Origin of the sequence: Hyphobacterium vulgare, from assembly GCF_042643335.1 — a bacterium.
Classification (GTDB): Bacteria; Pseudomonadota; Alphaproteobacteria; order Caulobacterales; family Maricaulaceae; genus Hyphobacterium; species Hyphobacterium vulgare.
Window position 1 is genome coordinate 1 of the sequence record NZ_JBHRSV010000004.1, and the last position, 56,697, is coordinate 56,697.

Consider the following 56,697-nt stretch of genomic DNA (forward strand, 5'->3'; position numbering starts at 1 on the left):
CGGTGCTGTCAGACAAAAGCGAACCGGTCTCTGTTAGAGGTAGAGCGGCCCTGATCAGGCGGCGAGCTGCCGCCACTCGGCCAAGGCGGCCTGCCGGTTTTCCTTGAACCGGTCGCGGGAGTTGAGGTGGCGGTCGAGATTGAAGTGATTGTGGACGGAAGAGTGGACGGCGGCGAACTTCTGAAGACTTCGCATCTGCCGGAAGCGGAGCATCGCCCGCTCTCGCCTTCGAAGTGGTAGATGGCTGTTCTCGACCCTGTTGTTGAGCCAGCGGCCGACCTCCTGATCGACTTCAATCCCCAACTGTTTGAACGCCGCCCGGTAGGACCGAAGCCTGTCCGTCACGAAGGCCTTCGGCTGGCCATACCGCTTCATCGCCTTGCGTAGAAACTTCAATGCAGCCTGGCGATCCCGGCGATTGGTGACGTAGGCCTCGAGGACTTCACCTTCGTGATCGACGGCGCGCCAGAGGTAGTGGGTCACGCCGTTGATCTTCACGAACATCTCGTCGAGGTGCCATTGCCATTGAGGCCAGGCCCGAAGCCGGCTCGCGCGTTTGCGCCTAATCTCGGCCGCGAACATCGGTCCGAATCGGTTCCACCAATACCGGACCGTTTCGTGGCTCAACTCGATCCCGCGCTCGTGGAGCAGATCCTCCACGTTCCGCAGGGACAGAGGGAACCGGACATACATCATCACCGCAAGCCGAATGACCTCAGGCGACGTCTTGAAATACCGAAACGGGTTCGTGCTCATCCGCTCACGATGACGGCCATCCGGCTAACGCCGGGTTTCCTCTGACAGTGTCGACCGCCTTATTCCCACTCAGCCCGGTGGAGATCTTCGACCGAATTGATGTTGAGGAAGAGGCTCCGTTCGGCATCTGGCCATGTCACTTCGACTGCGCCGCAGAAGGCAAGCGCATCGCGAAGGCTTGCCCGACCTCCAGTCGCGAATGCCGTGACCCGGTCAATCGCCGTGGTCGGCCAGAACGCGCAAACCGGGTGGAGTTGACCGCCACAGACAGCAAAGGCCGGACGCGATCGTCCTGCGGAGCCGTTCACGAGACGATTTGGCAGATCGACCGGGAGATAGGGCATGTCGCACGGCACTGTGACGATGCCGGACAGAAGTTCCCGGTTCGCCCAAGCGAGGGCCGGGATGACTGCGGCCAATGGTCCAGGAATGTCGGCTTGATCCAGAATTTCCGGAACGTTCGGATTGGCAACCTGTCCTGTTTCCCGGACGCATATCACGCAGCGGCGCGACGTGGCATCGATCCTGTCGAGCACATGTTCGATCAGACGTTTGCCTTTGAGCAGTCTTTCAGGCTTGTGCCCGCCGATGCGTTGTCCCTCTCCGCCTGCGAGAATGGCGATTCCGCAATCAGTCATCCGGAAACCAGGGTCGCTTGCTGAGCGCGTCAACGGCCTTCGGGCGATCGACCGAAATTTCGAGATTGCGCAGGAGTCCATCCCGTATCGAGTAGATCCATCCGTGGATGGAAAGCTTCTGACCGCGGCGCCATGCATCCTTGACGAACGGATTCTTGCCCAGAGATTCGACCTGAGTTCGTACATTGTGTTCGCAGGCGACATTGACCCGCGTATCGAAGTCCGAAATCGCCTGCAAATGCGATTCGTGTTCGTGGGCGAGGTCGGCGACCGGCTGGAGCCAGTGATCGATCAATCCGTATCGCTGTTCCGTCAACGCGGCGCGAACACCTCCGCACCCATAATGCCCGCACACAATGATGTGCCGAACCTTCAGGATGTCGATCGAGTACTGCAAGACGGAAAGGAAGTTGATGTCGCGCGGCGGCGCGAGATTGGCAATATTCCTGTGAACGAATAGTTCCCCCGGATCCAGCCCAACGATTTCGTTCGCAGGTACCCGGCTGTCGCTGCATCCGATCCAAAGATATTCGGGGGATTGCTGAAGCGAAAGTCTCTGAAAATAGCCCGGATCGATCCGGACACGCGTGGCCGCCCAGGAGAGATTGTTGTCGAGCAGGCGATCGATCATTCTTCGGACCCGGTCGTGACGAACCGCCCCCTGCGGGCCGACAGCCGTTTCGATAGCGCACCCAGGTCAGTATCCGACAGCCGCAATCTCGCGATCGGCAGAACGACGGCGTTTTCCAGTGCGATATGATTCTTCTGAAGCGCACAGAAGTTGGCGATAATCGTACCCGCATCAGCCAGACACGCGAGTCCGGTCTGCTTTTCGAGCGCCCGCTCCATCAAGTCCTTGACCTTCGCAGCCGCCGTCTGGTCGCGCGAATGATCCAGCGAAAGCATACCCAAGACCCGCTCGATCTGGTCCTCCGGCTCGCATCGTCGCCGCAGAAGCGGAAAGAGATCGTCTTCCTCATCGATGATGTGAAGCGGGAGGTCGATCTCGAAGAAGTCGATCACTTCCCTGAGGGCCGGTTCGTCGCAGACGACTTCTGTCGAAAGACGCGTCAGACGCGCACAGATGTCCCTGTGTCGATAGTGTTCGGCGAATAACCAGACCAGCGGCTCGTTCAGCAGATCGAGCGGCATCGGTTCAAGTCCTGCGCGTTTCGCTTTTTCTGCCATTGGAGCCGTCCTTCTGCTTCGGTCTAGGCGTTCATGCGATCTCGCAACGAGATAAGAGTGTGGCTCGTCCTGACCGGCGGCAATTGCTGGTTGACGATGATCGTCAGGAGCGCAGCAAGCGGCTCCTCCCCGTCGCGGAATTTCGAGAGTACGCGGGTCCACAATTCATCGTCCGCCTGGGCAAGAAAGCGATTGATCGCCGTGCGCAACACTTCCTCCGGTGCTGCCGACTCTCTTTCGGCGGCGGCGTGGACGATCGCGCGGGTTGCCTCGTCAAGCGAGGCATATGCCGCACTTGCGTTCGATATGACGCTGCCGAGCATGGCGCCGGCCCGGGCTACCGTTCCCCCGTTCAAATCAAGCTTCCCGTCACTATCCAGTTTCAGCTTCAATGACTCGGCCGACTGTGCGAGGAGTTGATCGATCAGTTCCAATGCGGCGATCGACCAGGCCTTGGAATCGAGCCGCATGGCGATGTGCGACTTCACGTATTCGAAAGGCAGGCGTTGTCCGGACTCGCGCTGATCGAGGCGCAGAATGTGCCAGCCGTACCGGCTTCGAACGGGCTGCGCCGTGACCCCTCCCACATCCAGGGACATGAGCGCGTCCCACACGGGCGCGACGACATCACCGGGCCCAAGTTGACCGAGCGCGCCGCCCTCGCTCGCCGATGCGCACGCGGAGTGTGCGGCAGCCAGCCGCGCGAATGCGCCGGGATCACCGGCAAGCTGCGTCACGAGCCCTGCAGCCAGTCCGAGCGCGTCGTCCCAGTCGCCGGGAGCGTCCCCCGATGGAGACAGCAAGATGTGCGAAGCCTCGACCAGATCGGGCGAATGGAAACCCTCGGGATGCGCATCGTAAACCGCCCGGATTTCATCGGCCGTTGCCGGTTCCGGATCAAGAGCGCTTGAGAGCGCCTCCCGGATCAGGGCCTCTTCCTGCGTTTCCTCCTGACCATCTGCATTTTTCTGGGGAACAGCTTTCACTCCGTTCCGCCGCGCAAGGTCCAGCAGGACGGCTCGAACGGCCAGCGCACGGCCGGCCTGCTTTCGGGACTCGGCGAACGACCCAGCCTGATGGTGTTGCATCTCGGCCGCGAGAAGCGATTCCGGAACTTCAACGCCATGAAAGACGGAGGCGGGGGCAGTCATCGAACGGTCTCCTGTTTCGTACCGTGGTGAGGCTTGCCTGAGCCTGGCAGACCGCGGCGCGTTCGGACGATCTGCCATCCACGACGGCCGAGAAACCAGACCGGGGCCGAGAGCATGTGCACAAGCCGGGTGAAGGGGAAGATCAGGAAGATGGTCAGGCCAAGGATCAGGTGCGCCTTGAAGATCCAGTGCACTCCGGCGACATGATCAGCGGCACCCGGCTGGAAGGTGAAGATGCCTTGTGCCCACGTCATGAATTTCACCATCTCCGAACCGTCGAGATGTTGAGACGACAGGGGAATGGTCGAAAGTCCGAGAACAAGCTGGGTCGTCAGGATGGCCAGGATCGCCGTATCCCCAAAGCTGGATGTCGCGCGGATACGGGGGTCAAAAAGCCTGCGATGAAGGAGGATCAGCGCTCCAGAGATCGCCATCAGGCCTGCGATCCCGCCGGCGACGATTGCGAGCATCTGTTTGGCGCCGTGACTGATGCCGAGCGCGTCAAAGATCTGGATTGGCGTCAGAAGCCCGACAAAATGACCCGCGAAAATCGCCAGTACACCGACGTGGAAAAGAACAGAGCCGATCATCAACTGCTGACGGCGCAGAAGCTGAGATGATCCCGAGCGCCACGTATAGGGTTCGCGGTCAAATCTCAGAACCGACCCGATCACCAGTACGGCCAAAGCGATGTAGGGGTAGTACCCGAACATGGCCTGGTCGAACCAGCCGGCACTCGCGATTGTTGTTACATGTTCCTGGGCCATAAGTGGTCTCCATGAATGAACTGGCTAGAAATTCGCTTCGATCGACAGCCAGATTTTTGTCCTGTCGGGAAAGGCAGGCTGTTCTCCTTCAAACCGCGCTCCCTTGAGCTCGACCGCCAGCCAGTCATTGACCGGAACACGGAAGACGGCGTCGAATTCCCGTCCGAACGACACTGACCCGTTGTCCGATTCAAAGTCATGGTAAACGACCGCCCAGTTTGCGGCTGGCGCTCCGGACACGATATTCACTCCCCGGCCGCGCATCCCGAAACTCAAGTCGCGTAGACCCTGGCCGGGTGTTGTCAGGAACACGTCTGCCCAACCCTGGAACGCATGCAGAGTCGCCAACGGCGTCGAAAAGGCTTGTCCGCCAGAGCCTTCGAGAACGTCGGCGCCCGCAAAAGCCGTGATGTCACCGCGCGTAAAAGTTGCTCCAACCGACTGGAAGCCGAGTTCCGAAGCCGGGCCACCGCCTCGATAAGCGTCTTGCAAGGCGAGTTGCGCGGTTGCACCCAATGTGCCGGCTTCAAATGTCCAGCTCTCTGACCATCGCAACGAATAGGTCTGCGATGACGCAGCCGGTGCGTTTTCAAAATCAAGCAGCAGGATCGATGCGCTTATTTCACCCGCCGGGGTTTCGGCGCCAATCCGGAATATGTGGGAGTCGCTTTCGAATTCACCCATGGGCGAGTCGTCACCAAATATCCGGTGAACCCGTCCGACATAGACATAATCCATCGCGATATCGGCCATGCCCGTGTATCCGACACGCACCGCATCGAACGTCTGCTCGTTCTGGCGAAAGCCCACATTCCCAACCAGGCGCGCGTCATCGAACACGATGCGTTGACGGCCGAGCGTCAGGTTGGCGGTCTCTCCTGCCCAAGAGACCTGGAACCGGTTGAGCTCGAATGCTTCGGGATCGGCTACGACCGCCCGTCCGCCAATGGTGTTGACCGTGTCAGAGAAGTCACCGCCAAGGTGTTCAACCGCCTCAGCTTCCGCAAGGAAGCTCCACCCGCTCAAGAATTGAAGCTGGAAGCCAAAACGGCCACGGAGCGTTACCGCTGTCGTGTTCTCCAGCCCCGCCTGGTCGACCTGCTCTGCCCGCAGACGCAGGTCGAGAATGGGCTCCATGCGGGTGTCGTCGCCGTACGCCGTGGCGGAACAGGCCAGCGCGAGACATGCCGCGCCAGACCAACAGGACACCAGGTTGCTGGTCATTGCCGTGTCCCCTGCATCGTGTTCAGCATGGATTGTGCCTTTGGGCAGCCGTCACTGGCCGTTCCGGGACCGAAGGTTACCGCCTCCTCTTCCCAGGCCGCGTCGAGGGCGGCGAGATCGTTGGGGTCATCGTCGTTAATGGCGAGGAGATCGGCGACGGCCGCACGATCAGCCGGCCGGTCGGATATCGCCAGCAAGGCACCGAAGATTGCCCGATACGGGCTTTGCCTTTTCTTCAGACGCTCGGCGATCGCTTCAAGGACATGAGCCGCCTCTCCGATCAGCCCGGCTGCTTCAGCGTCCGGAATGATCGAAAGGAATTCGAGAAATACGGGAAGGTAATCTGGCAGGTCGCTGACATCGAGCTCAAGTCCGCGCGACCGGTAGAGCTCGACGAGACCAACCAGAGCCGGTCCTCTTTCCCGGCTTTCGCCATGCACGTGCTCATACAGATGCAGGGAGACACTTCGCGTGCGGTCGAACAGATCGACGTATGCGGCCTGCGCCGAATAGAGATCACTGCCCGCGATATGTACCGCGAGCTTCCGGAGCGAAGTAACGATCCGTTCCGGCACCAACCCCTCGTCCCGGATCACGTCGACACAAAGACCTGCTTCGGACTGAAGCGGGGCTTCGGGATATGACAGGAGGCGCGAGAGCGCTCGATAGGTCATGGCCATCGGTCACATCTCCATCGGCGTCTTTGTTTTGGCCCGCGGGCGCTTGTCCTTGCCAAAGAGGCCAAGCTCGGTACGGCCGCCGGAGCAGTCGTTGCCAAAGGTGAAGCCGCAATCGCCACGAAGATCGTAGGCGTCCTCGCTCGTCTCGCGGTGGGTCGTGGGAATGACGAAACGGTCCTCGTAATTGGCGATCGCCATGTAGCGATACATTTCGTCGATCTGCTGTGCGGTCATTCCAACGCGCGCTGCGGTGGGATGATCGATTACCCCCTCAACGCTTTTCGCGCGCATGTATTTGCGCATCGCCATCATGCGTTCCAGTGCGGCTACAACAGGCTCTTCCTTTCCAGCAGTCAGGAGATTGGCGAGGTACCGAACCGGAATCCGCATCGATGCCACATCAGGCATGTCCCCATCGGATTCCAGTGCGCCGGCGGCTGCGGCCGACTGAATGGGGGAGAGCGGCGGGACGTACCAAACCATCGGAAGGGTTCGGTATTCCGGGTGAAGCGGAAAGGCGACTTTCCACTCCATAGCCATCTTGTAGACCGGGCTTTGCTGCGCAGCCGTAATCCAGGCCTCCGGCACTCCGTCGGCGCGCGCCTGGGCGATAACTTCCGGGTCGTTGGGATCAAGAAAGACGTCGAGTTGCGCCTGGTAGAGATCCTGCTCGTCGGGGGTCGAAGCAGCAGCTTCGATCCGGTCGGCATCATAGAGCAGCACGCCGAGATACCGGATCCGTCCGACACAGGTTTCAGAACAGACTGTCGGCTGACCGACTTCCATTCGGGGATAGCAGAACGTGCACTTCTCGGACTTTCCGCTCTCCCAATTGTAATAGACCTTCTTGTAGGGGCAGGCCGACACGCACATCCGCCAGCCGCGGCACTTGTCCTGGTCAATCAGGACGATGCCATCCTCTTCGCGCTTGTAGATCGCGCCAGACGGGCAGGCAGCCACGCAGGTCGGGTTGAGGCAGTGCTCGCACAGGCGCGGCAGATACATCATGAAGGTCTGTTCGAATGCGCCATAGATCGCCTTTTCGACACCTTCGAAATTGTAGTCAGCGCTGCGCTTTTCGAATTCTCCGCCGAGGATTTCCTCCCAGTTGGGACCCCATTCGATCTTTTCCATGCGTTCGCCGGTGATCTTCGAACGGGGCCGCGCCGTCGGGAAAGCCGTCATCTCGGGGGCGGTCTGAAGATGCGCGTAGTCGAAGTCGAACGGCTCATAATAGTCGTCTATTTCAGGCAGATCCGGGTTCGCGAAAATCTTCGAAAGAATGCGCCATTTGGCGCCCATCCTGGGTTCGATTCTTCCATTCTTTTTACGACGCCAACCGCCATTCCAGCGCTTCTGATTTTCCCAGTCCTTGGGGAATCCGACACCAGGCTTGGTTTCAACATTGTTGAACCAAGCGTATTCAACGCCCTCGCGGCTAGTCCAGACGTTCTTGCAAGTGACCGAGCAAGTGTGACAGCCGATACACTTGTCGAGATTTAGAACCATTCCGATTTGTGCACGGATTTTCATTTTGCGCCCTCCAGTTGAGCGGCGGGAGTGTCAAGCCAGTCGACCTTGTTCATCTTGCGGAGAACAATGAATTCGTCCCGGTTCGAACCGACCGTGCCGTAATAGTTGAAGCCGTAGGCGAGCTGTGCATATCCGCCGATCATGTGCGTCGGCTTGAGGATTGCGCGGGTCACCGAGTTATGGATGCCGCCGCGCTTGCCGGTAATCTCGGAGCCAGGCGTGTTCACGATCTTCTCCTGCGCGTGGTACATGAACATCGTGCCCTCGCGGATTCGCTGAGAGACGACCGCCCGGGCGGTGAGTGCGCCGTTGGCGTTGAAGACCTCAACCCAGTCATTGTCGACGATGCCCGCGCGACGGGCGTCGGTTTCCGAAACCCAGACCACGGGCCCGCCCCGGTTCAAGGTGAGCATCAGCAGGTTGTCAGTGTAGGTAGAATGGATACCCCACTTCTGGTGAGGAGTGATGAAATTGAGGGTGATCTCTGTATTTCCGTTCGGCTTCGCGCCCTTGACGTGTAGGGTCTTGAGATCGATCGGCGGCTTGTAGACGACCAACGTCTCGCCGAAAGCCCGCATCCAGTCGTGATCCTGATAGAGCTGCTGGCGGCCGGTCAGCGTTCGCCACGGGATGAGTTCGTGAACGTTGGTGTAACCGGCATTGTAGCTTACGTGCTCGCTCTCGATCCCGGACCAGGTCGGAGAAGTGATGATCTTGCGCGGTTGGGCCACGATGTCGCGGAAGCGGATTTTCTCGTCTTCCTTGGGCCGGGCGAGGTGAGTGTGCTCGCGCCCGGTCTGCTTTTCCAGCGCTTCCCAGGACTTGATGGCCACTTCGCCATTGGTCTCTGGGGCGAGCATCAGGATCGTCTCGCAGGCATCGATATCGGACACGATCCTGGGGCGACCCTTCGCTACTGTTTCGTCAAGGACCGTGCCATTGAGCGAGGCAAGCTTCTCGACTTCATGCCCGGTGTTCCAGCCGATACCTTTGCCGCCATTCCCCAACCGGTCCATGAGCGGACCTAGAGACGTGAACTTCGCATAGATCTGGCTGTAATCCCGCTCGACCGCCGTGATCGCCGGCATCGTCTTGCCCGGTATCGGGTCGATTTCGCCCTTGAACCAGTCCTTCACGCCATGGGTTTGGGCGAGTTCACCGGGGCTGTCGTGCTGGATCGGAGTGAGGACCACATCCGTTTCGATACCGAGCACCTCCGGCGCGACATCCGAGAATGTCCGGGCGAGGCCCTTGAAGATGTCCCAGTCGGTCCGGCTTTCCCAGGCCGGGTCCACGGCCGCCCCCAGCGGATGAATGAAGGGGTGCATGTCGGACGTGTTGAGATCGTTCTTCTCGTACCAGGTCGCTGTCGGCAGTACGATGTCGGAATAGACAGCCGTGGTCGACATCCGGAAATCGATGCACACGAGGAGGTCTAGTTTTCCGCGAGGTGCCTCGGCATGCCACGCCACATCGCGCGGCTTTTCATGCCCCATCTCGCCCAGGTCCTTGCCCTGGACGCCGTGATCGGTGCCAAGCAGATGCTTTAGAAAGTACTCGTGCCCCTTGCCTGAAGAGCCAAGCAGGTTGGACCGCCAGACAAACATGTTGCGCGGCCAGTTGTGCGGATCATCCGGGTCCATGCACGACATTTCCAGATCGCCGGATTTCAGCGCCTGGGCGACATAATCCCGGGGTTCCTGACCCGCCGCGTGTGCGCGGGCGGCCACGTCGAGCGGATTGGACTTGAGAGCCGGAGCGGACGGCAGCCACCCCATGCGTTCGGCCTTGGCATTGTAGTCGATGAAGCTGCCCTGCCAGTCGCCCGTCTCGGCAGTAGGCGAAAGAATCTCGCCCACCGGGACCGTCTCATACCGCCACTGGTCCGAATGTGCGTAGAAGAACGAGGTCGAGTTCTGTTGACGTGGCGGACGAACCCAGTCGGTGGCGAAGGCAAGCGGTGCCCAGCCCGTCTGCGGACGAAGCTTTTCCTGTCCGACGTAGTGCGACCAACCGCCACCCGACTGACCTACGCAACCGCACAGGATGAGCATATTCATCACTGCGCGATAGTTCATGTCCATGTGGTACCAGTGGTTCATCCCGGCACCGATGATCACCATGGACTTGCCGTTGGTCTTCTCCGCGTTCGTGGCGAAACCACGGGCGGTCGCGATGATATTGGCCCGGGCGACGGACGTGATGGCTTCAGCCCAGGCGGGCGTGTAGGGCTCCATGTCATCGTAGGAGCTCGCCAGGTGCTCGCCGCCATAACCCTGATCGACCCCGTAATTGGCCATCAGCAAGTCATAGACACAGGCAACAAGCGTCTCCGAGCCGTCGGCCAGTTTCAGTTTCCTGACGGGAATGTTCCGCGTAAGGACGCTCGGGTGATCGGTCGATGCAAAGCCGTTCGAGGCGGTATTGGCAAAATAGGGGAAACGTACCTTCGCGATCTCGTCCTCTGCGCCCTTCAGGCCAAGGCGCAACTCGGTTTCGGCGCCGCCTGCTTCACGCTCCTCGAGATTCCACTTGCCGTCCTCGCCCCATCGGAAGCCGATCGAGCCATTGGGGACCACAATCTGTCCAGACCTTTCATCCAGTGCGACGGTCTTCCAGTCGGGATTGTTGCTTTCGCCGAGCGCGCCATCGAAGTCGGAAGCGCGTAGCAGGCGCTCTGGCACGTAGCCGTCCTCCTGAGGGACAAGTCGTACGAGAAGCGGCAGATCGGTGTACTGGCGCACATAATCCCGGAAATACGGCACCTGCCGGTCGCGATGATACTCCGTCAGGATCACGTGCCCGAAGGCCATGCCGAGTGCGGCATCCGTGCCTTGCTTCGCGGCGAGCCAGAGGTCGGAGAATTTCGAGGCCTCCGAATAGTCCGGGCAGATCACGACGGACTTGACGCCCTTGTAGCGCGCCTCGGTGTAGAAGTGAGCGTCCGGCGTCCGGGTCTGAGGAACGTTCGAACCCCAGAGGATCAGGAAGTTCGAGTTGTACCAGTCGGCGCTCTCGGCAACGTCGGTCTGTTCGCCCCAGGTTTGCGGACTCGCGGGGGGCAGGTCGCAATACCAGTCGTAGAAGGAACCGGTGACCCCACCAATGAGCTGGAGGTAGCGAGCACCGGCTGCATAGGAGACCATCGACATGGCCGGAATTGGCGAAAATCCGAAGACCCGGTCAGGTCCCCATTGCCGGATCGTGTGGGCGTTCGCCGCCGCGATGATCTCGTTGACTTCGTCCCACTTGGCCCGGACGAAACCGCCCATGCCTCTGCGGGTCACATAGTCATTGCGCTTCGCAGGGTCGTCCTGGATAGACTTCCATGCTGCAACAGGCAGCATGGACTTTCGTGCCTCGCGCCACGCCCTTAGCAGGCGCGCGCGGATCAGCGGGTATTTGACGCGATTGGCCGAGTACAGATACCAGCTGTAGCTGGCACCCCGGGAACATCCGCGCGGCTCATGGTTGGGCAGGTCATCCCGGGTCCGCGGATAGTCGGTCTGCTGGGTTTCCCAGGTAACGATGCCGCCTTTGACGTAGATCTTCCAGGAGCAGGATCCGGTGCAATTCACACCATGTGTCGACCGGACGATCTTGTCGTGACGCCAACGGTTCCGATAGGCCTCCTCCCACGTACGGTCCTCGTCATTGAGAACGCCGTGGCCATCCGAGAACAGCTCAGTCTTTCTTTTGAAGAACGTCAGTCGATCAAGTGTATGGCTCATTGGGATAGACCTTTACCTAGCCTTTGACGGCTTCGATTCGGGAACGCTTCCGGGACTCCACATCGAAAAGCAGGCCGCCGGGCCGCGCATAGACGAACCAGGTGATCAGCAGACAGGAGACGTAGAAAGCGAGGAAGCCGTAGAGGGCGGGGGCAGCGCTTCCGGATGCCGATAGCGACATGCCGAAGCTCTTCGGGATGAAAAAGGCACCATAGGCAGCGATGGCGCTGGTGAAGCCGGTTATCGCCGCACTTTCCTTTTCGGATTGGCGCAGGCGCTCGGGGGCACTCATGCCGGGTTCCAGCCGGTCGATCTCTTTTCGCATGATGGCCGGGATCATCTGGAAGGTGGACGCATTGCCCACACCCGTGGCGAAGAAGAGCAAAATGAAGGACGCGAAGAAGCCGACGAAGGCGCCGGACGTGTCCCTGATCGACAGGAAGTAGAGAACGCCTGCCGTCCCGACCATCATCAGTACGAAGACGACCAGTGTTACGCGCGCGCCGCCAAAGCGGTCTGATATCCAGCCGGTAAACGATCGAGACAGCGCGCCCACCAGTGGCCCGAGAAAGGCCACTTGCAGGACGTTGATCTCCGGAAACTGGGTTCTGGTCAGAAGCGGAAACGCGGCAGAAAAGCCTATGAAGGAACCGAATGTGCCAGTGTAGAGCCAGCACATGATCCAGTTGTGTGTGCGCTTGAAAATGACTGCCTGATCAGCGAACGACGCCTTGGCTGTCGTCAGGTCGTTCATGCCAAACCACGCGGCAAATGCACTGACGATGATGAATGGGACCCAGATGAAGCCGGCATTCTGAAGGAACAAGGAACCGCCATCGCCGGTTGTCTGCGGCTCGCCTCCGAGAAAGCCGAAGACGCCAACGGTGATGACGAGCGGCACGACAAACTGCATGGCGCTGACGCCGAGATTTCCGAGACCGGCATTCATGGCAAGCGCATTGCCCTTCTCGCGCTTCGGGTAGAAGAAGCCGATATTCGACATCGAGGATGCGAAGTTGCCGCCTCCCAACCCGCAGAGCAGAGCGAGCGCAAGCATGATCCAGTAGGGCGTCTCGGGACTCTGAACAGCAAAACCAATTCCGATCGCGGGCAGCAACAGCGACCAGGTGGTGAGCGTCGTCCAGAGTCGGCCGCCGAAAATGGGCACCATGAAGCTGTAGAAGATGCGGAGAGTGGCGCCCGACAGGCCCGGCAAGGCCGCAAGCCAGAACAGCTGATCGGTCGAGTAGGCAAAACCGATCTGCGGCAGTTTGGCGACCACGACCGACCAAACCATCCAGACCGCAAATGACAGGAATAGCGCCGGGATCGAAATCCACAGGTTACGGCCGGCAATCTTCTTCCCGGTCGTTTCCCAGAACCCCTGATCCTCAGGCCGCCAGTCCTCAATCAGTTTCGGTGCGAGCGCGCGGGCTTCGCGCTCGCCATGGATCGGCTTCATTTCAGGAAGCTGAGGCAGCGCGTCGAGCGTGTCGCCGACCGCTTCGCGTTCCATGTGCCGGATGGCGAGATGCATCCAGATCAGCGACGCGGCCACGATCACGAACAGAAGCATGAAACAGCTGGTCCAGATGCCGGTCAGGTCGTTCAGCAGTCCGAACAGGATCGGCAGAAAGAAGCCGCCGAGTCCGCCCATCAGGCCGACCAGACCACCGACCGCGCCGACGTCCTTGGGGTAGTAGACGGGAATGTGCTTGTAGACGGCCGCCTTCCCGAGGCTCATGAAAAAGCCCAGCACGAAGATTGCGATCACGAATGTGATCGGCCCCGTGGCGAGCCGGAAACTGATCGGGCCGTCTACGCCATCAACCACGTATGACGTGGGCGGGTAGGACAGGAAGAAGGTCACGGCAACCGACACGAGGAAGGTCCAGTACATGACCGTGCGTGCGCCGACGCGATCCGACAGATGACCGCCATAAATTCGGAAGATCGAGGCAGGAACCGAGTACGCAGCGGCCAGCATGCCCGCCGTCTTCACATCAAAACCGTAGACTCCGATCAGGTAGCGCGGCAGCCACAAGGCCAACGCAACGAAGGCTCCGAAGACGAAGAAATAATAGAGTGAGAACCGCCAGACCTGGATATTGCGAAGTGGTTCGAATTGCGACGCGAAGCTGCGAGGCTTGACACCCGTCCTGCGTCGCTCGGCGAGCTCGGGATCGTCCGAAGTGAAGACAAAGAATATGATTGCGACGATGACCAGTCCGATCGCCCAGACATTTGCGACCCCAGCCCAACCCAGTGATGCCATGACGATCGGAGCGGCAAACTTGGTAACAGCGGCGCCAACATTGCCTGCCCCGACAATGCCGAGAGCAGCGCCCTGCTTCTCTGGTGGAAAGAACTTCGAGACATACGTGATCGAAACGGAGAAAGATCCGCCAGCCAGGCCGATTCCGAGCGCGGCAAGCAGAAATTCTGGATAGGTCGTCGCGAAAGTCAGCAGCCAGGTGGCAAGTGCCGAAAGCAGCATGACGGCGAGATTGACGATGCGGCCACCATATTGGTCGGCCCAGATCCCGAGAACGAGTCGGGAAAGCGATCCGGTCAGGATCGGCGTGCCGACGAGCAGTCCGAATTCGGTCTCTGATAGCCCGAGCTCGGCCTGGATCTGCAACCCGAGAATTGCGAAAATCGTCCAGACTGCAAAACAGGCCGTAAATGCAAAAGTGGTCAGCCCCAAGGCGCGACCGGATCCTGGAATATTCGCGGTGGTAGCAATCGCCATGTGACCCCCCGATCTGCGCGGAAACGCGAGAAGTGGGAAAACGATTGCCATTCAGGCCACGACGAAGCCTTGACTTTTTTTGCTCGGACCCTTGCTCAAATGCGGTTCTGGGAGCCGAGTTGAGATCGATCGTCGAACAGGTGATTGTGCGCCGTCTTCGCGTTGACCGAGACGGCCCTGCGCCTTGAACTGCGGCAATCCGACACTTGACTTTGATCAAGCTACCGGCGGAGAACGGTGTCCCATAGCAAAACTCAGATAGCGAAAGGAATGATTGTCCATGCCGATCCGAGCGAGCGACGCAGAACGGATTGACAACATCTCGTTCTTTTCAAACGCGGCTGCACCAACCCGAGAAAGAGTGCTTTCCGGCGCGTTCCTTCAACGGTTTCCCGCGAACACGACGCTCCTCCTCGAGGGCGATCCGGTCGATTTTCTCTACGTGCTTCTTGAAGGATCGGTCGAACTCGGTGCCGGATGGAAGTCGCGCGATACGACACTCGCGGTTCTTCGCCCCGTTTCCACATTCATCCTTGCCGCCGTCGTACTCGACGCTGACGCACTGATGAGCGCTGTCACGCTTGAAAAATCGGAAATCCTGATGATTCCCGGCGAATCCTTGCGCAGCGCGATGAAACAAGATTCAGCGTTTGGCTTCGCGATTTCCGAAGAGCTATCTGGCTGCTACCGGGGACTGGTGCGTGCGATCAAGAACCAGAAGCTCCGGGATTCAACCGAACGCCTGGCCAATTATCTGCTCACCCAAAGGGTCAGACAGGGCGAGACGGACACGATCGTCCTGCCGCACGAAAAGCGGATACTGGCTTCGCTTCTCGGAATGACGCCGGAGAATCTCTCGCGCGCGTTCGCCAAGCTCCACGCACAGGGCGTTTCTGTCGAAGGGGCCCGTGTGCACATTGAAAAGCCGGCCGCCCTCGAGCGTCTCGCCCGTCCGAGCCCCCTGATCGACAATCACTATGCTCAGAGCAGGAACGAGTTTGGCAAGGCGTTTACCGAAAGACAGCGCGGCACGCTTGACCGAAGTTAGTGCTTAGCCGCCTGCCTGTGCGAGATTCATCATGTCGCCCGGATCGCCGGCATGAAGGGTGTGCCCGGCGGGTTTGATTACGAGTGCCTCGAGGACACGCGCCTTCAGGGTTTCGGCATCCGCGTCGTGCTCAAGCAGGTCTCGCAGATTCCGCTCTCCCTGTCCGAACAGGCACAGTCTCAGCCGCCCTCGTGCGGTCACCCGCAACCGATTGCATCCGTCGCAGAAACCGGACTCATACGGGGCTATCAGGCCAATGCGGCCTGCGTGATCTGGGTGCTCGAATTCGGTCGCCGGACCGTCATCGACGCCGCGCACTGTCGCGGTCCAGCCACGGCTTTCCAGCCAGTGGCGCAACTCCTTGCCGCTGACATGCTGGTTCTCGAAGAACGTTTTGTTGTCGCCTGTGCGCATAAGTTCAATGAACCGCACCGAGACGGGGCGTTCGCGCACGAACTCCGTCCAGGCCGAGAAGCCGTCTTCAAGGCTGTCACGCAGCAGAACGGCGTTCACCTTGACGGACCGCAACGACAGTGTCTGCGCGCGCTCTAGTCCCGCGAGCACGTCACCGAGTCTGTCGTGTCCCGTGATGCGCTGGAAGGTGTCCCGATCCAGTGCATCGATGCTGACGTTCAAATGGGTCAGCCCGGCTTCCACCCAATCCTCGACATGGCGGAACAGATTCCATCCATTCGTCGTCAGCGCGACCTTCTCGATCCCGGGCTGAGCCGCGACAACGGCAATCAGATCGGTCATGTCCTTGCGGACGGTCGGCTCGCCTCCCGTCAGCCTGATCTTGCTGATGCCCAGATCTGCGAACGCTCTCGCCAGCCGCCCCACTTCATCCACCGTCAGAAAATCCATGTCCGCGGATTTGCGAAAGCCGTTGGGCAAGCAATACGTGCAACGGAAATTGCAGACTTCGGTGACAGAGAGCCGCAGGTAGCGGAACCTGCGCCCGAAAGTGTCCGCCGCCACAGCGCCGGGATACGTCATCGCGTGGCTCCTTTCCAAGCACGGGAGGCGACAGGGTTTCCCGCTGTCACCCACGGCCAAAAAACCATGGCGCGAAGTCAGACCGCGCGCTTTAGATCCGTTGGCTCGGAGCGAATTGAATTCACGGTAGGGAACGCGGTCCCTTATGTCTTTGACGCGCGCTCCACTCGGGATTGATGGTGGTCAAGCTAAATCCAGGGAAGAGTCAAAGGGACCGGCTGGAGCGCGGCAAAATCAGCCTTGGGCCATAGACCACTGCAAACGTTACAAAGGCAGCCGACCAGGCCGCGCCCGCAACGATGTTGGTTTGCGTCTGGATCGCCGCCTCCTGGAACGCTGCCGCCACACGCATCAATGCGCCCAGATTTACGAGCACATAGATGAGGACGGTCGCCCAACCGGCGTGCAGTCCCAGACCGGTGTGTCCCAAAGTCGCCCGCGTCATGACAGCCAGAGTCATCACCCCGATCGCGCCTGCGCCGACCGCGTGAACTCCTGCAACGCGCGGGATGACTTCAGGAAACAGCCCGCTGAAACCCAGTAGCAGGAGCGCCACCGCCGCCCATGCGTATCCTGCATGCAGGATGGTTACAAGCGGTTCGGCAAGTGTGCGCTGTACCTGCCACCGCGCCAGACGCGCCAGATTCAAAAGTCCCGCTGCGACGAGCAGCACAGAGGCGACAGGCGTTCCGTCGGTCACTGCCCAACCCGCCAGTGCGGCCAGTGAAACAATCAACACCGCGCTGTCATAGCGTCCTGCGGGCGCGGGCATCGCTCCGCCTCGCTTGCCGAGCCAGTTGCGGGTGAAGCTTGGCGTGATGCGCCCGCCGATCAGCAGGATCAGGAACAGAAGCGCCGCAAGCCCAGTCCGGATCGCAATTTGCGGCATTCCGCCCGACATGACGCTCGTCCAGTGAAAGGCCATGTTGGCGATCGCGAGCGCGCTGACTGCGGCCGCGACTTTCACGTTGCGGGTGTTCTTTCCGGCGATGACTTCGCGCCAGATCAGACCCGCAAAAGAAACGAGGAATGCGCTCTCGATCGCGCCCGGCAGCCACACTGGTCCTGGCTGGAACAGCATGACCGCGCGGCCCGCGATCCAAAGCGCGACCAGCGCAACGAGCGGTCCGCCGCAGACCGGAAGCCGCCCGGTCCAGTTTGGCACAGCGGTCAGCAGAAAGCCTGCGACAATTGCCCCGCCATATCCGAACGTCATCTCATGCACATGGAAGTCGAGCCCCGCCTCCACCGGCAGAGCGTCCGGCCCTAGCGCATAAGTGACGATCCAGAGCGGCACGGCGATCGCCGACCAGATCGCCCCCAAGAGGAAGAAGGGCCGCAGGCCCAGGCTGAACAGGGCCGGTCCCTTATAGGCGCGTATCCGTTCAGCGCTGGTCGCCATTCTTTTTTCCTTTCACGGTCTCAGCCGCACTTCGAGTGACCACAGTCGAGGCAGGTGTCACAGCCTTCCTTGCGGATCAGCGATTTCTGACCGCACTTCGGGCAGCAGGACGCATCGGACGCGCTCGCATTTGCCGGTTCGATACCGCCCGCTTCGTCAAGGTGCTCAGCCACAATCCGGCCAATCGCCGCCGGAAGAGACGGGACATACCGTCCATCCATAAACGCCCCGCCCTGGGGGTCGAACACTGCTTGCAGTTCCTCGGCAACAAAGCGCACATCGCCGCCGCGCCGGAACACGGCCGAAACCATACGTGTCAACGCAAGGGTCCAAGGATAGTGATCCATGTTCTTGGAATTGACGAACATTTCGAAAGGTCGAGGCCCCTGTCCGTCATCTGCATCGTTGATGGTCACGTAGACGGCATGGGCGCTGGGAGGCCATTTCAGCTTGTAGGTCACCCCTTCGAGCCGGCGCGCGCGCGGTGTCAGAGGCGCGTGCTGTGCGTCCGACGTCACAGGCGCGTCTTTAACCGAAAGCACCGATCCCGTGATCGCATTCGGTCGATAAGTCGTCAGCCCCTTGCAGCCGAGCAGGTAGCCTTGGAGGTAGACATCCTTGAATGTTTCGAAATTGATATCGGCCGGACAATTCACCGTCTTCGAGATGGAGCTGTCGATAAATCTCTGGGCGCACGCTTGCATCCGCAGATGATCCTCCGGCGCCAGGGTTTGCGCGCTGACAAACACGTGGTCGGGCGGAGGCGTTTCGCCGTAGAGATTGTGCCAGACCCGGAGCGCGTAGTCGGTAACGGGTTCCTCGACGCTTGAGCCATCGGCCTGGCGCACCTTCCGGGCGTATGAGAAGGCAAAAACGGGTTCGACTCCGGAGGACACGTTGTCGGCAAGGAGCGACGTCGTTCCGGTCGGCGCGATCGATGTCAGGCACCCATTGCGCAAGCCATGTTCCGCAATCAGCGCCCGGGTCTCATCATCGAGGGTCACAAGATTCGGCCGATCCAGAACGGCCTGATCGTAGAGCGGATACGTTCCCTTTTCCGCAGCAAGTCTTGCCGATGTGCGATAGGCCGCTCGCTTGATCGAGCCCATCCACCGCTCGGTCAGTGCAACCGCCTCGTCCGAGCCATAGGCGGCGCCGCAAAAGATCAACGCGTCGGCAAGCCCCGTGATTCCAAGACCGATCCGGCGTTTGGAACGGGCCTCCTTCTCCTGAGCGTTGAGCGGAAATCGGGAAATGTCGATCACATTGTCGAGGAACCGAATGGCGGTTTCCGTCAGTGCTTCGAGTTCTCCCTCGTCTATGCTGGCACCCGGTTCGAAGGGCGAGCCGACAAGCCGCGCGAGATTGACCGAGCCCAAAAGGCAAGCACCGTAAGGTGGAAGCATCTGCTCGCCGCAGGGATTCGACGCAGAGATCCTCTCGATATCGGCCAGATTGTTGAGCGCGTTCACCCGGTCGACGAAGATTACGCCCGGCTCGGCCGCGTCATAGGTCGCCTGCATGAGGCGGTTCCACAGGTCCGAGGCAGGTAGCGTGCGATAGGTCTGGCCATTGAAAGAGAGCGCCCAATCGTCATTGCGTTCCAGCGCCGCCATGAACGCGTCGGTGACCAGCACCGAAAGATTGAAGTTCCTGAACCGTTGCCCATCGCGCTTGGCGTCAATGAAGGCCTCGATATCAGGATGATCGATACGCAAGCACCCCATCATGGCTCCCCGCCGCTGACCGGCGGACATGATGGTCCTGCACATGGCATCCCATGTATCCATGAATGACAACGGTCCTGACGCCTGCGCGCCCACGCCCTTCACTGGCGCACCCGAAGGCCGGATCGTCGAAAAATCCATTCCGACCCCGCCTCCCTGCTGCATCGTTATGGCGGCTTCGCGCAAATGCTCGAAGATTTCGGGAAGGCTGTCGGGTATGGCACCCATGACAAAGCAGTTGAACAAGGTCACATTCCGCTGCGTCCCGGCACCGGCGAGAATCCGACCCGCAGGAATGAAGCGGAAATCCGTCAGCGCCTCGCGGAACCGAGCCCGCCAAAACTTGCGGTTCGCGGGCTTTTCAGCCTTGGCAACCGCGTCCGCAACGCGGTCGAGCGTGGCCGCAAGGTCGGCATCCTCGCCCGTGTCGGATCGGAAGCGGTATTTCTTGTCCCAGATTTCTTCCGCGAGTGTCGTATCGAGGGGCATCGGTTTCGTTCCTGTTTCTCAATGCAAAGGAACGGTCAGGATTTGTGATTCGGTGCGGCGTCTTGAAGGATGCGCGCCGACTGCGACTGCGCTGAATCCTGCGGTCTCCGCGTTTGACTGAGATCAATCGACCAGGGTCAGAATGGCAGGAATGACACCGCTGTTCCCGCTGGCAATGCGGGAGTTCCGGGCAAGAGGCGGATCAGCGCGTCACACGTCGCAAGTTCCAACTGTCCACTGGAATCCTGTGAGACCGCCAAACGGAGACTGCCGTCAATCCTGCGCGCACGCAGGAATGTTTCCCGGTCACCGCAGTCCGGTAGAGGGTCGCTGCAGATCATCGTCTCGAAGACGACCGCTTCCCCCGGATCTCGCCCACTCAATCCCTGCAGCAAAGGAACAAGGAAAAGTCGCGCCGTCACCAGTGCGGACGTCGGATTTCCGGGCAGACCAAGAACAAGTCGCCGACCGACGCGGGCGAGCCAGACCGGCTTGCCGGGCTTTATCGCAACCTTGGGAAAGACATAGTCCAGGTCTTGCTCGAAGACCGAGCGCGAATGGTCGCGGTCTCCCACCGACGCTCCGCCGATCATGATCAGAAGGTCCGCATCTGCAAGCGCTTGGGCCGCAGCGATCCGGAGCCGGGCCGGCTGATCGGGCAAACGCTCGCAGCGGACCACGATCCCACCCTGCTGCGTAGTCAGCGCGGCAATTCCATAGGAAACACTCTCCGGGATCGCGCCCGGACGCGTTCCGGCCACTCCCGGGTCGGCGAGTTCGTCGCCCGTGGCGATGATCGCGACCCGTGGCCGGAGAAACACACTGACCTCCCCGCGATCGCCTGCCGCTGCCGTTGTCAGCGATTTCCAGTCCAGCAACCGGCCAGCCGGCATCAGAAGTTCACCGGCGCGAAAATCGGAACCCGCCTTGCGAATATGGCGGCCCGGACCATACGAACGATGGAAGGTGACCACATTGCCGTCACGCTGGGCGCTCTCCTGGACGATGACCCGGTCCGCTCCCTCCGGCAAAGGGGCGCCCGTGAAAATTCTCATGGCAGCCCTGGCAGGCAGAACCTGTCCGGGAGGAGAACCCGCAACCGACTCGCCTGCAATTGGCAGGCTGAACGGCAGGGCGCAGAGATCAGCATCGCGGACGGCATAACCATCCATGGCCGATACGTCGGTTCGCGGCATGGCAAACCGCGCCGACACGGCTTTGGCAAGCACCCGGCCCGATGCCTCGGGGAAAGGGATGGTTTCAACACCCAGCGGCTGGCCAATTGCGACGACGCTGGCGAGCGCCTCGTCGAAAGAGATCATGACGCCGTCGTCCCTGCCGCCCAGTCACCCGATTTTCCGCCATTCTTTTTCTCGAGCCGAATGGCTTCGACCACCATTTCCCTGTCGACGGCTTTCAGCATGTCATAGAGCGTTAGCGCCGCGACGCTCACCGCCGTCAGCGCTTCCATCTCGACGCCCGTCTGGCCCGTCACCCGAACATCGGCTTCGATCCGGAACCCCGGCAGGGCGTCATCGATTTCCACGGTAACCGCCACCTTGCTCAGGGCAAGCGGATGACAAAGCGGGACAAGTTCATGCGTGCGCTTGGCCGCCATGATACCAGCGATTTCGGCCACTGTGACGACAGCGCCCTTGGGGGCCCGCCCATCTCGGACCATCGCGAGGGTCGACGGCTTGCAACGTACGTGTCCGCTCGCGACAGCACGGCGGCTGCTTGCGGGCTTTTCAGTCACGTCCACCATATGGGCACGACCCTGACCATCAAGATGGGTCAGTCGAGTCATGGGCACAGACCTCGATAGCGCTCGATCTGACCCACCAGCGAACAGGGCCGGAACCGGCTGTCGAGCTCGAATGCGAACACGTGTTCCCAGGCATCCCGGCAGGCGCCGGTCGATCCTGGGACACAAAATACGAAGGTTTCTCCTGCTTGTCCGGCAAAGGCGCGGGATTGCAAGGTAGAAACGCCCACAGTGCCGAGACTCACCTGGTGGAAGACGATCGAGAAGCCGTCCATCTCGCGTGCAAATAGCGGCTTGATCGCTTCCGGAGTTACATCCCGCGGAGAAAACCCCGTTCCGCCCGTCGTCAGCACGACATCAATTCCGGGGTCGGCTATCCAGCGCGAAACGGTTTCGCGGATGGCGGCGACCTCGTCCTTGACGATGGCGCGTTCGACAAGTTCATGCCCCGCCGTCGCCGCGCGCTCCGCAAGCAGTGCGCCGGAAGTGTCCGTCTCCACGGTGCGGGTGTCGGAAACGGTAAGGACTGCGATGTTCAGCGGATAGAACCGCAAAGCCTCGTCAATGCCCGGCGGTTTCTTCATACCAGCGCTCCCGATCTTTTTTGTCTGCAGAAGTGGGCTCGATCCAGCGCTCGCCGAATCCTCCCTGTTCGCGTTTCCAGAACACGGCATCGGTCTTGAGCCGGTCCATGAGATAGTCCGCGCATTCGAAGGCCGCTCTGCGGTGGGCGCTGGCAACCGCAACGAACACGATCATGTCGCCTGGCAGAAGTCGTCCGGAGCGATGCGCGACCGAGATGCCCTGCACGTCGAACCGTGCGGCACCGTCATGGGCGATACGCTCGATGGACGGCGCCGTCATCTCCGGATGATGGTCGAGAATCAGAGCCTCGATACTCTCGCCTTCCTTGCTGGACGGCCGGACCATCCCGTCGAAAGTTACCATGGCACCGCAATCCGGAACGGCGTGCCGCAACGCATTGACCCGCCTGACCCTATCGATGAGTCCCAGGGAAAGTTCTGCATCAATCCAGACTGTCGTGTTCGGCTTCATCAACGTCACCCGCCGGAGAGCGGGCTGAGGAAGTCAACTCTATCGCCTTCGCGGACGTGATGGTCTTCAGTCACAATCACGTTGTTCACAGCGGCGCGGTAAATGGGATCGAGTATGTCCTCGTATCCGGATCTCCTCGCCAATTCGCGACGCAATTCGGCAATGGAGAGCCCGGCGCTGACCGCAGGCACGTCGATGTCGTTCCCGTAGGTCGTGGATATCCGCCCGTAGAAGCCCAACCTCATCGAAAACTCCCATGCCTTCGCCCGCCCGAATGTTCCGATCTGGGTAGCCCAAGAGCACGGAACACGGCATGACATTCGTCATCTAAAGTCCAAGTGTTTTTGGCGAGCGTGCCAGACGAAAGTCTTAGGCGACCGGTCGTTGTTTCCCTATCACGAACGAAAATCCCTACTCCCGGCACGGGAACTGAAGCGTGACGCTCTTACTGGTCGCCGCATTTTTCGCCACAGCCCTGTTGTACGCCAGCGTCGGTTTTGGTGGCGGATCAACATATAGCGCCCTGCTGATCATCAGCGGGGTCGATTACCGCATTCTGCCGGCCATTGCTCTTGTATGTAATGTCATCGTCGTAACCGGAGGCGTTGTTCGGTTCCGGGCTGCCGGTGAATTGCCGATCCGTCAGCTTCTTCCGTATCTCGTGACTTCGGTCCCGGCCGCCTGGATCGGCGGAAGACTGCCCATCAGCGAAACGCTGTTCGTCGGATTGCTTGGCGGAGCTCTGTTGGTCAGCGGTATCCATCTTGCTCTCCAGAAAGAGCAATCCAGGTCGCGGTCAATGTCACGCATCGCGATTCCCGCTCCGGTGGGTATGGCCATTGGCGGTGCGATCGGCTTGCTGTCGGGACTTGTCGGAATTGGAGGCGGCATCTTTCTGGCCCCGATCCTCTATGCCCTAGGTTGGGGCACTCCGCGCCAGATCGCCGGGGCGAGCAGTCTCTTCATTCTGGCAAATTCGATTGCTGGGCTCGCAGGTCAGATTTCCAAGCTGCAGGATCTGGAGATCCTTGCGATGGCAGTTCCCTACTGGCCCCTACCCCTTGCCGTGCTGTTTGGCGGTCAGATCGGTTCATGGTTTGCCAGCCGCCGCCTCAGTCCGTCCATCATTCGTCGTCTGACGGCTGCGTTAATCCTGTACGTCGCCATTCGCCTTCTTCTGCGATGGCTCGAAAGCTTCTGAATCGCCCACTGTCGACCAAAAAAGGAAAGAGCGAAATGCCGCGCAAGGAAGACACCGGACCCAAGGCCTATTTCCCGGGCCCGCGATCCGAGAACGAGTCCTGGGTACGCTCCGAGTTCCAGGCGATCGTGGACGACTGGTTCGACTGGCGGCGCGGCACCCGTCCTGGCGACCCCGCCGCGATCGGCGCGGAGGAGCGGCTGACCCCGGGTTTTCTGGTCGAGCGCGAACGGACCGCACAGGCCCTGGCCGAACTGATGGCTCTGTTGCGCCGGGAAACCCCGACCTATTCGCCGCGCTATGCCGGCCACATGGTGTCCGAACTGTCGCTGCCGGCGCTGTTCGGGCATTTCACCGCGCTGCTGCACAATCCGAACAACACGTCCCGGGAAGTCTCGAAGGTCGGCACGGTGATCGAGGCCGAGGCGATCGCGATGCTGGCGGAGATGATCGGCTTCGATCCGGCCGCCGCGCGCGGGCATTTCACATCCGGCGGGACGATCGCCAATTTCGAGGGGGTCTGGCGCGCCCGCTACCGGCTCGATCACTGGCTGGCACTGGCGTTGTGGATCGCCGAGAAGACCGGCGAAACGCTCGATCTGTTCGCGGCGGCGCACATGGGCTGGGCGCGCTTTTCGGAGTTGGTCTCCACTCACAATCCTCCGGCTGCCGAACTGCGCCGCGCCAGCGCGGTGGCGGGCAATCCCGCCGACATCTTTCGCCGCATCGGCGCCGCCAGCGGCCAGGAGTATTCCGGCCCGGTCGTGCTGGTGCCGGGCAACAAGCATTTCTCCTGGCAGAAGGCGGCCAATGTCTTCGGACTCGGCGAGGAAGCCTTCTGGAGTGTCGGCCTCGATGCGGAGGGCCGCCTCGATGTCCCGGACCTGGAGCGCCGGCTGGTCGAGGCCGCGGCGGCGGGCCGTCCGGTCCTTGCCGTCGTCTCGGTGGCCGGTACGACGGAGACCGGGGAAGTCGATCCCGTGGACACGGTCTGCGATCTCCTCGAACGCCTGCAGGCCGAACGCGGCTGGCGCATCTGGCACCATGTCGATGCCGCCTATGGCGGCTTTCTCTGCACCATCCCCGGCGGCCCGTACGAATCCGTTCTATCGACCCGGGTCCGCGAGGCATTGAGGGCGGTCGGCCGGGCGGATTCGGTGACGATCGATCCGCACAAGCTGGGCTACACGCCCTATGCCTGCGGTGCCTTTCTCGCGCGCGATGCAGACCGCTATGCCGTCTCCGTATTCGATGCGCCCTATCTCGAACGCCCGCATCTGGCCCGGGACCTCTGGTCAGCGACGCTGGAGGGCTCGCGCCCGGCCTCGGGCGCAGCGGCGATGTGGCTGACCGGGCGCACGATCGGTTTTCGCCCCGATCGCTTTGGCGCGATCCTCGCCGGCACGGTGCGGGCGCGGCAGACTTTCCAGGAGGCGGTGCGCACCGCCCTCCCCGAAATTCGCTTCCTCGAGCCCGCCGACAGCAATATCGCCTGCTTCTCGCTCGCCGCTGACGGGGAAGCCCTGTCCTCGGCCAACCGGCATACCGCGTCGCTGTATGACGCGGTGCGTGAAGCCGGGGAGTTCGAGCTGTCGATGACGACGCTGCGCCGCCCGGGCCAGTCGGCCCAGATCGCGGCGCATGCAGCCCGCCACGGCCTTGAAGACGACGACGACCGGCTGGTGCTGATGCGCGGCGTCTTCATGAACCCCTACTGGTCGAGCGCTTCGGTGAGCGAGCGCCTCGTCCCGGAATTCGTGAACGCCCTGCGGCGGGGCATCGAAGCCGTCGGGACCTGATTCGGAAGAATAAGAACCGCGGTTCGCACGACGAAGCCGTGCCTGGCGAATCCGTTCGCTTCAAAATTGCGTTCAATTGCGCTGGAACAAATGAGGGCTGAAAGATTCTGCCAGACTTGACGCGGGAACAATATCGAACAACGAGGCGGAGAATGCTTCAAACCCCGCACCAGTCTCTGGCAAGACTGACAGAGTTCATTGAAACGCGCTTCCACATTCGGCACCGCGAACAATTACCCGGCATTATCGAGCTTTGCCGCAAGGTAGAACAGGTTCACGCCGGTCACCCGGACATGCCTGTCGATCTGGCGGATGTGCTGCAGCGCATGCGAGGCGAGCTCGAGATGCACATGAAGAAGGAAGAGCTGATGCTCTTTCCGATGATAAGATTCGGAAATGGCGGCGACTTCGGTCACCCCATCGCGGTGATGCGTTCAGATCATGACGACCATTCAGGTGATATTTCAATAATAGAGTCAAAGACGTGCGGCTTCCAGCCCCCGATTGACGCGTGTCGGACATGGCGCACCCTGTACCGGGAGCTAAATACCTTCGTCGACGACCTCAAGACGCATATCTGGTTGGAGAACGATGTTCTCTTCCCCGCATTTCAGTCGGCATGAGGCCAGTGTTGCCACTATTCCCCGACGCTTTGGTCAGACCCGCCTTGCTCGCGCCTGCCAGTTTCGCTCTAACCCGGAGCCTGCGCCGAGTGATGCGCAGCAATCCCGATCTGGTTGAGCGTTTGAAAGATTTTGAAGGCGCTCGGATCATGATCGCCCCAAGGTCGTGGCCGTTGGTCTTTCTGATCACCCTCCGCATCAGATGCGGAAGCATAGAAGTGCTTTCCGCTGAAACTGCGGCTTCGGCAGACGTGCGGGTTGAGGCTCCGATTTCGGTTCTCTGGACAATCTTCGAAGGACTCGAAGACGGCGACACGGCGTTTTTTTCGTCCGACCTGACGATTGAGGGGGAGGTCGCGTCGTTGCTAGCGCTGCGAAATGCGATCGACGCCGCCGGTCTGAACTGGACAGCCCTGGTCCCCGTACCGGTGCCGCGGACGTTCGCAAGGCTCATCGACCGACTTCGAGCCGAACCACGGCAAGCGCGCCATGCTTGAACTGGTCAGTCCGGCTGGTACGCCAGCCAGTCTCAAGGCAGCTGTCCAGGCAGGTGCAGACACCGTCTATTGCGGCCTTCGAGACGAAACGAATGCACGCAATTTTCCGGGTCTGAATTTCTCTGCGACCGAACTCGCAGAGGGAGTTGATTTCGCGCACCGACACGGTTCCAGAGTGCTACTGGCAATCAACACCTTCGCACGGGCAGGAGCTGGAATCGCATGGCGGAGCGCCGTCGATATTGCCGCACAATACGGAGCGGACGCGATTGTCGTGGCAGACATTGCGGTTCTTGACTATGCAGCCCAGACATATCCGGAAATGAGGCTACACCTGTCAGTGCAGGCAGCCGCGGGAACACCCGAAGCGATAGAATTCTACGCGTCCAGATTTGGCGTCAGGCGCGTTGTGTTGCCCCGAACGCTGTCGATTCCCGAAATCCGCACACTGAAGAACGAAGTCGCCGTCGAGATCGAAGTCTTTGCCTTCGGCGGCCTATGCGTGATGATCGAAGGAAAGTGCGACCTTTCGTCATTCGTAACAGGTCGCTCTCCAAACTTGTCAGGTGTCTGTTCACCAGCCGAATGCGTGACCTATTCTAAAGACGGTAATGAACGTTCGGCCCGCCTTTCAGGGTTGACGATCCAACGTGAGCAGACAGGAAAGCCGGTCGGCTACCCAACCATTTGCAAGGGCAAATTCCGCGACGGCAACAGTGTCGGTCACGTCTTCGAGGACCCGGTCAGCCTCAACACGGTCGAATTGCTTCCCGACCTGATCGATGCCGGTGTGACGGCGCTCAAGATCGAAGGGCGACAACGCGGCAAGGCATACGTCGAACAAGTCACTCGAGAGTTTCGGACCGCAATCGATGCAGTGACGTCGGGAACCGGCACTTGTGATCATGCTGGACTGAAGAGCCTCGCAGAGGGTCACCGGAGCACAACGGGAGCATTCCGCAAATCATGGCGATAGAGGCCTCGAAAATCGAACTCTCGCTCGGACCGGTTTACTTCAACTGGTCACCACAGAAGTTGGAAGATTTCTATGACCGCATCGCGAATGAGGCGCCAATCGCGCGGGTCCATATCGGCGAGATCGTATGCGGAAAGCGTTCACCCCTCAACGCCGGCGCGCTGGCCCGATCGGCAGAGCGGCTGAGGCAAGCCGGAAAGACGGTAGTCTGGTCCGGCCTGATCGCTCCGGTGAACAAGCGCGAGCGCGGAATGATCCGGGATCTCATCGCAACGGGGGACGAAATCGAAGTCAATGAGATGGGCGGGATGATCCATCTGAAAGGTCAGCCCTTCACAGCCGGGCCGTTCTTGAATCTGTATAATGAGAATGCACTCGCGCTGATGGCCCGTCTTGGGTGCACGCGTTGGTGCGCGCGCGTCGAACTACCCCTGAATTCCATTCGGACAATGGCGCGCGCGTTACCTACGCTGGGAACTGAACTGTTTGGCTTCGGCAGACTTCCGCTCGCCCACTCGGGGCGTTGTTACCATGCACGCCAGCACGGTTTGACCAAAGACTCATGCCAATATGTCTGCGATCGGGATCCTGATGGCGCGTCCATAGAAACTCTCGATGGGGAGCCGCTGCTTGCCTACAATGGAGTGCAGACGCTTTCTCACTCCCTTCAGGTCTGCTCAATGAATGCAAAAGCGCTTTCCGAAGCGGGGGTCTGTGCACTCCGCCTTTCGCCTCACGATATTGATATGGTTGCTGTCGCCGAGGCGTTCCGCGACCATCTCGATGGCAAGCTGGACAGCGAGGCCTTTGTATCACGGTTGGTGGGAAACCTGCCGGGGTGGCCGATCAGCAATGGCTATCTTTCAGGTCGCGCGGGGCGTGAATGGGTCGCGATCTGAATTCCGACACGATAGCGGATCTGCGACATGCGATCGATATCGTGGACACCAAGTTATTCGAATTACTGGAGCACCGGTTTGACTTGGCGACACGGATCGCACCGCTGAAAACTGACCCGCAAGCCATCGAGGATGTGGACAGAAATCGCGAAATTTTCGACAGAATTGCAGCCTTGGCTGCGCGAACCGGGATCGACAGCGTTGATGCAGTCGAAATCTGGCGGGCAATCCTTCGCGCTTCGCTCTCATGCCAGCGCAACTTTCTGGCCCGGTCGCAATCCGGCTCGAATGAATAGTGCCGTCACCCAAGGCAACCTCACCCGGACACTGGGCTTGTCGACTCTTGGCGAGAACTCTTCCGTTCCATAACTCATGGAATGGCTTCTAGACCTCCCTGCGCTTGGCAGAGCCGAGTTTCACCCCACGCAGCCGCAGCGCGTTGAGCACCACAGACACCGAGGACGCGCTCATCGCGAGGGCGGCGAACATCGGGCTGATGAGAATGCCGAAAACCGGGAAGTGGATGCCGGCCGCGACCGGCACACCCGCCGCGTTGTAGATCAGCGCAAAGAACAGGTTCTGGCGGATGTTCCGCATGGTTGCGCGCGCCAGCCTGCGGGCGCGGACGATGCCGTCGAGATTGCCTTGCACCAGCGTGATTCCCGCACTTTCGATGGCGACATCGGCGCCGGTGCCCATGGCAATGCCGACATCGGCCTGCGCCAGAGCCGGCGCGTCATTCACGCCATCGCCCGCCATGGCCACCTTGTGGCCTTCGGCCTGCAGTTCGCGGACAATGCGAGCCTTGTCGGCCGGCAGCACGTCGGCGCGGATCTCGTCGATGCCGAGTTTCGCCGCGACCGCCTTTGCGGTGCGTTCGTTGTCGCCCGTCGCCATGATGATGCGGAAGCCGAGCGCATGCAGCGCCTTGAGCGCGGCGGGCGTGGTTTCCTTCACCGGATCGGCGACGCTAACGAGGCCGGCGGGTTTTCCGTCGATGGCCACGAACATCACCGTCTCGCCATTGTCGCGACGGACATTCGCCCTTTCGCCGAGCGCCGATATTGCGACACCCAGAGCCTCCATCATCGCCCGGTTGCCCAGCGCCACGAACCGTCCCTTCACCTGACCGGTCACGCCCTTGCCGGTCACGGCCTCGAATTCGGTGGCCGGGGCGAGTGCCACACCCCTGTCTTCGGCGCCGCGTACGATCGCCTCGGCCAAGGGGTGCTCCGATCCGCGCTCAAGAGCGGCAGCGAGAGCCAACACTGTCTCTTCTTCAAAACCGTTCGCGGGTTCGACCGCTACAAGGCGGGGCTTGCCTTCGGTCAGCGTACCGGTCTTGTCGACGATCAGAGTGTCGATCTTCTCGAAACGCTCAAGCGCTTCGGCATTCTTGATCAGCACGCCGGCCTGTGCGCCGCGTCCGGTCGCGGTCATGATCGACATCGGCGTCGCCAAACCGAGCGCGCACGGACAGGCAATGATCAGCACGCTGACCGCGGAGATGAGCGCGTAGGACAGGGCGGGGTCCGGGCCCCATATCGCCCAGACGACGAAGGCGATGACCGCGACGGCGATGACCGCCGGCACGAAAAGGCCGGAGACGCGGTCGGCGTATTTCTGGATCGGGGCGCGGCTGCGCTGGGCCTGCGCGACCATCTCGACGATCCGCGAGAGGACGGTGTCAGCCCCGACGCGCTGCGCCTCGATGACGAGGCTGCCCGTGCCGTTGATCGTGGCGCCGGTGACGCGCTCGCCTTGCGTCTTCTCGACCGGCACGGGTTCGCCCGTGACCATGCTTTCGTCGATCGAGGACCGGCCTTCCACGACCACGCCATCGACCGGCACCTTATCGCCCGGCCGCACACGGAGGCGGTCGCCGACCTCGACGTCTTCCAACGGCACTTCCTCCTCCCGCCCGTCCGGGTGGATGAGGCGTGCCCGCTTGGGGGCGAGGTCGAGCAGCGCACGGATCGCCTTGCCGGTGCCTTCGCGGGCCCGAAGCTCCATCACCTGACCCAGAAGAACCAGCGTCACGATGACGGCGGCGGCCTCGAAATAGACGCCGACCTCGCCGCCATGCCCACGGAAGCCCTCGGGGAAGATGCCGGGGAAGAGAACCGCCACGACGCTGAACGACCAGGCCGCCATCACGCCCATGGCGATGAGGCTGAACATGTTGAGGTTGAGGGTTCGGAAGGAGTGCCAGCCGCGTTCGAGGAAGGGCCAGCCGCTCCAGAGAACCACCGGTGTCGCCAGCAGAAGCTCGAGCCAGGCCGCGGTCCGGTGTCCGATCGCCTCGCGCACCCCGAGACCGAACATGGGGCCCATGGCGAGAATCAGGACCGGCACGCTGAGTGCCGCACCGACCCAGAAGCGCCGCGTGAAATCGGCGAGTTCGGGGTTCGGACCGTCGTCGCCGTGAACTCCGGACTCCAGTTCGAGTGCCATGCCGCAGATCGGACAGGCACCGGGGCCGGGCTGGCGTACTTCCGGGTGCATCGGGCATGTGTAGACCGCTCCGGAATGACCGGCCGGTACAAGATCGTACTTCCCGCCGGGGGCGGCTGCGGATTTCGCCGCGCCGTGACCGCCACAGCAGGCACCGTGTTCATGGGCAGCATCCGACGTGCCGAGATACCGTTCCGGATCGTCAGCGAACCTGGTCCGGCAGGAGTCGGAACAGAAATGATACTCTGCTCCGTCGTGCTGGATGGACGGCGTGCCCGGTCCGGGCGTGACGCTCATTCCGCAAACCGGATCGGTTACTGATTTTGCCGCCGCACCCGCATGGCAGGCGCTATGATCGTGCTGGTGATTGTGATTGCTCATTTTTCTGGCCTCGTTCGGCGCGGAAACCCCCGCTCGAGTCCATGTCTGAGGCTTCCAGTCACTGGAAGGTCAAGCGCTATTCTTCGGCGCTCGTTTCGTCGCCCGACAGGGTTTGGATGATCGGGCAGTCCGGGCGGTCATCGCCATGACAGGACTGCACCAGTTCACTCAACGTCCGGCGCATGTCGCGCAACTCGGCGAGTTTTCGGTCGATGTCGCCGATATGCTGGCGCGCCAGCGCGCGTACCTCGCTGCTGGCGCGCTCGCGGTCGTCCCACAGGCCGAGCAGCAGCCGGCAGTCGTCGAGTGAGAAGCCGAGCGAGCGCGCCCGGCCGACGAATTGCAGGCGCCGGACATCGCGCTCCGCGAACACCCTATAGCCATTGTCCGACCGCTGCGGCGACACCAGGCCGATGTCCTCGTAGTAGCGGATCGTCTTGGCCGGCAGGCCGGTGAGCGAGGCGACCTTGTTCACATTCACGGCGCGGTCCTGTCACTGGGTTCTGACCTTGCAAGATCCCAATTCCGCCAGAGCAGATAGGCAGCCGGAAGGACGAGCAAGGTTAAAAGCGTCGCGCTCGTCATGCCGCCGATCATCGGCGCCGCGATCCGCCGCATGACTTCTGAGCCCGTGCCGTCACCGAACATGATCGGCAACAGGCCGGCGATCACCACGGAAACCGTCATAATAACCGGACGGACGCGCAACAAAGCACCCTCAATAACCGCCGCACGCAAGTCTTCGCGCGTGAACTCACGTCCCTCCTCCGCGCAAAGCCGCTTCCGGCGGGTAAGCGCCTGCTCGAGATAGACGAGCATGATGACGCCGATTTCGACCGCGACGCCCGCAAGAGCGATGAATCCAACGCCGACCGCCACCGAGAGGCGATAGCCGAGGAGGTCGAGGAACCACAGTCCGCCGGTGAGTGCGAGCGGTAGCGTACCCAGGATAAGCATGACCGGCATGAGCCGTCGGAAATTGAGGAATAGCAGCAGGACGATTAAAACCAGCGTCAGCGGCACGATCATTGTCAACCGGGCCTGGGCTCTTTCCATGAATTCGTATTGGCCGGACCAGCGCAACGAGTAGCCCGGTGGAAGGTCCAGATCCCGTTCGATCGCCGCGCGGGCGTCGTCGACATAGCTGCCGATGTCGACGCCCGCGATGTCGATGTAGACCCAGCCATTGAGGCGCGCGTTCTCGCTGCGGATCACGCCGGGTCCGTCGGATACGGCGATGTCGGCGAGCCGGTCGAGCGGTATTTCCGCCCCGGTCGGCGTGATCACCGGCAGGTCCCGCAATTCCTGCAATGAACCCCGATAGTCCGCCGGATAGCGCAGGTTCACCGGATAGCGCTCCCGCCCTTCCAGCGTGTGGGTGACGGTCATGCCGCCGATCGCGCTCCTCACGATCTCGTGGACATCGTCGATATTCATGCCGAAACGGGCGGCCTCCGCGCGATTCACATCGATGTCCACGAACCGGCCGCCCATGACGCGCTCGGCATAGACCGAAGCGGTACCGGGCACGCCCTCGATGATGTCCTCGATCCGGGTGCCGATCTCGGCAATCACGTCGAGATCCGGGCCCGCGATCTTGATGCCCACAGGAGTCTTGATTCCGGTGGCAAGCATGTCGATCCGGTTCCGGATCGGCATAATCCAGACATTGGTCAGGCTCGGAACGTCGACCAGCGCGTCCAGTTCAATGCGGATGTCCTCCATGGTGACGCCGGGACGCCACTCGTCACGCGGCCGCAACTGGATCGTGGTCTCAATCATGGTCAGCGGGGCGGGGTCCGTGGCCGTGTCGGCGCGGCCAGCCTTGCCATAGACGGTCAGCACTTCGGGCACCGTCATGATCAGCCGATTGGTCTGCTGCAGGACTTCCGCCGCTTCGCTGGCCGAGATGCCGGGATAGGCGCTCGGCATATAGAGCAGGTCACCCTCGTCGAGGTCCGGCATGAACTCGCTGCCAATCCGCAACAGGGGAATGGCCATGCTGGCGATCAGCACGAGCGACACCAGCAGGACCGCCGCGGGGTGACGAAGCGCGACGCCAATGAAGGGGCGGTATGCGGCAATCAGTATCCGGTTCACGGGATTGGCGTGCTCGGGCGTGATCCGTCCCCGGATCAGGAAGCCCATCAGGACCGGGACCAGCGTCACGGACAGTCCCGCCGCGGCGGCCATCGCGTAGGTCTTGGTGAAGGCCAGCGGATGGAACAGCCTGCCTTCCTGGGCCTCTAGCGCGAAGATCGGCACGAAGCTGAAGGTGATGATCAGAAGCGAGAAGAACAGCGCCGGCCCGACTTCGGACGTGGCCTCGGCCACGATCCGCCACCGGTTCTCCCGGGTCAGCGGGGTTCTTTCCACATGCTTGTGGAAGTTCTCGATCATGACGATCGCCGCATCGACCATAGCGCCGATGGCGATCGCGATGCCGCCGAGCGACATGATGTTCGCGTTGATCCCCTGAATGTGCATCACGATGAAGGCCACGAGAATGCCGAGCGGCAGGCTGAACACCACCACGAGCGACGATCGCAGGTGGAAGAGGAAAACGGCGCAGACCAGCGCGACGATCAGGAATTCCTCGACCAGTTTCTCGCGCAGAGTCTCGACGGCGCGCTCGATCAGCCCGGCTCGATTGTAGGTCACGACGATCTCGACGCCCTCGGGAAGTGAAGCCTCGAGTTCGTTCAGCCGCGTCTCGACACGCTCGATCGTGGCCAGCGCGTTTTCGCCATAGCGCATGATCACGACGCCGCCGACGGCTTCGCCTTCACCGTTGAGTTCGCCAATGCCGCGCCGCAATTCCGGTCCGGTACGGATTTCGGCCACGTCGGACAACAATATAGGCACGCCTTCATCCGTCACGCGGAGCGGGATGTTCCGCAGGTCGTCCTCACCGGCGAGATAGCCGGACGCGCGGACCATGTATTCCGCCTCGGCCATTTCCAGCACGCGTCCACCGCTCTCGCGGTTGCCGTGCTCGATGGCGCGGCGCACGTCGGCGAGCGGAATACCGAACGCCCGCAACCGGTCCGGGTCCGCAACCACCTGGTATTGACGCACCATGCCGCCGATCGTGGCCACCTCGGATACGCCCTCGATCGTCTGGAGCTCGAACCGGAGAAACCAATCCTGGATCGTACGCAGCTGGGCGAGGTCATGCTGGCCAGTGCGGTCGACCAGGGCGTATTGGTAGATCCAGCCGACCCCGGTGGCGTCGGGCCCGATCGCCGCCACGGCCTCCTCCGGGAGGGTGGGTGCGACCTGGCTGAGATACTCGAGAACCCGGGACCGCGCCCAATAGAGATCGGTACCGTCCTCGAAGATCACGTAGACATAGCTGTCGTTGAAGAAAGAATAGCCCCGCACGGTTACCGCTCCGGGGACGGACAGCATCGCTGTCGAGAGCGGATAGGTGACCTGGTCCTCGACCACCTGGGGGGTCTGACCGGGATAGGTCGTCTTGATGATGACCTGCACGTCTGACAGGTCTGGGATCGCATCGAGCGGCGTGCGCTGGAGCGACCAAAGACCCGCCGCAGCAAGCAGCGCGGACATCAGGAGGATGACGAGCCGATTGCGAATCGACCAGCGAATGGTGGCGGCAATCATTGCTCGCCCTCCTCGGTCCCGGTCGTTTCGCCGGCGGGCTCGATTGCCGATATGAGCCAGTCCTCGCCTGAGCGGGTCAGCATGAATTCGACGCGGTCCCCTTCGGCGATTCCATCGAGCGGCACCTCTCCGGTCGTCGTGAATGACATGCGCATCGCCGGCCAGGCCAGCGCCGCGATAGGCTCATGATTGACGGTGATCATGCCGTGTCCGGGCATGACGTTCTCGACGCGTCCGACACCCATCACCATCGCGGGGGACGCTGATGGCGCATCGGTTCGGTCCTCGTTCGATGCCGGCTCCATGTCGATCGGTCCGGGCGGCATCATGCGCAGCATCGCGCCGCGGAGATTCGCTTCGGAATCCAGCAGGAATTGCCCAGAGACAACGATCATTTCGCCTTCCTCGAGTCCGGACAGGATTTCCACCCGGCCCTGGGCCTCGCGTCCCGTTTCGACGGCGGCGGGAAAGAAGCGGTCGTCATCGGTCACCACAATGACGCGCTCGGACTCCGGGGTCACGATTACGGCTTCGCGCGGTACGGTCAGGACGCCCGCGCGCGGCTGGACCGCGATCTCCGCTTCGACGAACCCACCCGGCCGCAAGTCGCCTCGCGGATTGGCGAGTCGGGTCCGGACCCGGACGGTGCGAGTCTGCGGATCGACGGTGGGATAGACGTACTCGACCTCACCTTCCCTTGCGCGCTTGCCCTGGCCGGTCGCACGGATGGTCACACGCTGTCCTGATTCCACGATGTCCGCTTGTCGTTCGAAGACGTTGAGCTGCACCCAGACCTCGGACAGGTCGGCGATGGTCATGACCGGATCGCCAGGACGCACGAACTGGCCCTCACGGACGCTAATGTCCGTCACAACACCAGAGCGCGGCGACAGGATCGCAAGGCGGTTTCCGGCCTGTCCGCGAGCCGCGAGGGCATCGATCTGACCGGGCGACATGCCGAGCGCATCAAGGCGCGACCGGGATGCGGAAGCCAATGCCGAACGACCCGTGCGGACCGCCTGGAGGTACTCGCCCTGCGCCGTCGCGATCTGCGGCGAGTAGAAATGAAAGAGCACATCGCCCGCTTCGACCCGGTCGCCTGCCGCGGCGACGGGCAGCGACTCGATCCAGCCTTCGGCCCGCACGCTGACCGAGGACGCAAGATCGTCCACGGCGGTGACATATCCCACCGCACGGACGGTTTCGCGGAAATCGGTTCGCTGCACCCTTGCGGTCCGGACGCCGATATTGTTGGCCGCCGCCGGATCGATGCGTAACCCGGCTTCGGTCGCCGCCTCGTCCTCGGCATAGACCGGGACGAGTTCCATCCCCATCGGCGACAGTCCAGGTTCGTCGCGCCGGTAAGTCGGGTCCATGGGAGCGACCCAGTAGAGGATTTCCGGATCGGAGGACGCAGTGCCTCCGGAGGACTCGCTGCTTGGTGTCCGCAGCATGCCGAACGCGATTATCGCTCCGGTCAGCACGATACCGACGGCGATCATTGCCCAATGGCTGTAAGACAGTTTCATTGCACATCTCCCGCGAGAAACAGGATCCGCGCTGTGGCTGCGTTCCGGTCGGTCTCAAGCCGCTGCAACGCGAGCTCGGCATCAAGGAGGGCCAGTTCGGCCCGAACGAGCTCCGGGAAGTCCGCCACATCGTTCTGGTAGGCCACCAGCACCGCCTCGCGGGTGTCGCGGGCCGCAGGAAGAACAGCATCGCGCTGGTGCGTTTCCTGTTCGGTGAGGCGATCCAGCCGCGAGACCTCGATCACGAGCGAGCGGCGCATGTCCAGAAGCAAGGCCTGGCGCGCCAATTCACCGGCGGCGACCTCGTCGTGGGCCGCCGCAACGCCCTCGTCCTGCCGCCGCCTTTCGAAAAGGGGCATTTCGACGCTGACGCCGATCGAGGCGACATCAGATCGTCCTCCCCTCAGACCATACCCGGCTTCGACTGCCCACGCCGGCCGGTATTCCTGCAGCGCCAGGTCGACACGAACTTCGCGCTGGCGGATCGCCGCATCGGCGATCGCCACAGCGGGATGGCGAGTTAGCCCGGATTCCAGCCGGTCGACCTCGGCGATGTGAGGCAGGCGTGGCGACTGCGGCGCGATCGGGCGCCGTGCTGCGCCCGGTCCGACATAGCGTTCGAGTTCGGCGAGTGCGGTTTCGCGATGACGCGCAATTTCGTGCAACCGGTTCTCCAGCACCAGCGATTCGAGTTCGGAACGGATAACGTCATGGCCGTTCTGCTGCCCGGCCGAATAGGCGGACAGGGCCACTCCGGTCAGTTCGGCAACGGTATCGATCCTCAGTCTCGTCAGGTGTTCGGCCCGGTCCCAATAGTGACTCTCAAGCCAGGCCAGCCGCACGTCCCTGACAATCTCGCGTTCGGCAAGGTCCTGCCGGGCCTCGTCCGCCGCGGCCTGGGCGAGCGCTTCCTGACTCGAGAGTCGCAGCGTATCCCCGCGCGGGAACATTTGCCGGACAGACAGCCGCAGCTGCGTCATCGGCTCGCCGTCAGGGTCGAGCGTGGCGAGCGGCAGACCGGTGATCGCGGCGCCCAGGGTCGGATCGGGAAACACGGTGGCCGCTGCGCCGCGGTGGCGCTGCGATTCGGCCATCGCGCCGAACTGCGCAGACGACGGATCGTCCTGGCTTTGAGCGATATGGACCGCCTCGGCCAGACCGAGTGGATCGGTGGCCGGAGGCGTCAGGCTGGCGCCGAGAACGGCCGCCAGCAGGAATGAAAATGGCATTTGGGTCTCTCCTCGGAGTCTGAATCAGGAATGCCGGCGCGGGACCGGAAGACCTTTCAGATCCGGGGAGGACGTTTTGGAATTGTCAGAGAGATTGAAAATGGCCGCGTGTGAACTGGTCGGTCAGGCGCCGCGCTGTCGCTCCGGTTCCAAGTGAGGAATGTCACGGCAGGAAGGGAAAAACCCGGTGCCACCGGTGCGGTGATGCAGTCTGCCATCTGACAAGTGTCGCAACACGCGTCAGCCTCGTCGCACAAAGCAGTCGGGTCAGTATTCGCGGACTCCATCTCGCCGCGCATTTCATCGTGACAGGGATCGGGTTCAACGGCACGCGCAATCGATGCCGCGCGAGGCGCCGCCGCAGCTGTATCCGCGAACATACCCGCCGGGGCCACGGCTAGGACAAGCATCGTGATCATCGAGATGACCAGACTTCTGGCGGAACAGCAAATCGACAAAGGCTTCACGTTTCCTCAAGCATCATCAAACGCTACCATAGCAACATCTGGACGCCAACGCGTCACGCCGCCGCACACCCTTGCTCTACCCCTGCAAACGGGATCGTTTGAAGCTGGAGTTTTCCGCTATGTTTCCCTGGGCTGGGAGAGGAGCGGAAGCGGAGGACGCGGTTCTCGATCCGACGGATCACATAGTGGAAATTATGCGCCTTTGCCCCCAACCGCCGGCAATCCGAGCAGATACGATGCTCTCGAAATAAACGAGGGATGACAGGGTTGCAGGTCAATTTCCACGTACACCAAAGCTGCTCTCAATCCACCATCTCCCCCACCTTGACACCTAGCGCACCGGCGATCCGGCCGACGATTGTGATCGTCGGATTGCGTACACAGCGTTCAACGCCTGAGATGTAAGTGCGGTGCACGCCAGCACGATCGGCGAGTTCTTCTTGTGACCAGCCTTTTTCGCGCCTGATCGCGCGCATATTTTCGGCAAGGCGCTGGCGGATATCCATGGCGCAAGCCGACACCGGTGCAGACTTTTGGACTACAGACTATGAGTCTCTTTTCTCGTTGACTTTGACCGGTGCCCACGCCTTGTGTGGAGCCATGGCGTCCGCCCTTACCTTCAACCGCCCGACATCGGGCCAGCTAGGCACGGCTGCCGAGATCATGGTCGCCTGTCAGCTCATGCTGGCATCGGGCGGACGTCTGTCGAGCTATGTGCCGTTGGTCGATGACGATGGGATCGACGTGATGGTGCATGACAAACTCACGCACCAATCGCTTGGTCTGCAGATCAAGAGTTGGACTTTCTTAAGCGAGGCCCGCCCGCAGACGGTGCAGTATGACGTAGGGCGGACGACGTGGCGCGACGATGCCCGGCTCTTTCTGCTGTGCGTTGCAATCGACGGCCACACTGCTCAGCTTGAGGTAGCGTGGTTGATCGCCTCGCGCGAAGTGCCCGCCGTCTCAAACCTACGTGCCAAAAAGATGTCACTCACACCCAATCCCCGCGCCAACAGCAAGGACCGCTACGCGCCCTACCGCCAGAATGACATGGCCGCGGTCGCTGATGCCCTCACTGCTGTGTTTGACGCGTGATGGCGGACGAGGACAGCGCCGAGTTTTTCCATCACCTGATGGCACAAATCACAGGCGTTCTTGAAGACGCGGCGACGCTGGCCGGTAACCATCAAGCCGGGTCACTGCCGGACACGATTTCTCCGTTGATCCAACTTGTCGAAGACGCACTCATCCTCATCCGGGCCGCGCAAACAATAGTTGACCGTGCATAGCTGATTTGCGGTGGTGCGCGTTCGTTGAGTTACGGGAACGCGGAACAAGGGCATGCCCAGAAATATTGATGAGGCCTGGGATGATGACGGCTTTGCTGATTTCGAGCCGGTCGAGTTTTGTGATGACGATCTCGATCGCTGGCTGAACATGATAGAGCCATCGCTGGTGCCAATCGACCGCGAGCAATTGCGACTTGAGCTGACTGAAATCGGCACGTCACTTCGATGCGGTCATCGGCGCGGCGCGCGTTCCTTCACAATCCGCCAGGCTACCAAAGCGCTCGAAACCCTGCTTGACCAACCGACCGTCGATTGCGGGCTTGTCGCACGGCTCAATGGTCGGGCCCAGGAGGCGGTTCACAACCAGCTCTTGATGATGGACGTGCCGGAACAGAAAAGAGCCCCGAGCCTCGTCGATGCCCTGGCCACAGGCGAGGTGCACGAAACATCGCTTAGAGAAGCGGCAAGGCGCGCCATAGATCACCTCAACACCCCGCCCAAGGATAGATTTGGAAGTCCTGGCAAGAAACTCAGTCGGCAGCGCGATGCGACCCTGCCCTGGGCGGTCGAAGAGCTGTGCAAGCTTTGGGAGCAGTTCACGGGCGAGCTGGTGACAAGCTGGAATGAGGAAGGTGGCGAATACAGCTCTCACGCCACATCAAAAAGCGGCAGGTGGGTTACTGAAATCGTCATCACACTAACGTCCAAACATAGCCAATCGCGAACGCGCCTGGCGATTCGGGATTTTGTGAGAAAACGTAAAAACGCCTGAAAAGCGCACTTATATCACTGCCCGGTACACTTATTTCGCTGAAAACGCGGGCGCAGGAGCTTCATCTAACGGCCTTCTTTAATCGAAAAGGAGGCGGAAATGCCCAATTTCAATCCCCCGGCACTGCTGCCGGGTCGTATCCATTTCGCAAGTCGCCTGATGGATATCGACGATCATCGCAAGGCGAAGCGAACAAAGTTCTGGATCTACTGCATCGCAAACCCAGTAAGTGGGCTCACCTACTATGCTTGTGAGCCGGAGTTTGTTGACTATGCAGCCGACGCTGTCGCACGCGGAATCTTGCCGGTCTTTGGAGGCGCGTCATGACCGCCTCCATCCGAGACCTACGCGTGGAGACCGTCCCGGTCTCCGCACTCAAGCCTTATGTCAACAACCCGCGCACGCACTCGAAGCGTCAGATCGAGCAGGTGGCTGCAAGTATCCGGACCTTTGGCTGGACGAACCCGATCCTGGTCAGCGACGACCTGGAAATCATTGCCGGGCATGGCCGGCTGGAAGCAGCGAGATCCCTGGGTCTCGGCGAAGTTCCTGTCATGCGGCTTTCCGGCATGAGCGAGGCGCAGCAGCGAGCTTACGTCATCGCGGATAATCGCCTGGCTGAAACGGCGGGCTGGGATGAGGATCTATTGCGCCTGGAAATCGGCGCTCTGATCGAAATGGATCTCGAGTTCGAACTCGAGTCGATAGGTTTTGAGACCGGCGAGATCGATGTGCTGATGGTCGGCGAAGCTCACTCGACTGACCCTGAAAGCCTGCCTGAGCCAGAAGATGGGCCAGCCGTTTCCGAGCTCGGCGATGTCTGGCGTCTGGGGCGTCACCGCCTAGTCTGCGGCGACGCGCTGGAGGCGGCAAGCTATGAGATGCTGTTGGGCGGTGAGCTGGCCGATGCCTGCTTTACGGACCCACCTTACAATGTGCCGATCGCCGGCCATGTCAGTGGGCTCGGCAAGAAGACGCATGACGAGTTCGTCATGGCGTCGGGTGAAATGTCCGACGCTGAATTCAGGAACTTCCTGTCGGCGATTTCCGCGCAGGTCAGCGCTTTTGTAAAACCCGGCGCGATTGTCTTTGCCTGCATGGACTGGCGGCACATCTGTGACCTGGTCAAGGCCGGTGAGGCCGAGATCGGCACGCTGAAGAACATCTGCGTCTGGAACAAGGACGTGGGCGGGATGGGCTCACTCTACCGATCCAAGCACGAGATGGTCGCTGTCTTTGCAAAGCGTGGCGCAAAGCACACCAATAACATCCAGCTGGGCCGCTTTGGCCGCAACCGCACCAATGTATGGGACTATCCGGGCATGGCGCGTCAACGCAAGGAGCTGGCCATGCACCCGACGGTCAAGCCGACAGCCATGGTGGCTGACGCGATCAAGGACGTGACGCGTGTCGATGGTTTCGTGCTCGATCCCTTTGGGGGATCAGGCTCGACACTGCTGGCGGCTGAAGGTTGTGGGCGGTCGGCACGGCTCATCGAGCTGGATGCGCGATATTGTGACCTGATCATCCGGCGTTTTGAAGAGGCTACGGGTCTATCGGCCACTCTTGAAGGTAGCGGCGAGACGTTCAGCGTGGTCAGGGAGATGCGCCATGAGTGGGGCGTGGATGCCATGCGCGAGCCAGCCGAGGAGGCGCTGTGATGTCGGATAGCTCAGAAGACGATTACGAGGTCGGCTATGGCAAGCCGCCCAAGTCGACCCGGTTCAAGAAGGGGCAGAGCGGCAATCCTCGCGGCCGACCCAAGAAACTGGCATCTACGGTTGCCGGCCAGGTCTCAAGGCTGATGCGTGAGCAGTATTCGGCGCGGGTCAATGGTGAAGTGGTCTCGATGACGGGCGAAGAGATGATCGCGCGTCGATTGATGGAAAAGGCGCTCAAGGGGGACCCGAAAGCCTTTGAGAAAGTTCATCAGCTGACCAATCAGCATCAAGCCGAAATCGAGCGAATTGCGACAATTGAGCATAATCCGAAACCCCTCGTCATCGAGTTGGTACACGCCAGAATTCCAGAAGAAGAGTGCTATAAGAAGCCTGGCGAACGGATCCATTACTCCAAGGAAGAAAACACGGTCACCCGGGAATCTTGGCCGGGCTATTTGCCCGAGGAGGCTAAAGATTCAGGGTCGGCAGACATCACCGAAGAGCCGAATAGCGACATGCCTGGCGATGATGATGGCGACCGTGGCGATGACCCTGACGAGGTCGATGATGATGACGATGTCGGGGGTATCTTGGGCCTGGGATAGCCAGGCCGCTTAGACCGCAGGAAATGGCGCGACAGGACACAGCAATATCACAGGCGCATATTTTTGTTCAACGTGGGCGGCCAGCCGCCCAAGTGGGGCTTTCTCACCTCCGTACCGCATTTAAAGACTGGACTTCGCGTTCGACCCGAGCATGCATGACGACACGCGCCCGAACTCTTTCGGGCTTGTCTCGGTGTAACCACGGCCCGCAATTCCTGGCCGCACTGCACCGGAGACAGACATGACCAGACTTTCCAAATCCCAGCTTTCCATCCTTGAAACCCTCAAAACCGCAGGCGGACCCATGCCCGCCAGCGCGCTGGCTGACAGCGACGCCGACCCGGCCGCGATCGAGGGCGACCTCAAAGCCCTCGCCCAAACCGGCTTCATCACCCGCAAGGCCAAGTCGGTGCGCATCACCGAGATCGGCCTGGCTGCCCTTGAGCCGGCGCCAAAACCCGCCGCCAAGCCAGAACCGAAATGCATCGAGTCACAGCCCAAAACCAAGAAAGCCCGCCTGATCGCGCTTTTGAGCGCGAAGGGCGGTGTCACGGTGCCGGCCCTGGCCGAAACGCTGGGCTGGCTGCCCCATACCACACGCGCCGCCCTGACGGGCTTGAAGAAAGACGGCATGACGATCACCAGGCTCCCGCCCGAGGACGGAAGCCGGACCTCGCGCTACACGCTGGAGTCAGCGAACGAGTCTGCGTGATGGCAAGGCGCAAACCCCCGGATATCGATCTCGAAGCCCTGCTCAATCGATCCCGAAGCGACCTGGCCGACCGGTGGGCTGAGGAGTTTGGCATGAGACCGCCCTACGGGATGAGCCAGCCCTTGCTGGCCCGGCTCCTGGCCTACGACCTGCAGGTGCGCGCGTCGGGCGGGCTGGGGGCACGGCTGGAAAACCGCCTGGTGGCAGCTGCACGCGGGGACACGCCAAAGCCCACTGCCCCGCGCCTCAAACCTGGCAGCCAGCTCGTTCGCGACTGGAACGGGATCACCCACCGCGTCGATGTGACCGAGACCGGCTTTGTCTATCGCGACACCCGATACAAGACGCTCTCCAGCGTGGCCAAGGCAATCACAGGAACGCACTGGTCAGGGCCTAGATTTTTCGGACTGACAGCGCGCAAGGCTGCGCCATGACGATCTGCTCGCAAGCACGAAGGCCCGTCATTCGCTGCGCTGTCTATACGCGCAAGTCGTCTGAAGAAGGCCTGGACCAGGACTTCAACTCCCTCGATGCCCAGTTCGAGGCCTGCGCGGCCTATGTCGCCAGCCAGAAGGGTAAGGGCTGGAAACTTATCCCTGAGCGCTATGATGACGGCGGCATATCAGGCGGCACGATGGAGCGCCCCGGCGTCCAGCGCCTGATCGGGGATATCGAGGCCGGCCGCATCGACATGATCGTGGTCTACAAGATCGACCGTCTGACACGCTCGCTCTCTGACTTTGCCAAGCTGGTGGACCGGCTCGATGCGGCAAGCTGCTCCTTCGTCTCGGTCACGCAGGCGTTCAATACCTCGACCTCGATGGGGCGGCTGACCTTGAATGTCCTCTTGTCCTTTGCCCAGTTTGAGCGCGAGGTCACCGGCGAGCGCATTCGCGACAAGATCGCGGCTTCCAAGAAGAAGGGGATGTGGATGGGCGGCATGGTGCCGCTGGGATATGACGTCGATCCGGACCCGGCCAAGCGGGGCCTCGTCATCAACGAGGCCGAGGCCGCACACATCGCCAAGATCTATCGCCTCTATGATCGCCATGAATGCCTGCGCACGGTCACGGCAAAAGCTGAAGCGGTCGGCATTCGTGCCAAGACCCGGCAGTTCAAGTCCGGGCAGGCCTATGGCGGTCAACCGCTCGGCCACGGACAAATCCACTTCATCCTCACCAATCCCATCTATGCGGGCAGGATCAAGCACAAGGCCGAAATCTATGACGGCCAGCACGCGGCCATCATCGATGATGCACTCTGGCAGCGCGTCCAGGCCAAGCTCCAGGCCCATGCCGCCAAACCGCGCGTGCGCGACTCCACTACCGGGAAACTGCGTGAGCCTCATGAACGCTCACCGCTCGCAGGAAAGCTCTATGACGAGACCGGCGATCGGCTCACCCCCAGCCACACCAAATCCTCATCGAAAGCCGGGTCGAAACGCATCCGCTACTATGTCTCTCGCCGGTTGATGCAAGCACAAAGCAAAGACCCGTCGGGATGGCGTCTCCCGGCCCTCAAGCTTGAACGCGCGGTCTCGAACGCCATCGCGGCCCACCTGGCCAAGCACGGCGATCAACTTCTCAGGGAGCCGGACGCGATCGCGCTCTACCAGGTCCAGCGCCAGGTGCGCGAACTCCATGCCCGATTGCTCAAACGCGACGAGACTCTCCTGCGCGCCCTGCCCAACACCATCACGGTTTCGGCCAATACACTGGCAATCGAGCTCGATCGCGATGCGCTGGCAAAGGCTATCGATGTGAGCCCCGATGCCCTCAATGAGGAGGCACTACAGATCCGCTCCGGTTTTGCGGTCCGCCGGCGCGGCGTCGAGTTCAAGATCATCACCGGCCAGTTTGAACGCGAACCTGACCAGACCCTCATCAAAACCATCGCGCGTGCCCATCAATGGCTGGCCGAGGTCCGCAAGGGTGTCTCGCTGGCCGCGATCGGTCGCCGCCATGGCTGGACCGATAGTCCGGTGCGGCTGCGCATTCGACTGGCCTTCCTCTCACCGAAGATTACCGCTGCCATTCTTGATGGCCGTCAGCCGCCCGAGCTCTCCGTGCAATACCTCCTGGCCCATCCCATCCCCTTGGGATGGAAAGCACAAGATATGGCACTCGGGTTTACACCCGCAAACTTCAGGAAATGATCCCTGTTCGGTGATTAAATATTCCCTGTTAATTGGCGTAACAGGGAATGGCTTTTCCCTGTTATTGAGCGCAGGGAATTGCACGCTAAACCCCCGAAATGACGCGGTAATATCTGGCGTAATTCGGATATCGTGGCCCAAATTGCCCGATCTTCCCTGCAAATCACCAATTACAGGGAAAACTGCGCCTAACCGATCTGTGCAAAACCGCGAACAGAGACAACGCGCGCAAAATGCAGGGAAACCAGCCAGTTAGCCCGGTCTCGCTTCACAAGAATCCCTGCTAACCCCCGAAATGACGGGGGCAATGAAAACGCTCTAAGTTATTAAATTAAAAGAAGAAAAATGCTGGCGGTGAGAGAGGGATTCGAACCCTCGAGACGGTTGCCCGTCTACACGCGTTCCAGGCGTGCGCCTTCGACCACTCGGCCACCTCACCAGCGCAATGGGCGCGCACCATATCCATGGGCGGCTTGCGGTCAAGCAGGGCGGGCGGTGAGGCCGCGATCACGGCGCAGTCACGGCTGCGCGATGGCCTCTTTCCGGAATGCCCGGGGCGGGCCATATGATGCGCCTGACCGGTCCCGAGCGAGGAGACAGACATGGCATGGTTCGACAAGACGTGGAAAAGCGAGCTGGTCCCGGCGTCCGAGGCGCTGAAGGGCCGCGAGACGCCGCTGCCGCTGGAGGGCCGTCATTTCGTCAATGGACACGCGCTGAAGGACGTGCCGCCGGGCCATGAGGTCGCGGTGTTCGGCCTCGGCTGCTTCTGGGGCGCGGAACGGTTGTTCTGGACCGAGGATGGCGTGTGGTCGACCAGCGTCGGCTATGCCGGCGGGATCACCCCCAACCCGACCTATGAAGAGACGTGCACGGGCGCGACCGGGCATGCCGAGGTCGTGCGCATCGTGTTCGACCCGAGCGTCATCTCCTATGGCACGCTGCTGAAGCTGTTCTGGGAGAATCACGACCCGACCCAGGGCATGCGCCAGGGAGGCGATGTCGGTACGCAATACCGCTCCGCCATCTACTGGATGAGCGAGGATCAGCGCATCGAGGCCGAGGCCTCGGCCCAGGCCTATGACGCGGCACTGAAAGCCGCCGGACGCGGCGGCGTGACGACCGAGATCGCGAAGGCCGGCCCCTTCTATTTCGCCGAGGATTATCACCAGCAATATCTCGCCAAGAATCCCGGCGGGTATTGCGGGCTCGGCGGCACCGGAGTCGTCTGCCCGATCGGGCTCGGCGTCAGCTCGTCCTAGTGGCGTTTGCCAACGGAGGCGCTAGCGTGGCGGCATGACCCGCCTCGTCTGCTTCGATGTCGATTCAACCCTGTTGAGGGTCGAGAGCCTCGACTTCGCCCTGTCTGAAAAGCTCGGCCCGGCGGCGCGCGAACGGCTCGAAGCCATCACCGCAGCGGGCATGGGCGGGACGATGAGCCTTCGCGCCTCGATCGCGGCGCGGCTCGACCTCGCCCGGCTGACACGGCTCGACGTGGCCAGGATCGCCGTTGCGCTGCAACAGTATCTGACACCGGGCATGGCGGAGCTCGTGGCGGAGCTGAAAGCACGGGGCGACAAGGTCGCGGCGGTATCTGGCGGGTTTCACGACCTGCTCAGGCTGGCCTTGCGCGATCTGGGCTTCGCCGAAGCGATGTGCCGGACCAACCGTTTCACGTGGGACGGCGAGGCGGTGTCCGGGTTCGATCCGGCCAATCCGCTGTCCGACAATGGCGGCAAGGCCGTGGTTCTGCGCGCGCTGTCCCACGCCGGCGAGGTTCGCGAGACCGTTATGGTCGGCGACGGCATCACCGACCTTGAAGCCTTCGAAGCGGGGGCGGCGCAGCGCTTCATCGGGTTCGGCGGCGTGGTAACGCGCAGCAGCGTGGCCGAACGCGCGCCGGAGTTCGCCGATACGGTCTCAGACCTGCGCGCAGCGCTGCTCGCCTAGCGGGTCAGGATGCGGGCGCGGATCGTGCCGTCCATCGCCTCGATCTTCTCGAGCAGATCGCCGGGCACATCACCCTCGAGGTCGGCGGTGGCATAGCCATAGGCCCCGGCCGTGTTCAGGTATTGCGAGGCGATGTTCAGCCCCATCGCACTGGCGGCTTCGTTGAGACGCGACAGATAACCCGGCTGATTGCGGTGGATCGAGACGAGACGGGTGCGGCCCTCAGCCAGCAGGCCCGGTTCGAGTTCCGGCAAATTCACCGCCTTGGCGCTACCGCCTTCGAAAGCATAGCGCGCCAGCTTGATCCCGGCATCGAGGCCGATGGCGGCCTGCGCCTCCTCGGTCGAACCGCCGATATGCGGGGTGAGCAGCACATTCTCGAAGGCGAGCAACGGGCTTTCGAACAATTCGTCCTTCGAGGCCGGCTCCTTGGGGAAGACATCGACCGCCGCACCGGCGATATGACCTGACCGCATCGCCGCAGCGATGGCGTCGATATCGACGAGGTCGCCGCGCGCCTGATTGATCAGAAAGCTGCCCTTCTTCATCCGCCGGAGCTGTTCGGCGCCGATCATGCCCCGCGTCTGCGGCGTTGACGGCACGTGAAGCGTGACCACGTCGGCGATGTCGAGCACGTCCTCGACGGAATTCATCGGCCGCGCATTGCCATGGGCGAGCTTGGGCTCGACGTCGTAGAAATAGACATGCATGCCGTGTCCCGACGCGAGGACAGAGAGCTGCGAGCCGATATTGCCGTAGCCGATGATGCCGAGCTTCTTGCCGCGCACCTCGTGCGCGCCCTTGGCACTCTTGTGCCATTCGCCGCGGCGGATGGCGTTCGACTTCGCCGGAATGCCGCGCATCAGCATGACCGCAGAAGCGAGAGTCAGCTCGGCGACCGAACGGGTGTTGGCGAAGGGCGCGTTGAAGACGTAGACGCCCTTCTCCGCGGCGGCCTCGAGATCGACCTGGTTGGTGCCGATACAGAAGCAGCCTATGGCAATCAGGTCCGGCGCGGCGTCGAGCACCTCGCGGGTGATCCGGGTCCGCGAGCGGATCCCCAGAAGATGCACACCCTTCAGCCGGCCGATCAGCTCGCCGGTCTCGACGGCATGGTCGATGCGCTCGATCTCGACCGCGCCATTGCGGGCGAAGGCGGTATCGGCCTCGGGGTGGATATTCTCGACGAGAAGCGCCTTCATGCGGGGAATCCGTTCGGCATGCTGCATCTGCGAAATCGTTAGCAGGGGGAGGGGGTGGTGGCTAGCGGCAGGTTTTGTGATTGCACCCCCGGCGATCCGGGCGTAAAGGCGCGCACCCCTGCCCGGATGCCCCTGACAATGCCTGCGCCCGCCGAAATTCTGCCCCGCCCGCTGTTCGGGGCCAATCTCGAAGCCGCGCTCGTCGAGGGGCTGGCCGAGCGCGGCTGGGCGGCGGCCGAGCACGCGCTGGACGCCGAACTTGTGGCCGCGCTGCGGGCCCGGGCGCAGACGCTCCATGCCCGCGACGCGTTCGACGCGGGACGGGTCGGACGCGGCGACAGGCTGACCGGGGCGCCGCGCATCCGCCGGGCGGAGATCGCCTGGCTCGACGGTCAGGACGCCGCCGAGCGGCGCCTGCTGGACGGGGCCGAGGCGCTGCGCCAGACACTGAACCGGGAGCTCTTCCTGGGCCTGTTCGAGTTCGAAAGCCATTTCGCGCACTACCCGCAAGGCGGCTTCTATCGCCGCCATCTCGACGCCTTCGCCGGCGGTGTGAAGTCGCGCGTGGTCAGCGTCGTCGCCTATCTCAACGAGCGCTGGGAAGACGGCGATGGCGGCGAGCTGGCGATGTGGACAAACCCGGACGACATGGGCGAGCCGGTTGCGCTGATCGCGCCCCGGCCCGGCACGCTGGTGGTGATGCTGTCGGAGCGCATCCCCCACGAAGTGCGCCCCGCCGCGCGCGAGCGCTGGAGCCTGGCGGGCTGGTTCCGGGTCAATCCCGGCGTTGGCGGCGTGCTCGATCCGGCGGCCTGATACACGGCTTTCCTGACAGGCCCCTTCCGCCCTATCGTGACCGGCGAAACGGAGGAGGCGGGCCATGTTCCTGACCATCGAGAAACTGCTCGATCCCGGCGAGGTGCAGCGCCTGCAGGAGATCGCCGCGCGGGTCCGCTTCGTCGATGGCAAGGCGACCAATCCGCATACGACGGTGAAGCAGAATCTGCAGGCCGACCAGTCGACCTCGGACTCGTCCGAGGCGTCTAGCATCGTCTTCCAGGCCTTCCGCCGCAGCCGCGAATTCGAGGATTTCGCGCTGCCGCAGATGATCGCACCGCCGCTGCTGACCAAGTACGGTCCCGGCCAGCACTATGGCGAGCATATCGATGCCGGCGAGATCATCGTCGGCAATCAGCGCATCCGCACCGATCTGTCCTGCACCGTCTTCCTGAACGATCCGGACAGCTATGAGGGCGGCGAACTGGAATCGCGGCTCGGCAACCGGACGATGATGTACAAGGGCCAGCCGGGCGACGCGATCGTCTATCCGTCCACGACCTATCACCAGGTTAAGGAGGTGACGAAGGGCGAACGCCTCGTCGCCATCACCTTCATCCAGTCGCGCCTGCCCGACAGCCTCCTGCGCGAAATCCTCTACGAACTGGGCGAGGTCTATGCCTACGAGGCGGACAAATTGAGCTGGGAGAACCGCAACCGGCTGGAATTCGTGCAGCAGAATCTGAAACGGCTCTGGCTGCGCTAGCGTGTCCTTCTCCCCTTGGGGGGAGAAGGTGGCCTGAAAGGCCGGATGAGGGGTCTTCTTATAATCACCCCTCACCCCGGCCCTCTCCCCCGTGGGGAGAGGGAGGATTTCACAGCCAGTCCGACACCCCGGTCAGTCCCTCGTACCGGCCGACCAATCCCTCCACGAGGGTGAGCCCTTTCGCGATTTCGCCCGCATTGCGCGCGGCGCTTTCAGCCTGCATCGCGGCACGATCGTGCGCCGTGAAGCCCTGATCGGGGGCTTTCGAATAGCGTGACATGACCGGCGAGGCGATCGCGGCCCCCGCGTCCTCGCGTGACAGGGCAAGACCGAAGTGACGGGCCATGTCGTGCAGCCTGCCGGCCGGCTGCTTCAGGAAATCCTCGAAATCGAGCGCCATCACGCGGTCCGGCTCGGCGCGGTGCAGGCCGGCGAGGGTTGCCGCTTCGGTCAACCAGCTGACCGCAGCCAGCTCGCCCGGCGACAGGGCGTGCAGCCGGACGCCGGGATCGCCGCCGCACAGGGCGGTCAGCCGCGACAGGCGCACGCGCGCACCGCGCATCAGGTCGGCGGACGGGGTTTCCGGGGCGAGCAGGGCGGCGAGCCAGGCCGCCAGCGGAATGCGCAGGGCGAGCACCTTCGAACCCGGCGCGGCCGCCATCAGGTCGGGCGCCAGACCGCTCGACAGGCTGGTCGCCTTCACGATGGCGCGGGACATACCGTCCGGGCGGCGAGCCCAGCTGCGCCCGAAGGCATCGATAAGGGCGCGGAAGCGGTCGTCGCCAAGCGGATCCCACGGCTTGCCCGCCTCGCATCGCGCGTCGGCCAGCACGCGCAGCGGGACCGGCTCGCGGACCGGGAACCCGCCGCCCGCCGCCAGCAGGCGGGAAACCAGTGTCGAGCCGCAATGGCCGACATGGAAGATGAAGCCCGGCGCGTCGGTGGGGGCGGGAAGCTGCCCGGCCATGGCGAGGAAATCATCCTCGCCGAGCCAGCCGCCACGCGGCCCGGCCTGGAACAGCCGGTCGTCGAGAAAGCTCTCGGCGAGATAGGTGTCGGCCGGCAGGTCGAGCATCAGAACGCGGCGCGCGGCGATGTCCAGCGAATGCGGGAAATAGCGCGGACCGGCGGCGAAGCCGGCCGCGACTTCCTGGCTGGAGAGCGGCGCGTTCATGCTCCCGTCTTAAACGGGTTACGGCGCGAGGATAAGGGGCGGATGCCGCCTCAGGCGTCCGGCTCGATGCGTCCTATTCGTCGGTGCCACCCTGCATTTCGCGCAGCGCCGTCAGCGAGCGGTCGACATGCTCATACGGACTCATCTCGGTATAGGTCATGGCGATGGTCTGGTCGGTGCCGATCACATAGGTGGTGCGGCTGGTCCAACCCGGACGCAGCAACCAGCCGGCTTCGTAGTCGCCGATCATGCCATCGGCCACGGCGAAGACGGGGAAGGCCGAGGCGCAATGCTGGGTCGAAAATTCGGCGAGCCGGTCGGTATTGCCCGCCGTCACCCCGATGACCCGGGCGCCCAGCGCCTCGAACTCGGCGATGGATTCGGCAAAGCTCGCCGCCTGCGCTTCGCAGCCCGAGGTGTACGCAGCCGGGAAGAAGAAAAGCACGACCGGGCCTTCGGCCAGCGCCTCGGTCAGGTGGAAGCTGGCCGGCTCACCGGCCTGAAAGCCCTCGACGGTGAAGTCGGGTGCGGCCTCGCCGGGCTGAAGCTCGGCAGCGGCGGGGGCCGCCATCACGGCGGTGAAGGCGGTGGCGGCAAGAAGCTGGCGGAACATGGGTGTCTCCGGATTGGTTTCGGGTCAGGATATAGCTCACTCGCGGCGGGTTTCGAGGGCAGGACCCGAGGACGCGACCGAATAGCGGGCGGCCGCCTGCATCGACTCCGGTCTTGGCCAGACGCGGAAGAATTCCCCGAGCCCGGACCCGCCCATATTGGTGTGGATGTTGAGCGCCGGCATCGCAATCCCGATATCACCGAGCGGTCCGCCCAACATCTCCCCGATGGAATGGCTCACCGCGTCATAGGTTCGCGTGTCGAGATAGGGAGCGGCATCAAGGACATTGCAGGTACCGTCGGGCTGTTCATCGCAGTAAACCTGCTCGGCTTCGGACAGGAATTCGTCCAGCGACGCGGCGGTCTGCGCCCGCAGTCCGGCGATGGCCGCATCGAGATCCGGCAGGGCCGACCGGACCAGCGTGTGCTGGACCTGGGTCCAGGCCGGCAGGCCCGCCAGCGTATTGCGGGACCCTTCCAGCGTATCGTTGCCGATCGCGCTGAGCTCGAAATTGACCATGAAGGCGGTCGGCCGGCGCATCATGTCGAGAATCCGGGCCCTTTCTGCCGGGTCGGACACTCCGGCGGGCATCTGGATTTCGCTGAACCCCGCGGCCAGGGCGGCTTCGGGCGAGCGGGCCGCCGCAAGCAGGTCACGGGTGTCTAGGGAGTTGCGCTGATAGGGCGTGTCGGCCGAATAGGCGAGCGCCCAGGCGCGGACGACGTTTTCGGCCCGTCCCAGCCAGTCCGACAGGGTTTCGACCTGGGTGATATAGGTCGAATAATAATCGCTGTCCGGCCCGATGAGTGTCGAAACCGCCAGTGCGGGACGGACCGGACTGAGCGTGTAGTAGCGGCCCTGACGGGCCACGACATAGGATATGACATTGTCCTGAGCCGCGCGCATGACGGGCAGGCCGCGCGTCCGCAGATCGCGCATGCAGGCCGCCTCGGCATCGAGCCAGTCGCGCAGCGGAGCCACATCCTCCGCATACCGGTCGGCCCATTCCGGCAGGGCAGAGGGCGACCCGCCTGCCTCGAAAAAGGCCCCCATATCCACGATCTCGAAGTCCGGCACGGTCTCTCCGCAAGCCGACGCGCCGCCGAGATCGAGGCGCACGACTTCGAACTCCGGCGTCTCCTCGATCCGGAAATGATAGAGGCCGGGCATTTCGACCCGGTCGAATGAGGCCGGATCGGCCGCCGGTCTGAGGATAATCCGGTAGTCGCGGTCGGTTTCGAGATCGGCACCGGAGATGTCCGCCTCGATCCTTGTGTCGGACCAGGACAGGATGGAATCGAGCTGGATGATCAGGCCGGTCACCGGATCGACCGCGAAAAGCAGGCCTTCCCTCTCGCCGAGATCACGGCCCGCCATTTCGAGCATGTTGTCGTCCCGATCAACCAGTGCGGCGATGTTCGCATCGCGGCGTTCGGGCATCTCGAACAGGTCCAGAACCGGCGTGCGGGCGCACCAGTTGGCGACCGCCTCGCTGTCCGTGTTCACCGGCTCGATCGTCTGGGTGTCGCCGGAATAGGGAACATAGCCCTGGTCGAGCCAGTACGGATTGTCCCGGTCGTCGGCAGACTCGGATTCCACGCCTGACGTGTTCCGGATCGAACAGATCGAGCGGACCGGCGCGCCGTCATATTCGCGTTCGCGGGACTGACCGCCCTGATAGGACGGGTGCGTGCCCTGATAGATGCGCCCGGCGATTTGCTCGCACAGCTCGCGATTGCGCGGGGTGGGATCATCGCGCAATTCGCGCAGGATTTCGCGGTTCTCGCACCAATGGTCGGAGAAGGCGCCGTTGAAGAAGCCGTAGAGCGTCTCGGTGTCGCGGCCGCGAATGTCGTTCCCGTCCAGAGGCGGCACGATCTGCCCGTCGGATTCGTCGGACAGGCCGATCGGAACCACATAGTCCGGCAGGTCGTAATGCCCGCCATGTTCGAACCCCCACAGCGTGTTGGGGTCGAATTCCCGGCCCCAGCCGACCGCCGCGCCGAGCGTGCCAGTGAGGCTGGTCATCTGCCCTTGCGCGACTTCGGTGCCAATGGGGTTGTTGCGGCCGTAAAGCCAGAGCCGTGTGGCGTAGGCGACGAGTTCGCCGCGATCCCCCGCGACGACATTGTTGTCCGAACTGCCGATCTCGGGAGTTTCGGGCAGGACGAAATCGACGACGCCCAGCAGAGCGACGGCGCGTCCCGGATTGGGGCCGAGCAGGCCGGTCATCATCGACTCGTTGGTCGCCCACATATTCCAGCAATCGCCCTCTTCCACGACCCGGAAGGTCGGGGCGGCGGGCGAGAGCGGCGCGTCATAGATGCCGTATCCGCCATTCGGTCCGGTGCCGAGTTCGCGGATCACTTCGGTCCAGCCTGCTCCGGCGCAGCGCCTGAGGCCGGCGAGCTGGACGGCGACATTGAGCGTCTGGTCCCGGCTGGCCGGGTCGTAACGCGACAGGCTGAACGTCCCCGCGATGGCGTCGGCATAGCGTTCATCGCCAATGCCGGGGATGGGATCGCTCATCCCGCCCGATCGGACATGGCGGTACATCATCGGCTGGGCGGCTCCGGACGGTCCCGGCAGCGGCGAGGACAGCGGATCGGCCCGCATCAGGAGGAATTCGAGCGCGGGCATCTGCGTCACCACGGCCTCGGCGCCGTGAATGATGCCCGACAGCGCGCCGATGGCGAGATGGCCGACGAGGTCGGCATCCTCCTGCGAGGTGTCGGGCGAATCCCAACGCTCCCACATATGCCCGATCGCCCAGCGGTCCTGCAGGAAATGCTGGGCATAGCCCTCATAGGCGAGTGCCAGAAGCTCGGCCTCCTGGATCTCCTCCAGATAGGCGGCCTGCTCCTCCTCGGTCATCGCCTCGCGCATCGCACGGGCGCGCCGGGCGAGCTCGATCGCATTCTCGTGCAGATGGGCATACATGTCGGACGCCTGGGTGCCGAAATGCACCGAGTTCAGCGCGCCCAGCCAACCCATGAATTCATGGCAGCGGTCGGCATATTGCGGCCGGTCGAAAGCCGGACAGGTCCGGTTCTTGTTGATCCAGTCATAGAGCGCGTAGCTGTAGTCCGGCAGGCCGGCGAACATCGCCGGCGGCGGCAGGGTGCGTTCCTCGGCCTCGGTGTCGGGATTGTCGCCGACCGGGTCGAGGCCCAGCAGAAGCGGTTCGCGGAAATAGCTGGCGTTGAGATCGACGATTTCCAGACTGGCCGCGCCATTGCGGCCGAAGATGGCGCGCAGCTGTCCGGACGGGTCGAGATAGTCGAACGTGTCGTCGGAAATGACCGTGTGCTCGGCGACGGAATTGGTCGGACCGGTTTGATAGATCGAATGCCACGCCACCTCGGAATCGACCTGGGTGTCGAAAGCGGCCGCCATCAGCCAGGCGAGAGCGGCCGCGGCGATCTGGATGCGCGCGCGCTTCATGGTTCGCCCTCCTCCGGCCGGCAGGGTGAGCCGGGCGTGAGAAAGACCGCATCGAAGGCGGCGGCATCGCCGCCGAGCGCGGACAGGCGGTCGAACTCAGCCTTGCACTGATCCTCTGCATCGGAGGCGGCGACGCATTCGCCGAGCACCCCGCCGCCATCGGCGCAGTCGATCACACCGGCGAGCGTTGCGCTCCAGCGGACGACGGCGTCATTGCGCCCGGGGTCGTAATGGAGGCCGATGGCGGGCTCGCCATGGGCCTGCGCCACCGTGGCGATCTGCGTACACCGGGCGGAGCCGCCGCAAGGCTGGCGCGCGGGGTCCGTGACTTCGACGGCGATCCCGCTTCCGGCCTGTGGTGCCGGGTCTGGTTCGTCACGGCCGCCGCAGCCGGCCAGCAGGCCCGCCGCCGCGATCAGGCCGAAGCCCCGCCAAACGCTGGATCGCCCCATCCTGCCCTCCCCGTCCGCGCCGAGCCTAATCCCGCGGCGCGGACGCGTGAAGGAAAATCCGGTCAGCCGATTTTGACCTGATCGCCGAAGTCACGGGACCGGAGGCGGCCGACGATCTCGACCGCTTCGGGTTAAGCTGGGGGGATGTGGAACCCTAATCCGCGTCCATCTTGAGCGCGGCGATGAAGGCTTCCTGGGGGATGTCGACGCGGCCGAACTGGCGCATCTTCTTCTTCCCCTCCTTCTGCTTGTCGAGCAGCTTGCGCTTGCGGGTCGCGTCGCCGCCATAGCATTTGGCGGTCACGTCCTTGCGGAGCGCGGAGAGGGTTTCCCGGGCGATGATCCGGCCGCCAATGGCCGCCTGGATCGGGATCTTGAACATGTGCCGCGGGATCAGATCCTTCAGCTTCTCGCACATGCCCCGGCCGCGCGCCTCGGCGCGCGAACGGTGGACGATCATCGACAGGGCGTCGACCGGCTCGTCATTCACCAGCACGGACATCTTCACGAGGTCGTCCTCGCGGTAGTCCTTCCACTGAT

At 62.3% G+C, this 56,697-nt stretch carries 52 protein-coding genes, 1 tRNA gene and 1 riboswitch (1 of these 54 only partly in view); of the genes, 21 read left to right on the forward strand and 32 right to left on the reverse strand.

The features are described 5' to 3' along the window. Window positions 1–54: 54 nt before the first annotated feature. From ACFOOR_RS05040 to ACFOOR_RS05090, 11 genes are read right to left on the reverse strand one after another with little or no spacing between them, the layout of a single operon-like run. Window positions 55–756, reverse strand: a complete 702-nt coding sequence (locus ACFOOR_RS05040) for an IS6 family transposase (protein WP_343165453.1) — start codon at window positions 754–756, stop codon at window positions 55–57. Between the two features lie 59 nt (window positions 757–815). Next, entirely contained in the window at window positions 816–1,394 is a 579-nt protein-coding gene (gene mobA / locus ACFOOR_RS05045) for a molybdenum cofactor guanylyltransferase (protein WP_236956142.1), read from the reverse strand. Then, window positions 1,387–2,025, reverse strand: coding sequence for a carbonic anhydrase (locus tag ACFOOR_RS05050; RefSeq protein ID WP_236956143.1), 639 nt, complete (start codon window positions 2,023–2,025; stop codon window positions 1,387–1,389). Before ACFOOR_RS05050 ends, mobA begins: the two co-directional genes overlap by 8 nt. Then, window positions 2,022–2,582: a hemerythrin domain-containing protein gene (locus ACFOOR_RS05055; RefSeq protein ID WP_343165452.1), complete on the reverse strand. Its 561-nt coding sequence runs from the start codon at window positions 2,580–2,582 to the stop codon at window positions 2,022–2,024. Before ACFOOR_RS05055 ends, ACFOOR_RS05050 begins: the two co-directional genes overlap by 4 nt. 23 nt (window positions 2,583–2,605) lie before the next feature. After that, window positions 2,606–3,733: a peptidylprolyl isomerase gene (locus ACFOOR_RS05060; RefSeq protein WP_236956145.1), complete on the reverse strand. Its 1,128-nt coding sequence runs from the start codon at window positions 3,731–3,733 to the stop codon at window positions 2,606–2,608. Further along, window positions 3,730–4,500, reverse strand: a complete 771-nt coding sequence (gene narI / locus ACFOOR_RS05065) for a respiratory nitrate reductase subunit gamma (protein WP_236956146.1) — start codon at window positions 4,498–4,500, stop codon at window positions 3,730–3,732. The genes ACFOOR_RS05060 and narI overlap by 4 nt, the downstream gene beginning before the upstream one ends. 24 nt (window positions 4,501–4,524) lie before the next feature. Then, entirely contained in the window at window positions 4,525–5,724 is a 1,200-nt protein-coding gene (locus ACFOOR_RS05070) for a hypothetical protein (protein ID WP_236956147.1), read from the reverse strand. After that, complete coding sequence (gene narJ / locus ACFOOR_RS05075) at window positions 5,721–6,404, reverse strand: nitrate reductase molybdenum cofactor assembly chaperone (protein WP_343165451.1); 684 nt, start codon at window positions 6,402–6,404, stop codon at window positions 5,721–5,723. The genes ACFOOR_RS05070 and narJ overlap by 4 nt, the downstream gene beginning before the upstream one ends. 3 nt (window positions 6,405–6,407) lie before the next feature. After that, window positions 6,408–7,937 carry a nitrate reductase subunit beta gene (narH, locus tag ACFOOR_RS05080; RefSeq protein WP_236956151.1) on the reverse strand — a complete coding sequence of 510 codons (1,530 nt, stop codon included), beginning with the start codon at window positions 7,935–7,937 and terminating at the stop codon, window positions 6,408–6,410. Then, window positions 7,934–11,668: a nitrate reductase subunit alpha gene (locus ACFOOR_RS05085; RefSeq protein WP_343165450.1), complete on the reverse strand. Its 3,735-nt coding sequence runs from the start codon at window positions 11,666–11,668 to the stop codon at window positions 7,934–7,936. Before ACFOOR_RS05085 ends, narH begins: the two co-directional genes overlap by 4 nt. Window positions 11,669–11,684: 16 nt before the next feature. Beyond that, a complete protein-coding gene (locus tag ACFOOR_RS05090; protein WP_236956155.1) occupies window positions 11,685–14,420 on the reverse strand; it encodes a nitrate/nitrite transporter in 2,736 nt (911 codons plus the stop codon). 280 nt (window positions 14,421–14,700) lie between these two features. On the opposite strand from ACFOOR_RS05090, the gene ftrB reads away from it, so the two are divergent. Further along, entirely contained in the window at window positions 14,701–15,468 is a 768-nt protein-coding gene (gene ftrB, locus ACFOOR_RS05095) for a transcriptional activator FtrB (RefSeq protein WP_236956158.1), read from the forward strand. Between the two features lie 3 nt (window positions 15,469–15,471). Here ftrB and moaA read toward each other — a convergent pair whose 3' ends face one another. The 8 genes from moaA to ACFOOR_RS05135 form a co-directional block, all read right to left on the reverse strand. Continuing rightward, window positions 15,472–16,464, reverse strand: a complete 993-nt coding sequence (moaA, locus tag ACFOOR_RS05100) for a GTP 3',8-cyclase MoaA (RefSeq protein WP_236956159.1) — start codon at window positions 16,462–16,464, stop codon at window positions 15,472–15,474. Then, a riboswitch (molybdenum cofactor riboswitch) is annotated at window positions 16,456–16,587 on the reverse strand. Its footprint overlaps the gene before it by 9 nt. 82 nt (window positions 16,588–16,669) lie before the next feature. Continuing rightward, a complete protein-coding gene (locus tag ACFOOR_RS05105; RefSeq protein WP_236956161.1) occupies window positions 16,670–17,866 on the reverse strand; it encodes an NnrS family protein in 1,197 nt (398 codons plus the stop codon). 20 nt (window positions 17,867–17,886) lie between these two features. After that, on the reverse strand, window positions 17,887–20,082 hold the full coding sequence (locus ACFOOR_RS05110; protein ID WP_236956163.1) for an adenosylcobalamin-dependent ribonucleoside-diphosphate reductase: 2,196 nt from the start codon (window positions 20,080–20,082) through the stop codon (window positions 17,887–17,889). Window positions 20,083–20,219: 137 nt separating this feature from the next. Beyond that, window positions 20,220–21,404 carry a molybdopterin molybdotransferase MoeA gene (locus ACFOOR_RS05115; RefSeq protein ID WP_236956164.1) on the reverse strand — a complete coding sequence of 395 codons (1,185 nt, stop codon included), beginning with the start codon at window positions 21,402–21,404 and terminating at the stop codon, window positions 20,220–20,222. After that, the gene (gene moaC, locus ACFOOR_RS05120) at window positions 21,401–21,889 is read right to left on the reverse strand and encodes a cyclic pyranopterin monophosphate synthase MoaC (protein WP_236956165.1); all 489 of its coding nucleotides are present in this window, start codon (window positions 21,887–21,889) and stop codon (window positions 21,401–21,403) included. The genes ACFOOR_RS05115 and moaC overlap by 4 nt, the downstream gene beginning before the upstream one ends. After that, complete coding sequence (moaB, locus tag ACFOOR_RS05125; RefSeq protein ID WP_236956166.1) at window positions 21,886–22,431, reverse strand: molybdenum cofactor biosynthesis protein B; 546 nt, start codon at window positions 22,429–22,431, stop codon at window positions 21,886–21,888. Before moaB ends, moaC begins: the two co-directional genes overlap by 4 nt. Next, window positions 22,409–22,903: a molybdenum cofactor biosynthesis protein MoaE gene (locus tag ACFOOR_RS05130; protein WP_236956167.1), complete on the reverse strand. Its 495-nt coding sequence runs from the start codon at window positions 22,901–22,903 to the stop codon at window positions 22,409–22,411. Before ACFOOR_RS05130 ends, moaB begins: the two co-directional genes overlap by 23 nt. A 5-nt stretch (window positions 22,904–22,908) precedes the next feature. Beyond that, window positions 22,909–23,148 (reverse strand): MoaD/ThiS family protein, encoded by a 240-nt coding sequence (locus tag ACFOOR_RS05135; RefSeq protein WP_343165449.1) that lies wholly within the window; start codon window positions 23,146–23,148, stop codon window positions 22,909–22,911. 191 nt (window positions 23,149–23,339) lie between these two features. On the opposite strand from ACFOOR_RS05135, the gene ACFOOR_RS05140 reads away from it, so the two are divergent. The 7 genes from ACFOOR_RS05140 (at window position 23,340) to ACFOOR_RS05170 (ending at window position 29,194) form a co-directional block, all read left to right on the forward strand. After that, entirely contained in the window at window positions 23,340–24,104 is a 765-nt protein-coding gene (locus ACFOOR_RS05140; protein WP_343165448.1) for a sulfite exporter TauE/SafE family protein, read from the forward strand. 35 nt (window positions 24,105–24,139) lie between these two features. Further along, complete coding sequence (locus ACFOOR_RS05145; RefSeq protein ID WP_236956171.1) at window positions 24,140–25,903, forward strand: pyridoxal phosphate-dependent decarboxylase family protein; 1,764 nt, start codon at window positions 24,140–24,142, stop codon at window positions 25,901–25,903. Window positions 25,904–26,055: 152 nt separating this feature from the next. Continuing rightward, entirely contained in the window at window positions 26,056–26,526 is a 471-nt protein-coding gene (locus tag ACFOOR_RS05150; RefSeq protein ID WP_236956173.1) for a hemerythrin domain-containing protein, read from the forward strand. Then, window positions 26,523–27,023, forward strand: coding sequence for a ubiquinone anaerobic biosynthesis accessory factor UbiT (ubiT, locus tag ACFOOR_RS05155; protein WP_449272387.1), 501 nt, complete (start codon window positions 26,523–26,525; stop codon window positions 27,021–27,023). Before ACFOOR_RS05150 ends, ubiT begins: the two co-directional genes overlap by 4 nt. Then, window positions 27,016–27,999, forward strand: a complete 984-nt coding sequence (ubiU, locus tag ACFOOR_RS05160) for a ubiquinone anaerobic biosynthesis protein UbiU (protein WP_236956174.1) — start codon at window positions 27,016–27,018, stop codon at window positions 27,997–27,999. Before ubiT ends, ubiU begins: the two co-directional genes overlap by 8 nt. Further along, window positions 27,990–28,898 carry a ubiquinone anaerobic biosynthesis protein UbiV gene (gene ubiV, locus ACFOOR_RS05165; RefSeq protein WP_343165447.1) on the forward strand — a complete coding sequence of 303 codons (909 nt, stop codon included), beginning with the start codon at window positions 27,990–27,992 and terminating at the stop codon, window positions 28,896–28,898. Before ubiU ends, ubiV begins: the two co-directional genes overlap by 10 nt. Continuing rightward, window positions 28,883–29,194 carry a chorismate mutase gene (locus tag ACFOOR_RS05170; protein ID WP_236956176.1) on the forward strand — a complete coding sequence of 104 codons (312 nt, stop codon included), beginning with the start codon at window positions 28,883–28,885 and terminating at the stop codon, window positions 29,192–29,194. Before ubiV ends, ACFOOR_RS05170 begins: the two co-directional genes overlap by 16 nt. 88 nt (window positions 29,195–29,282) lie before the next feature. Here the strand turns inward: ACFOOR_RS05170 and ACFOOR_RS05175 are convergent, their stop codons facing one another. From ACFOOR_RS05175 to ACFOOR_RS05200, 6 genes are all read right to left on the reverse strand, one after another. Beyond that, window positions 29,283–31,733, reverse strand: coding sequence for a heavy metal translocating P-type ATPase (locus tag ACFOOR_RS05175; RefSeq protein WP_343165446.1), 2,451 nt, complete (start codon window positions 31,731–31,733; stop codon window positions 29,283–29,285). Between the two features lie 76 nt (window positions 31,734–31,809). Next, window positions 31,810–32,214: a Cu(I)-responsive transcriptional regulator gene (gene cueR / locus ACFOOR_RS05180; protein WP_343165445.1), complete on the reverse strand. Its 405-nt coding sequence runs from the start codon at window positions 32,212–32,214 to the stop codon at window positions 31,810–31,812. Then, window positions 32,211–35,360: an efflux RND transporter permease subunit gene (locus ACFOOR_RS05185; RefSeq protein WP_343165444.1), complete on the reverse strand. Its 3,150-nt coding sequence runs from the start codon at window positions 35,358–35,360 to the stop codon at window positions 32,211–32,213. Before ACFOOR_RS05185 ends, cueR begins: the two co-directional genes overlap by 4 nt. Then, a complete protein-coding gene (locus tag ACFOOR_RS05190; RefSeq protein WP_236956180.1) occupies window positions 35,357–36,889 on the reverse strand; it encodes an efflux RND transporter periplasmic adaptor subunit in 1,533 nt (510 codons plus the stop codon). The genes ACFOOR_RS05185 and ACFOOR_RS05190 overlap by 4 nt, the downstream gene beginning before the upstream one ends. Then, window positions 36,886–38,118 (reverse strand): TolC family protein, encoded by a 1,233-nt coding sequence (locus tag ACFOOR_RS05195; protein WP_236956182.1) that lies wholly within the window; start codon window positions 38,116–38,118, stop codon window positions 36,886–36,888. The genes ACFOOR_RS05190 and ACFOOR_RS05195 overlap by 4 nt, the downstream gene beginning before the upstream one ends. A 769-nt stretch (window positions 38,119–38,887) precedes the next feature. Next, window positions 38,888–39,091 carry a helix-turn-helix domain-containing protein gene (locus ACFOOR_RS05200; RefSeq protein WP_343165443.1) on the reverse strand — a complete coding sequence of 68 codons (204 nt, stop codon included), beginning with the start codon at window positions 39,089–39,091 and terminating at the stop codon, window positions 38,888–38,890. On the opposite strand from ACFOOR_RS05200, the gene ACFOOR_RS05205 reads away from it, so the two are divergent. The 9 genes from ACFOOR_RS05205 to ACFOOR_RS05245 all read left to right on the forward strand — a co-directional run bounded on the left by ACFOOR_RS05205 (window position 39,090) and on the right by ACFOOR_RS05245 (window position 45,779). Continuing rightward, window positions 39,090–39,680 carry a hypothetical protein gene (locus ACFOOR_RS05205; protein ID WP_343165442.1) on the forward strand — a complete coding sequence of 197 codons (591 nt, stop codon included), beginning with the start codon at window positions 39,090–39,092 and terminating at the stop codon, window positions 39,678–39,680. The genes ACFOOR_RS05200 and ACFOOR_RS05205 overlap by 2 nt on opposite strands. After that, window positions 39,680–39,874, forward strand: coding sequence for a hypothetical protein (locus ACFOOR_RS05210; protein WP_343165441.1), 195 nt, complete (start codon window positions 39,680–39,682; stop codon window positions 39,872–39,874). The genes ACFOOR_RS05205 and ACFOOR_RS05210 overlap by 1 nt, the downstream gene beginning before the upstream one ends. A 52-nt stretch (window positions 39,875–39,926) precedes the next feature. Continuing rightward, window positions 39,927–40,646 carry a hypothetical protein gene (locus tag ACFOOR_RS05215; RefSeq protein WP_343165440.1) on the forward strand — a complete coding sequence of 240 codons (720 nt, stop codon included), beginning with the start codon at window positions 39,927–39,929 and terminating at the stop codon, window positions 40,644–40,646. A gap of 99 nt (window positions 40,647–40,745) precedes the next feature. After that, entirely contained in the window at window positions 40,746–40,973 is a 228-nt protein-coding gene (locus ACFOOR_RS05220) for a hypothetical protein (RefSeq protein ID WP_343165439.1), read from the forward strand. After that, a complete protein-coding gene (locus ACFOOR_RS05225; RefSeq protein WP_343165438.1) occupies window positions 40,970–42,307 on the forward strand; it encodes a site-specific DNA-methyltransferase in 1,338 nt (445 codons plus the stop codon). Before ACFOOR_RS05220 ends, ACFOOR_RS05225 begins: the two co-directional genes overlap by 4 nt. Continuing rightward, the gene (locus ACFOOR_RS05230) at window positions 42,307–42,912 is read left to right on the forward strand and encodes a DUF5681 domain-containing protein (RefSeq protein WP_343165437.1); all 606 of its coding nucleotides are present in this window, start codon (window positions 42,307–42,309) and stop codon (window positions 42,910–42,912) included. Before ACFOOR_RS05225 ends, ACFOOR_RS05230 begins: the two co-directional genes overlap by 1 nt. A 241-nt stretch (window positions 42,913–43,153) precedes the next feature. Next, window positions 43,154–43,624: a DUF3489 domain-containing protein gene (locus ACFOOR_RS05235; RefSeq protein WP_343165436.1), complete on the forward strand. Its 471-nt coding sequence runs from the start codon at window positions 43,154–43,156 to the stop codon at window positions 43,622–43,624. Then, window positions 43,624–44,058, forward strand: coding sequence for a DUF2924 domain-containing protein (locus ACFOOR_RS05240; RefSeq protein ID WP_343165435.1), 435 nt, complete (start codon window positions 43,624–43,626; stop codon window positions 44,056–44,058). Before ACFOOR_RS05235 ends, ACFOOR_RS05240 begins: the two co-directional genes overlap by 1 nt. Then, on the forward strand, window positions 44,055–45,779 hold the full coding sequence (locus ACFOOR_RS05245) for a recombinase family protein (protein ID WP_343165434.1): 1,725 nt from the start codon (window positions 44,055–44,057) through the stop codon (window positions 45,777–45,779). The genes ACFOOR_RS05240 and ACFOOR_RS05245 overlap by 4 nt, the downstream gene beginning before the upstream one ends. A 349-nt stretch (window positions 45,780–46,128) precedes the next feature. On the opposite strand, the gene ACFOOR_RS05250 is transcribed toward ACFOOR_RS05245, so the two are convergent. Beyond that, window positions 46,129–46,218 (reverse strand) — tRNA-Ser (locus ACFOOR_RS05250). A gap of 163 nt (window positions 46,219–46,381) precedes the next feature. Between ACFOOR_RS05250 and msrA the strand changes: the two genes are divergently transcribed. Together msrA and ACFOOR_RS05260 are read left to right on the forward strand one after the other, a co-directional pair. Continuing rightward, window positions 46,382–47,041 carry a peptide-methionine (S)-S-oxide reductase MsrA gene (gene msrA / locus ACFOOR_RS05255; protein WP_343165433.1) on the forward strand — a complete coding sequence of 220 codons (660 nt, stop codon included), beginning with the start codon at window positions 46,382–46,384 and terminating at the stop codon, window positions 47,039–47,041. 34 nt (window positions 47,042–47,075) lie between these two features. Beyond that, a complete protein-coding gene (locus ACFOOR_RS05260; RefSeq protein ID WP_343165432.1) occupies window positions 47,076–47,729 on the forward strand; it encodes an HAD-IB family phosphatase in 654 nt (217 codons plus the stop codon). Here the strand turns inward: ACFOOR_RS05260 and serA are convergent. Next, window positions 47,726–48,931, reverse strand: a complete 1,206-nt coding sequence (gene serA / locus ACFOOR_RS05265) for a phosphoglycerate dehydrogenase (RefSeq protein WP_343165431.1) — start codon at window positions 48,929–48,931, stop codon at window positions 47,726–47,728. The two genes, ACFOOR_RS05260 and serA, sit on opposite strands and share 4 nt — an antisense overlap. A 138-nt stretch (window positions 48,932–49,069) precedes the next feature. Between serA and ACFOOR_RS05270 the strand changes: the two genes are divergently transcribed. Further along, entirely contained in the window at window positions 49,070–49,747 is a 678-nt protein-coding gene (locus tag ACFOOR_RS05270) for a 2OG-Fe(II) oxygenase (protein WP_343165430.1), read from the forward strand. A gap of 64 nt (window positions 49,748–49,811) precedes the next feature. Further along, window positions 49,812–50,474 carry a Fe2+-dependent dioxygenase gene (locus ACFOOR_RS05275; RefSeq protein ID WP_343165429.1) on the forward strand — a complete coding sequence of 221 codons (663 nt, stop codon included), beginning with the start codon at window positions 49,812–49,814 and terminating at the stop codon, window positions 50,472–50,474. Window positions 50,475–50,583: 109 nt separating this feature from the next. Here the strand turns inward: ACFOOR_RS05275 and ACFOOR_RS05280 are convergent, their stop codons facing one another. The 5 genes from ACFOOR_RS05280 to lepA form a co-directional block, all read right to left on the reverse strand. Continuing rightward, the gene (locus tag ACFOOR_RS05280) at window positions 50,584–51,648 is read right to left on the reverse strand and encodes a hypothetical protein (protein ID WP_343165428.1); all 1,065 of its coding nucleotides are present in this window, start codon (window positions 51,646–51,648) and stop codon (window positions 50,584–50,586) included. A 73-nt stretch (window positions 51,649–51,721) separates the two neighbouring features. Beyond that, entirely contained in the window at window positions 51,722–52,261 is a 540-nt protein-coding gene (locus tag ACFOOR_RS05285; RefSeq protein ID WP_343165427.1) for a peroxiredoxin, read from the reverse strand. 36 nt (window positions 52,262–52,297) lie between these two features. Beyond that, window positions 52,298–55,705 (reverse strand): hypothetical protein, encoded by a 3,408-nt coding sequence (locus ACFOOR_RS05290; protein WP_343165426.1) that lies wholly within the window; start codon window positions 55,703–55,705, stop codon window positions 52,298–52,300. Beyond that, complete coding sequence (locus tag ACFOOR_RS05295; protein ID WP_343165425.1) at window positions 55,702–56,157, reverse strand: hypothetical protein; 456 nt, start codon at window positions 56,155–56,157, stop codon at window positions 55,702–55,704. The genes ACFOOR_RS05290 and ACFOOR_RS05295 overlap by 4 nt, the downstream gene beginning before the upstream one ends. A 154-nt stretch (window positions 56,158–56,311) precedes the next feature. Next, window positions 56,312–56,697 carry the 3' portion of a translation elongation factor 4 gene (gene lepA, locus ACFOOR_RS05300; protein ID WP_343165424.1) on the reverse strand. The gene runs 1,423 nt beyond the window's last position, so 386 of the gene's 1,809 nt are visible here — the last part of the coding sequence; the start codon falls outside the window, past its right edge — the gene reads right to left on this strand; it ends in the stop codon at window positions 56,312–56,314.

Bases quoted from the DNA above. Each gene is read 5' to 3' on its own strand.
- ACFOOR_RS05190 (WP_236956180.1), bottom strand. From the start codon at position 36,889: ATGAAACTGTCTTACAGCCATTGGGCAATGATCGCCGTCGGTATCGTG.
- ACFOOR_RS05040 (WP_343165453.1), bottom strand. From the start codon at position 756: ATGAGCACGAACCCGTTTCGGTATTTCAAGACGTCGCCTGAGGTCATT.
- ACFOOR_RS05245 (WP_343165434.1), top strand. From the start codon at position 44,055: ATGACGATCTGCTCGCAAGCACGAAGGCCCGTCATTCGCTGCGCTGTC.
- ACFOOR_RS05130 (WP_236956167.1), bottom strand. From the start codon at position 22,903: ATGAAGCCGAACACGACAGTCTGGATTGATGCAGAACTTTCCCTGGGA.
- ACFOOR_RS05240 (WP_343165435.1), top strand. From the start codon at position 43,624: ATGGCAAGGCGCAAACCCCCGGATATCGATCTCGAAGCCCTGCTCAAT.
- ACFOOR_RS05230 (WP_343165437.1), top strand. From the start codon at position 42,307: ATGTCGGATAGCTCAGAAGACGATTACGAGGTCGGCTATGGCAAGCCG.
- ACFOOR_RS05085 (WP_343165450.1), bottom strand. From the start codon at position 11,668: ATGAGCCATACACTTGATCGACTGACGTTCTTCAAAAGAAAGACTGAG.
- ACFOOR_RS05110 (WP_236956163.1), bottom strand. From the start codon at position 20,082: ATGCCCCTCGATACGACACTCGCGGAAGAAATCTGGGACAAGAAATAC.
- ubiT (WP_449272387.1), top strand. From the start codon at position 26,523: ATGAGGCCAGTGTTGCCACTATTCCCCGACGCTTTGGTCAGACCCGCC.
- ACFOOR_RS05055 (WP_343165452.1), bottom strand. From the start codon at position 2,582: ATGGCAGAAAAAGCGAAACGCGCAGGACTTGAACCGATGCCGCTCGAT.
- ACFOOR_RS05215 (WP_343165440.1), top strand. From the start codon at position 39,927: ATGCCCAGAAATATTGATGAGGCCTGGGATGATGACGGCTTTGCTGAT.
- ACFOOR_RS05285 (WP_343165427.1), bottom strand. From the start codon at position 52,261: ATGTTCCGCCAGCTTCTTGCCGCCACCGCCTTCACCGCCGTGATGGCG.
- msrA (WP_343165433.1), top strand. From the start codon at position 46,382: ATGGCATGGTTCGACAAGACGTGGAAAAGCGAGCTGGTCCCGGCGTCC.
- ACFOOR_RS05060 (WP_236956145.1), bottom strand. From the start codon at position 3,733: ATGACTGCCCCCGCCTCCGTCTTTCATGGCGTTGAAGTTCCGGAATCG.
- ACFOOR_RS05145 (WP_236956171.1), top strand. From the start codon at position 24,140: ATGCCGCGCAAGGAAGACACCGGACCCAAGGCCTATTTCCCGGGCCCG.
- moaC (WP_236956165.1), bottom strand. From the start codon at position 21,889: ATGACTCGACTGACCCATCTTGATGGTCAGGGTCGTGCCCATATGGTG.
- ACFOOR_RS05210 (WP_343165441.1), top strand. From the start codon at position 39,680: ATGGCGGACGAGGACAGCGCCGAGTTTTTCCATCACCTGATGGCACAA.
- ACFOOR_RS05185 (WP_343165444.1), bottom strand. From the start codon at position 35,360: ATGATTGCCGCCACCATTCGCTGGTCGATTCGCAATCGGCTCGTCATC.
- ACFOOR_RS05260 (WP_343165432.1), top strand. From the start codon at position 47,076: ATGACCCGCCTCGTCTGCTTCGATGTCGATTCAACCCTGTTGAGGGTC.
- ACFOOR_RS05050 (WP_236956143.1), bottom strand. From the start codon at position 2,025: ATGATCGATCGCCTGCTCGACAACAATCTCTCCTGGGCGGCCACGCGT.
- ubiU (WP_236956174.1), top strand. From the start codon at position 27,016: ATGCTTGAACTGGTCAGTCCGGCTGGTACGCCAGCCAGTCTCAAGGCA.
- narI (WP_236956146.1), bottom strand. From the start codon at position 4,500: ATGGCCCAGGAACATGTAACAACAATCGCGAGTGCCGGCTGGTTCGAC.
- ACFOOR_RS05150 (WP_236956173.1), top strand. From the start codon at position 26,056: ATGCTTCAAACCCCGCACCAGTCTCTGGCAAGACTGACAGAGTTCATT.
- ACFOOR_RS05270 (WP_343165430.1), top strand. From the start codon at position 49,070: ATGCCTGCGCCCGCCGAAATTCTGCCCCGCCCGCTGTTCGGGGCCAAT.
- ACFOOR_RS05105 (WP_236956161.1), bottom strand. From the start codon at position 17,866: ATGGCGACCAGCGCTGAACGGATACGCGCCTATAAGGGACCGGCCCTG.
- ACFOOR_RS05195 (WP_236956182.1), bottom strand. From the start codon at position 38,118: ATGCCATTTTCATTCCTGCTGGCGGCCGTTCTCGGCGCCAGCCTGACG.
- ACFOOR_RS05235 (WP_343165436.1), top strand. From the start codon at position 43,154: ATGACCAGACTTTCCAAATCCCAGCTTTCCATCCTTGAAACCCTCAAA.
- ACFOOR_RS05220 (WP_343165439.1), top strand. From the start codon at position 40,746: ATGCCCAATTTCAATCCCCCGGCACTGCTGCCGGGTCGTATCCATTTC.
- mobA (WP_236956142.1), bottom strand. From the start codon at position 1,394: ATGACTGATTGCGGAATCGCCATTCTCGCAGGCGGAGAGGGACAACGC.
- ACFOOR_RS05295 (WP_343165425.1), bottom strand. From the start codon at position 56,157: ATGGGGCGATCCAGCGTTTGGCGGGGCTTCGGCCTGATCGCGGCGGCG.
- ACFOOR_RS05205 (WP_343165442.1), top strand. From the start codon at position 39,090: ATGGCGCAAGCCGACACCGGTGCAGACTTTTGGACTACAGACTATGAG.
- ACFOOR_RS05175 (WP_343165446.1), bottom strand. From the start codon at position 31,733: ATGAGCAATCACAATCACCAGCACGATCATAGCGCCTGCCATGCGGGT.
- narJ (WP_343165451.1), bottom strand. From the start codon at position 6,404: ATGGCCATGACCTATCGAGCGCTCTCGCGCCTCCTGTCATATCCCGAA.
- ACFOOR_RS05275 (WP_343165429.1), top strand. From the start codon at position 49,812: ATGTTCCTGACCATCGAGAAACTGCTCGATCCCGGCGAGGTGCAGCGC.
- ACFOOR_RS05135 (WP_343165449.1), bottom strand. From the start codon at position 23,148: ATGAGGTTGGGCTTCTACGGGCGGATATCCACGACCTACGGGAACGAC.
- ACFOOR_RS05280 (WP_343165428.1), bottom strand. From the start codon at position 51,648: ATGAACGCGCCGCTCTCCAGCCAGGAAGTCGCGGCCGGCTTCGCCGCC.
- narH (WP_236956151.1), bottom strand. From the start codon at position 7,937: ATGAAAATCCGTGCACAAATCGGAATGGTTCTAAATCTCGACAAGTGT.
- ACFOOR_RS05070 (WP_236956147.1), bottom strand. From the start codon at position 5,724: ATGACCAGCAACCTGGTGTCCTGTTGGTCTGGCGCGGCATGTCTCGCG.
- ubiV (WP_343165447.1), top strand. From the start codon at position 27,990: ATGGCGATAGAGGCCTCGAAAATCGAACTCTCGCTCGGACCGGTTTAC.
- ACFOOR_RS05200 (WP_343165443.1), bottom strand. From the start codon at position 39,091: ATGGATATCCGCCAGCGCCTTGCCGAAAATATGCGCGCGATCAGGCGC.
- moaA (WP_236956159.1), bottom strand. From the start codon at position 16,464: ATGACGTATCCCGGCGCTGTGGCGGCGGACACTTTCGGGCGCAGGTTC.
- ACFOOR_RS05170 (WP_236956176.1), top strand. From the start codon at position 28,883: ATGGGTCGCGATCTGAATTCCGACACGATAGCGGATCTGCGACATGCG.
- ACFOOR_RS05090 (WP_236956155.1), bottom strand. From the start codon at position 14,420: ATGGCGATTGCTACCACCGCGAATATTCCAGGATCCGGTCGCGCCTTG.
- ACFOOR_RS05225 (WP_343165438.1), top strand. From the start codon at position 40,970: ATGACCGCCTCCATCCGAGACCTACGCGTGGAGACCGTCCCGGTCTCC.
- ACFOOR_RS05115 (WP_236956164.1), bottom strand. From the start codon at position 21,404: ATGATCTCTTTCGACGAGGCGCTCGCCAGCGTCGTCGCAATTGGCCAG.
- ACFOOR_RS05290 (WP_343165426.1), bottom strand. From the start codon at position 55,705: ATGAAGCGCGCGCGCATCCAGATCGCCGCGGCCGCTCTCGCCTGGCTG.
- moaB (WP_236956166.1), bottom strand. From the start codon at position 22,431: ATGAAGAAACCGCCGGGCATTGACGAGGCTTTGCGGTTCTATCCGCTG.
- serA (WP_343165431.1), bottom strand. From the start codon at position 48,931: ATGAAGGCGCTTCTCGTCGAGAATATCCACCCCGAGGCCGATACCGCC.
- ftrB (WP_236956158.1), top strand. From the start codon at position 14,701: ATGCCGATCCGAGCGAGCGACGCAGAACGGATTGACAACATCTCGTTC.